The sequence below is a fragment of the Kitasatospora sp. NPDC057904 genome (assembly GCF_042887925.1).
GTDB lineage: Bacteria > Actinomycetota > Actinomycetes > Streptomycetales > Streptomycetaceae > Kitasatospora.
Window position 1 is genome coordinate 1 of the sequence record NZ_JBHVOL010000018.1, and the last position, 54,998, is coordinate 54,998.

General features: G+C 73.4%; 54 protein-coding genes and 1 pseudogene (1 of these 55 running past the window's edge). 19 read left to right on the plus strand and 36 right to left on the minus strand.

Annotated features, from left to right (window positions below; translation table 11 throughout):
- Positions 1–146 precede the first annotated feature (146 nt).
- Positions 147–746, minus strand: a complete 600-nt coding sequence (locus ACFVSN_RS33510) for a hypothetical protein (RefSeq protein WP_380435819.1) — start codon at positions 744–746, stop codon at positions 147–149.
- A 165-nt stretch (positions 747–911) separates the two neighbouring features.
- Positions 912–1,403 (minus strand): hypothetical protein, encoded by a 492-nt coding sequence (locus tag ACFVSN_RS33515; RefSeq protein ID WP_387957328.1) that lies wholly within the window; start codon positions 1,401–1,403, stop codon positions 912–914.
- 308 nt (positions 1,404–1,711) lie between these two features.
- Here ACFVSN_RS33515 and ACFVSN_RS33520 point away from each other — a divergent pair, with 308 nt between their 5' ends.
- The 4 genes from ACFVSN_RS33520 to ACFVSN_RS33535 all read left to right on the plus strand — a co-directional run bounded on the left by ACFVSN_RS33520 (position 1,712) and on the right by ACFVSN_RS33535 (position 4,910).
- Positions 1,712–2,038 (plus strand): hypothetical protein, encoded by a 327-nt coding sequence (locus tag ACFVSN_RS33520; protein WP_387957330.1) that lies wholly within the window; start codon positions 1,712–1,714, stop codon positions 2,036–2,038.
- Positions 2,039–2,167: 129 nt separating this feature from the next.
- On the plus strand, positions 2,168–3,286 hold the full coding sequence (locus ACFVSN_RS33525) for a M24 family metallopeptidase (RefSeq protein ID WP_380435811.1): 1,119 nt from the start codon (positions 2,168–2,170) through the stop codon (positions 3,284–3,286).
- Between the two features lie 118 nt (positions 3,287–3,404).
- On the plus strand, positions 3,405–4,442 hold the full coding sequence (locus ACFVSN_RS33530; protein ID WP_387957333.1) for a phosphatase PAP2 family protein: 1,038 nt from the start codon (positions 3,405–3,407) through the stop codon (positions 4,440–4,442).
- Between the two features lie 204 nt (positions 4,443–4,646).
- The gene (locus ACFVSN_RS33535; protein ID WP_380435807.1) at positions 4,647–4,910 is read left to right on the plus strand and encodes a hypothetical protein; all 264 of its coding nucleotides are present in this window, start codon (positions 4,647–4,649) and stop codon (positions 4,908–4,910) included.
- Here the strand turns inward: ACFVSN_RS33535 and ACFVSN_RS33540 are convergent.
- Positions 4,850–5,098: a hypothetical protein gene (locus tag ACFVSN_RS33540; RefSeq protein ID WP_387957335.1), complete on the minus strand. Its 249-nt coding sequence runs from the start codon at positions 5,096–5,098 to the stop codon at positions 4,850–4,852. The genes ACFVSN_RS33535 and ACFVSN_RS33540 overlap by 61 nt on opposite strands.
- Between ACFVSN_RS33540 and ACFVSN_RS33545 the strand changes: the two are divergent.
- Positions 5,091–5,219, plus strand: a pseudogene (locus ACFVSN_RS33545) (NADP-dependent oxidoreductase); the annotation flags it as partial. The gene ACFVSN_RS33540 and the pseudogene ACFVSN_RS33545 sit on opposite strands and share 8 nt — an antisense overlap.
- Positions 5,220–5,256: 37 nt before the next feature.
- Here ACFVSN_RS33545 and ACFVSN_RS33550 read toward each other — a convergent pair.
- Positions 5,257–6,141, minus strand: coding sequence for a sigma-70 family RNA polymerase sigma factor (locus ACFVSN_RS33550; protein WP_380497375.1), 885 nt, complete (start codon positions 6,139–6,141; stop codon positions 5,257–5,259).
- A gap of 74 nt (positions 6,142–6,215) precedes the next feature.
- Between ACFVSN_RS33550 and ACFVSN_RS33555 the strand changes: the two genes are divergently transcribed.
- On the plus strand, positions 6,216–6,902 hold the full coding sequence (locus tag ACFVSN_RS33555; RefSeq protein WP_387957337.1) for an FMN-dependent NADH-azoreductase: 687 nt from the start codon (positions 6,216–6,218) through the stop codon (positions 6,900–6,902).
- Here ACFVSN_RS33555 and ACFVSN_RS33560 read toward each other — a convergent pair.
- The 4 genes from ACFVSN_RS33560 to ACFVSN_RS33575 form a co-directional block, all read right to left on the minus strand.
- Positions 6,899–7,855 (minus strand): M56 family metallopeptidase, encoded by a 957-nt coding sequence (locus tag ACFVSN_RS33560; protein WP_380435799.1) that lies wholly within the window; start codon positions 7,853–7,855, stop codon positions 6,899–6,901. The two genes, ACFVSN_RS33555 and ACFVSN_RS33560, sit on opposite strands and share 4 nt — an antisense overlap.
- A gap of 3 nt (positions 7,856–7,858) precedes the next feature.
- Positions 7,859–8,281 (minus strand): BlaI/MecI/CopY family transcriptional regulator, encoded by a 423-nt coding sequence (locus ACFVSN_RS33565; RefSeq protein WP_380435797.1) that lies wholly within the window; start codon positions 8,279–8,281, stop codon positions 7,859–7,861.
- A gap of 52 nt (positions 8,282–8,333) precedes the next feature.
- Positions 8,334–10,028, minus strand: coding sequence for a cytochrome c oxidase subunit I (gene ctaD / locus ACFVSN_RS33570; RefSeq protein ID WP_387957430.1), 1,695 nt, complete (start codon positions 10,026–10,028; stop codon positions 8,334–8,336).
- Between the two features lie 113 nt (positions 10,029–10,141).
- Positions 10,142–11,065, minus strand: a complete 924-nt coding sequence (locus tag ACFVSN_RS33575) for a DMT family transporter (protein ID WP_387602200.1) — start codon at positions 11,063–11,065, stop codon at positions 10,142–10,144.
- Here ACFVSN_RS33575 and ACFVSN_RS33580 point away from each other — a divergent pair.
- On the plus strand, positions 11,064–12,500 hold the full coding sequence (locus tag ACFVSN_RS33580; RefSeq protein WP_387957338.1) for a PLP-dependent aminotransferase family protein: 1,437 nt from the start codon (positions 11,064–11,066) through the stop codon (positions 12,498–12,500). The two genes, ACFVSN_RS33575 and ACFVSN_RS33580, sit on opposite strands and share 2 nt — an antisense overlap.
- Positions 12,501–12,826: 326 nt before the next feature.
- Here the strand turns inward: ACFVSN_RS33580 and htpX are convergent, their stop codons facing one another.
- The 11 genes from htpX to ACFVSN_RS33635 form a co-directional block, all read right to left on the minus strand.
- A complete protein-coding gene (htpX, locus tag ACFVSN_RS33585; protein WP_380444771.1) occupies positions 12,827–13,690 on the minus strand; it encodes a zinc metalloprotease HtpX in 864 nt (287 codons plus the stop codon).
- Positions 13,691–13,852: 162 nt separating this feature from the next.
- On the minus strand, positions 13,853–15,475 hold the full coding sequence (locus ACFVSN_RS33590; RefSeq protein ID WP_387957340.1) for an NADH-quinone oxidoreductase subunit N: 1,623 nt from the start codon (positions 15,473–15,475) through the stop codon (positions 13,853–13,855).
- Position 15,476: 1 nt separating this feature from the next.
- A complete protein-coding gene (locus tag ACFVSN_RS33595) occupies positions 15,477–17,033 on the minus strand; it encodes a NuoM family protein (RefSeq protein ID WP_387957342.1) in 1,557 nt (518 codons plus the stop codon).
- 56 nt (positions 17,034–17,089) lie between these two features.
- Positions 17,090–19,165 (minus strand): NADH-quinone oxidoreductase subunit L, encoded by a 2,076-nt coding sequence (locus ACFVSN_RS33600; protein ID WP_387957344.1) that lies wholly within the window; start codon positions 19,163–19,165, stop codon positions 17,090–17,092.
- A complete protein-coding gene (gene nuoK, locus ACFVSN_RS33605) occupies positions 19,162–19,533 on the minus strand; it encodes an NADH-quinone oxidoreductase subunit NuoK (RefSeq protein WP_329930390.1) in 372 nt (123 codons plus the stop codon). The genes ACFVSN_RS33600 and nuoK overlap by 4 nt, the downstream gene beginning before the upstream one ends.
- The gene (locus tag ACFVSN_RS33610; RefSeq protein ID WP_380497366.1) at positions 19,533–20,225 is read right to left on the minus strand and encodes an NADH-quinone oxidoreductase subunit J; all 693 of its coding nucleotides are present in this window, start codon (positions 20,223–20,225) and stop codon (positions 19,533–19,535) included. Before ACFVSN_RS33610 ends, nuoK begins: the two co-directional genes overlap by 1 nt.
- On the minus strand, positions 20,222–20,785 hold the full coding sequence (locus tag ACFVSN_RS33615) for a NuoI/complex I 23 kDa subunit family protein (protein ID WP_380444764.1): 564 nt from the start codon (positions 20,783–20,785) through the stop codon (positions 20,222–20,224). Before ACFVSN_RS33615 ends, ACFVSN_RS33610 begins: the two co-directional genes overlap by 4 nt.
- Positions 20,782–21,741, minus strand: coding sequence for an NADH-quinone oxidoreductase subunit NuoH (nuoH, locus tag ACFVSN_RS33620; RefSeq protein ID WP_380444763.1), 960 nt, complete (start codon positions 21,739–21,741; stop codon positions 20,782–20,784). Before nuoH ends, ACFVSN_RS33615 begins: the two co-directional genes overlap by 4 nt.
- Positions 21,738–22,844 carry an NADH-quinone oxidoreductase subunit C gene (locus ACFVSN_RS33625; protein WP_387957346.1) on the minus strand — a complete coding sequence of 369 codons (1,107 nt, stop codon included), beginning with the start codon at positions 22,842–22,844 and terminating at the stop codon, positions 21,738–21,740. Before ACFVSN_RS33625 ends, nuoH begins: the two co-directional genes overlap by 4 nt.
- Positions 22,841–23,530, minus strand: a complete 690-nt coding sequence (locus ACFVSN_RS33630) for an NADH-quinone oxidoreductase subunit B (RefSeq protein WP_380508493.1) — start codon at positions 23,528–23,530, stop codon at positions 22,841–22,843. The genes ACFVSN_RS33625 and ACFVSN_RS33630 overlap by 4 nt, the downstream gene beginning before the upstream one ends.
- Entirely contained in the window at positions 23,521–23,937 is a 417-nt protein-coding gene (locus ACFVSN_RS33635) for an NADH-quinone oxidoreductase subunit A (protein WP_380444760.1), read from the minus strand. Before ACFVSN_RS33635 ends, ACFVSN_RS33630 begins: the two co-directional genes overlap by 10 nt.
- 370 nt (positions 23,938–24,307) lie before the next feature.
- Here ACFVSN_RS33635 and ACFVSN_RS33640 point away from each other — a divergent pair, with 370 nt between their 5' ends.
- Positions 24,308–25,477, plus strand: coding sequence for a sensor histidine kinase (locus tag ACFVSN_RS33640; protein ID WP_387957431.1), 1,170 nt, complete (start codon positions 24,308–24,310; stop codon positions 25,475–25,477).
- Positions 25,478–25,628: 151 nt separating this feature from the next.
- On the opposite strand, the gene ACFVSN_RS33645 is transcribed toward ACFVSN_RS33640, so the two are convergent.
- Positions 25,629–26,729, minus strand: a complete 1,101-nt coding sequence (locus ACFVSN_RS33645; protein WP_387957433.1) for a S1C family serine protease — start codon at positions 26,727–26,729, stop codon at positions 25,629–25,631.
- Between the two features lie 209 nt (positions 26,730–26,938).
- Here ACFVSN_RS33645 and galE point away from each other — a divergent pair, with 209 nt between their 5' ends.
- Complete coding sequence (gene galE, locus ACFVSN_RS33650; protein ID WP_380508488.1) at positions 26,939–27,928, plus strand: UDP-glucose 4-epimerase GalE; 990 nt, start codon at positions 26,939–26,941, stop codon at positions 27,926–27,928.
- Here the strand turns inward: galE and ACFVSN_RS33655 are convergent.
- Complete coding sequence (locus ACFVSN_RS33655) at positions 27,925–30,393, minus strand: PQQ-binding-like beta-propeller repeat protein (protein WP_387599020.1); 2,469 nt, start codon at positions 30,391–30,393, stop codon at positions 27,925–27,927. The two genes, galE and ACFVSN_RS33655, sit on opposite strands and share 4 nt — an antisense overlap.
- A gap of 425 nt (positions 30,394–30,818) precedes the next feature.
- Between ACFVSN_RS33655 and ACFVSN_RS33660 the strand changes: the two genes are divergently transcribed.
- Positions 30,819–31,466 (plus strand): TetR family transcriptional regulator, encoded by a 648-nt coding sequence (locus tag ACFVSN_RS33660; RefSeq protein ID WP_359964992.1) that lies wholly within the window; start codon positions 30,819–30,821, stop codon positions 31,464–31,466.
- A 207-nt stretch (positions 31,467–31,673) separates the two neighbouring features.
- Here ACFVSN_RS33660 and ACFVSN_RS33665 read toward each other — a convergent pair whose 3' ends face one another.
- From ACFVSN_RS33665 to ACFVSN_RS33690, 6 genes are all read right to left on the minus strand, one after another.
- The gene (locus ACFVSN_RS33665) at positions 31,674–32,618 is read right to left on the minus strand and encodes a beta-ketoacyl-ACP synthase III (protein WP_387599023.1); all 945 of its coding nucleotides are present in this window, start codon (positions 32,616–32,618) and stop codon (positions 31,674–31,676) included.
- Between the two features lie 143 nt (positions 32,619–32,761).
- Entirely contained in the window at positions 32,762–34,042 is a 1,281-nt protein-coding gene (locus ACFVSN_RS33670) for a L,D-transpeptidase family protein (protein ID WP_387957348.1), read from the minus strand.
- A gap of 137 nt (positions 34,043–34,179) precedes the next feature.
- A complete protein-coding gene (gene mqnE, locus ACFVSN_RS33675) occupies positions 34,180–35,343 on the minus strand; it encodes an aminofutalosine synthase MqnE (RefSeq protein ID WP_380444753.1) in 1,164 nt (387 codons plus the stop codon).
- A gap of 51 nt (positions 35,344–35,394) precedes the next feature.
- Entirely contained in the window at positions 35,395–36,357 is a 963-nt protein-coding gene (locus ACFVSN_RS33680) for a threonine/serine dehydratase (protein WP_380497359.1), read from the minus strand.
- 4 nt (positions 36,358–36,361) lie between these two features.
- Positions 36,362–36,820, minus strand: coding sequence for an Lrp/AsnC family transcriptional regulator (locus ACFVSN_RS33685; RefSeq protein WP_329930404.1), 459 nt, complete (start codon positions 36,818–36,820; stop codon positions 36,362–36,364).
- Positions 36,821–36,939: 119 nt separating this feature from the next.
- On the minus strand, positions 36,940–37,614 hold the full coding sequence (locus ACFVSN_RS33690) for a UbiX family flavin prenyltransferase (protein WP_380444751.1): 675 nt from the start codon (positions 37,612–37,614) through the stop codon (positions 36,940–36,942).
- Positions 37,615–37,680: 66 nt separating this feature from the next.
- Between ACFVSN_RS33690 and ACFVSN_RS33695 the strand changes: the two genes are divergently transcribed.
- The gene (locus ACFVSN_RS33695) at positions 37,681–38,424 is read left to right on the plus strand and encodes a cyclase family protein (protein ID WP_387957351.1); all 744 of its coding nucleotides are present in this window, start codon (positions 37,681–37,683) and stop codon (positions 38,422–38,424) included.
- A gap of 132 nt (positions 38,425–38,556) precedes the next feature.
- Positions 38,557–39,273 carry an MOSC domain-containing protein gene (locus tag ACFVSN_RS33700; protein ID WP_380444749.1) on the plus strand — a complete coding sequence of 239 codons (717 nt, stop codon included), beginning with the start codon at positions 38,557–38,559 and terminating at the stop codon, positions 39,271–39,273.
- Positions 39,274–39,315: 42 nt separating this feature from the next.
- Here the strand turns inward: ACFVSN_RS33700 and ACFVSN_RS33705 are convergent, their stop codons facing one another.
- Together ACFVSN_RS33705 and ACFVSN_RS33710 are read right to left on the minus strand one after the other, a co-directional pair.
- Positions 39,316–39,684: a VOC family protein gene (locus ACFVSN_RS33705; RefSeq protein WP_387957352.1), complete on the minus strand. Its 369-nt coding sequence runs from the start codon at positions 39,682–39,684 to the stop codon at positions 39,316–39,318.
- A 67-nt stretch (positions 39,685–39,751) separates the two neighbouring features.
- A complete protein-coding gene (locus ACFVSN_RS33710; RefSeq protein WP_387957354.1) occupies positions 39,752–40,525 on the minus strand; it encodes a TetR/AcrR family transcriptional regulator in 774 nt (257 codons plus the stop codon).
- Positions 40,526–40,627: 102 nt separating this feature from the next.
- Here ACFVSN_RS33710 and ACFVSN_RS33715 point away from each other — a divergent pair, with 102 nt between their 5' ends.
- Together ACFVSN_RS33715 and ACFVSN_RS33720 are read left to right on the plus strand one after the other, a co-directional pair.
- A complete protein-coding gene (locus tag ACFVSN_RS33715; RefSeq protein WP_387957356.1) occupies positions 40,628–41,854 on the plus strand; it encodes an FAD-dependent oxidoreductase in 1,227 nt (408 codons plus the stop codon).
- A gap of 219 nt (positions 41,855–42,073) precedes the next feature.
- Positions 42,074–42,940, plus strand: a complete 867-nt coding sequence (locus ACFVSN_RS33720; RefSeq protein ID WP_387957358.1) for an NAD(P)H-binding protein — start codon at positions 42,074–42,076, stop codon at positions 42,938–42,940.
- 20 nt (positions 42,941–42,960) lie between these two features.
- On the opposite strand, the gene mqnP is transcribed toward ACFVSN_RS33720, so the two are convergent.
- Positions 42,961–43,890, minus strand: coding sequence for a menaquinone biosynthesis prenyltransferase MqnP (mqnP, locus tag ACFVSN_RS33725; RefSeq protein WP_380444742.1), 930 nt, complete (start codon positions 43,888–43,890; stop codon positions 42,961–42,963).
- Positions 43,887–45,338 carry a menaquinone biosynthesis decarboxylase gene (locus ACFVSN_RS33730; RefSeq protein WP_380444741.1) on the minus strand — a complete coding sequence of 484 codons (1,452 nt, stop codon included), beginning with the start codon at positions 45,336–45,338 and terminating at the stop codon, positions 43,887–43,889. Before ACFVSN_RS33730 ends, mqnP begins: the two co-directional genes overlap by 4 nt.
- 106 nt (positions 45,339–45,444) lie before the next feature.
- Here ACFVSN_RS33730 and ACFVSN_RS33735 point away from each other — a divergent pair, with 106 nt between their 5' ends.
- From ACFVSN_RS33735 to ACFVSN_RS33750, 4 genes are all read left to right on the plus strand, one after another.
- Complete coding sequence (locus tag ACFVSN_RS33735) at positions 45,445–45,849, plus strand: PLD nuclease N-terminal domain-containing protein (protein ID WP_380444739.1); 405 nt, start codon at positions 45,445–45,447, stop codon at positions 45,847–45,849.
- Positions 45,850–46,300: 451 nt separating this feature from the next.
- Complete coding sequence (locus ACFVSN_RS33740; protein WP_380444738.1) at positions 46,301–47,902, plus strand: acyl-CoA carboxylase subunit beta; 1,602 nt, start codon at positions 46,301–46,303, stop codon at positions 47,900–47,902.
- 107 nt (positions 47,903–48,009) lie between these two features.
- Complete coding sequence (locus ACFVSN_RS33745) at positions 48,010–48,219, plus strand: acyl-CoA carboxylase subunit epsilon (protein WP_380444737.1); 210 nt, start codon at positions 48,010–48,012, stop codon at positions 48,217–48,219.
- A gap of 232 nt (positions 48,220–48,451) precedes the next feature.
- The gene (locus ACFVSN_RS33750) at positions 48,452–49,078 is read left to right on the plus strand and encodes a ScbR family autoregulator-binding transcription factor (protein ID WP_380444736.1); all 627 of its coding nucleotides are present in this window, start codon (positions 48,452–48,454) and stop codon (positions 49,076–49,078) included.
- A gap of 49 nt (positions 49,079–49,127) precedes the next feature.
- On the opposite strand, the gene ACFVSN_RS33755 is transcribed toward ACFVSN_RS33750, so the two are convergent.
- A complete protein-coding gene (locus tag ACFVSN_RS33755; protein WP_380444735.1) occupies positions 49,128–49,754 on the minus strand; it encodes a ScbR family autoregulator-binding transcription factor in 627 nt (208 codons plus the stop codon).
- A gap of 353 nt (positions 49,755–50,107) precedes the next feature.
- Here ACFVSN_RS33755 and ACFVSN_RS33760 point away from each other — a divergent pair, with 353 nt between their 5' ends.
- Positions 50,108–51,157 (plus strand): ScbA/BarX family gamma-butyrolactone biosynthesis protein, encoded by a 1,050-nt coding sequence (locus ACFVSN_RS33760; protein ID WP_380444734.1) that lies wholly within the window; start codon positions 50,108–50,110, stop codon positions 51,155–51,157.
- 29 nt (positions 51,158–51,186) lie between these two features.
- On the opposite strand, the gene ACFVSN_RS33765 is transcribed toward ACFVSN_RS33760, so the two are convergent.
- The 4 genes from ACFVSN_RS33765 to ACFVSN_RS33780 form a co-directional block, all read right to left on the minus strand.
- Entirely contained in the window at positions 51,187–51,591 is a 405-nt protein-coding gene (locus ACFVSN_RS33765) for a hypothetical protein (protein ID WP_380497348.1), read from the minus strand.
- Positions 51,592–51,716: 125 nt separating this feature from the next.
- Positions 51,717–52,913: a c-type cytochrome biogenesis protein CcsB gene (ccsB, locus tag ACFVSN_RS33770; RefSeq protein ID WP_380444732.1), complete on the minus strand. Its 1,197-nt coding sequence runs from the start codon at positions 52,911–52,913 to the stop codon at positions 51,717–51,719.
- 3 nt (positions 52,914–52,916) lie between these two features.
- Entirely contained in the window at positions 52,917–54,644 is a 1,728-nt protein-coding gene (locus ACFVSN_RS33775; protein ID WP_380444731.1) for a cytochrome c biogenesis protein ResB, read from the minus strand.
- Between the two features lie 2 nt (positions 54,645–54,646).
- Positions 54,647–54,998: the end of a cytochrome c biogenesis CcdA family protein gene (locus tag ACFVSN_RS33780; RefSeq protein WP_380444729.1), read on the minus strand. It continues 437 nt past the right edge of the window; 352 of the gene's 789 nt are visible here — the last part of the coding sequence; its start codon lies off the right edge, out of view; its stop codon occupies positions 54,647–54,649.

The following is a 54,998-nucleotide window of genomic DNA, read 5'->3' on the forward strand; positions in this document are numbered from 1 at the left end:
CAACGCCTCGAAGAACCTCGCCTTCAAGCCCTCAAAATCCACGATCCCCGCAACTCCCTGAACTCAGGGTGTTGCGGGGATCGCTAGAGCCCGCCGGTGCGGGACCGGGGCCTTTGTCGTCGGGCCGGGGAGTGCGGCGGGTGGGGTCAGCCGGCGGCGGGGTGGGGGTGGAGGGCGGTACGGGCCGCCGTGGCGTCGGCCAGGGCCTGGGCCTGCGCCTTGAGGGAGGCGAGCCGCTCGTTCACGTCCCGAGCGTCCCGGGCATCCCGGCCGCCCCGAGTATCCCGGCCGTCCCGGCCGTCCGGGGTGGCCGTGGACGGGAGCTTCGGCGGGGCCGGCGGGGTCACCGAGGGCACGGTCACCGGCAGTGACGGGGGTGCCGGCAGCGAGCCGAGCAGGCCCGACAGGAGGTTGGTCACGGTCGCCAGCAGCTGACCCACGACGCCGGGGACGGAGGAGGTCACGCTCGACAGCAGATCGGTGACCGTCTTGATGATGCCGGACAGGTCCGGGGTGGCGGGGAGGGCCGGGACCGCGGGGGCCGGGACGGACGGCAGGGCGGGGACCGCCGGGGCCGGGACGCTCGGCACGGGGACGCTCGGGAGCGGGTCGTCAGCGAGCGGGGCCGAGACGACGGGGGTTCGGGGGGCCGCGGAGCCGTTGCCCGCGGCGGTGGCGGATGCCGAGGCGACCGGCGTCAGCGCGAGGGCTGCGGTCAGCGCGGCGGCCATCCAGGTGGCACGCATGGGTACTGCTTCCTCTCGGTACGAGTGGGGCGAGATCGCCTGACTCACACCGTGGGGCAGCCACCCGGACGCAGCCACCGCACGTACGCCGAACGGTGGCGCGGCGGCCCCAGCGGCGGCCCCAGCGGCGGCCCCCGCGCCCGGCGTGGCTCGGCCCGGCACGGCTCAACCCGCCGTCGCCGCCCAGCCCTCGGTGCTGCGGTGGGCGCCGAGGCCGACCGCCTCGAACTCGTCCACCCGCCCCTCCCCCACCCGGGCGCCGAGCTGCCGCAGGACGCGGGAGATCGGGCTTCCGCCGGACGCGAAGGGCTCGAACGCGCTGCTGAGCGGGCCCAGTTCGAGCCGGCCGTCGGTCCACACGGCGGCGCGCTGGGTGCCGGTGCCGCCGAAGAAGTCGGCCTCGACGCAGGCGACCGGGCCCGCCTTGGACCAGGCCGCGAGCCGCAGTTCGAAGCCGTCCGGGTGCCAGGCGAAGCCGGCGCCGCCTTCGGACTTGCGCTCGTCACCGTCGGCCCGGAAGGCGGACAGGAACGCGGGAGTGGCCGGGATCAGCGCCAGTCCTTGTGCGAGCGGCGCCACCCGCGCGGCCGGCACTTCGGCCGCCGCGACCGTCAGCAGCTCCAACGTGCCAATCAGCGCCTGGAGTTCATACGACATGCTCGACATCGTGTCCCACCGCACCGACAACCGGCCCGGAATTTATGATTCCGTGCCCGTCCGGAGTCCGCACGGGTGCTCGAACTCCCGCTCCCGGAGCGCGCGTTTGGGCGGCGACGCCGCTCGCCGGCGCGCCGACGGGACCGATGCACGGTCACCCGGGCGGGCGCGCGCCGCATGCGGCGCTCCGGGCAGACGGGTGAACTGGCCGGGTACGGCCCGCCCCGGCCCCCCTCCCGGAGCCCACCCCCGGAGCTCACCCCCGGAGCCCGTACCGGACGAGGACCCCGCACCGGAGGAGGACCCGGATGAGTTCCAGGGACGCGCCCCCACCCCGCCCGGACGGCCCGCAGGCCGGCCCCGCCACCCGGGAGCGCGGCGGAGCGGTGGCCGCCCGGGTCGCCGCCGCCCCGCGGATGTCCTGGCTCACGCTCGCCCTGATGACCACCAGCTCGGTGGCCAGCCTGCGTTCCGCCCCGACCATGGCGGTCTACGGCCTGGCCTGCGTCTTCCTCTACCTCGTCCCGGCGCTCGTGTTCGCGCCGAACGAGAGCGTCGACCCGGGCGAGATCGAGCACATGGCCCACGTCGAGGCGCTGTTCCTGCGTCACTTCGCCGCCGCCGCGCGGGCGTGACGGCGTCCCGGGCGGCCCGCGCCCGGCGGAGCTCCGGCCCACCGCGCCGGCCCCGGACGGGTGACGGGGCCCCGGACGCGTGATGGAGTTCCAGGCAGCAGCCCGTCCGGACCTTGAGGAGGAAGACCCGTGCCCCGACCCTTCACCACCGAGGACTACCGCGCCCGGCTGGCCCGCGCCGCCGCCGACGCGACCGCCGCCGGACTGGCCGGCCTGGTCGTCGCCCCCGGCCCCGACCTGGTCTACCTGTGCGGCTACCAGCCCACCGCGATCACCGAGCGCCTCACCGCCCTGGTGCTCGGCACCGGCCGCGAGCCCGCGCTGGTCGTCCCCCGGCTGGAGCGCCCGGACGCCGAGAAGGCCCCCGGCGCCCCGGCCGTCCGGCTGCTCGACTGGAGCGACGGCGAGGACCCGTACGCCACCGCCGCCCCGCTGCTCGACCCGGCCGGGCGGTACGGCGTCTCCGACAACGCGTGGGCCATGCACCTGCTCGGCCTGCAGGGCGCGCTGCCCGGCACCGGCTTCACCTCGCTCACCGCGAGCCTGCCGATGCTGCGCGCGGTCAAGGACGCCGACGAGCTGGAGCGCCTCGCCGCGGCCGGCGGCGCCGCGGACGCCGCGTACCGGGGCGTCCTGGAGGTCGAGTTCGCCGGGCGCCGGGAGACCGACGTCGCCGCCGACCTGGGCGCGCTGCTCATCCAGTACGGCCACAGCCAGGTCGACTTCACCGTCGTCGGCTCCGGCCCCAACGGCGCCAACCCGCACCACGAGGCCGGCGACCGGGTGATCGAGCGGGGCGACACCGTGGTGCTCGACTTCGGCGGCCTCAAGGACGGCTACGGCTCGGACACCACGCGGACGGTCCACGTCGGCACGGACGTCCCGGCCGAGGTGCGCAAGGTGCACGACGTGGTCCGGCGGGCCCAGCAGACCGCGTTCGAGGCCGTCCGCCCCGGCGTCACCTGCCAGGAGATCGACCGGATCGCCCGCCGGGTGATCACCGACGCCGGCTACGGCGAGCACTTCATCCACCGCACCGGCCACGGCATCGGCATCACCACGCACGAACCGCCGTACCTGGTCGAGGGCGAGGAGCAGCCGCTGGTGCCGGGCATGTGCTTCTCGATCGAGCCGGGGATCTACCTGCCCGGCCGCTTCGGGGTGCGGATCGAGGACATCGTCACCGTCACGGCGAACGGCGGTCGGCGGTTCAACAACACCCCGCACGAGCTCGGCATCGTCTCCTGAACCGGCTGCGAGGCGGCACCGGACCGACCCGCACCACCCGGCACGAGTAGGACTTTCTTAAGATCCGGTCATCGTTCATCAAGGCTCCTCCCAGCTTGCGCCGCTAGTTTCAGCGGGCATGACCAACCTGCTGCGGCCGGCCCCACCACCACGACTCGTGCGGGCCGGGCGGCCCGGCCCGGTGGGCGCGGCGGCCAGACTCCGGCCGCTGCGGCTGCTCGCCTGGCCGCTCTACCTGGCCTCCCTCGCCTGGTACGTGCGCGGCAACGGCCTGCCGTCCGCCAACGACGTGGTCTTCTGCTGGCTGATCGGCGCCCTGCTGACCGCCGCCGTGCACAGCGGACACGGCCCCCGCGGCTTCCTCCTGGTCCTGCGCGACTGGGTCCCGGTCATGGCCGCGGTGTGGACGTACTCGCTGCTTCGCGGCTACGGCGCGCACACCCCCTGGGCGCCGCACTGGCTGCCGCAGCTGGACGCCGACGAGGTGCTCGGCTTCGGCCGGACCTGGACCGTCCGGCTCCAGGACGCGCTCTACACGCCCGGCTCGCCGCACTGGTACGACTACGCGGCGGTCACGGTCTACCTCTCGCACTTCTTCCTGGTCTTCGTGGTCCTCGCGGTGCTCTGGCGGCGCGACCACGCGCGGTACGTCCGGCTGCTCACCTGCTACCTGGTGCTGACCTTCGCCGGCTTCGCGACCTACCTGCTCTACCCGGCCGACCCGCCGTGGCTGGTCGCCCAGGAGGGCCACCTGCCCGGGCTCACCCGGGTGGTGTCCTCGACGCTCACCGACATCGGGCTGCCGCAGGCGCAGTCCGTCTTCGAGAACGGCAGCCAGTTCGCCAACGACGTCGCCGCGATGCCCTCGCTGCACTCCGCCTACCCGGCGATGCTGCTGTTCTTCTTCTGGCCGACCGCCCGCCCCTGGCTGCGCGCGCTGCTCGTCGCCTATCCGCTCGCGATGGCCTTCACGCTGGTGTACGGCGCCGAACACTTCATCGTCGACATCCTGGCCGGCTGGACGTACGCGGCCGTCGTCGTCCTCGGCCTCCGGTGGCTGCGCTCCCGCCGGACCGGGCGCGGGGGAACTGAAAAGAGGCGGGTGCACGTGGCACCCGCCACCAGGTCGCTTCCACCCACGAAGGACACCACGTGATCGGGTGCTATCGATGGCCGAACGCGTCCTGTTCTGCGGCTTGGCTTCCTCCCGGTCACAAGGGCAGGGATTCCCTCCGGCCCACTGTCCGGACTGGGCTTCCGGTTACCCGGTTGCCAGGTTGGCGATTCACGGCCTGCCCAACGGCTAAGGCTCCACGCCCTGACACCGCAAGCCCTGCGGCGTTCATTCCAATGCCGACGCTTGGCTATCGCAGTCGGCACTCCGACGCTATCACTGAGTAGCTGCACTCTCACCCAAAGTGCCGCTTTCGTCCTCGCCGTCCTCGGGATCGGCGCCTACCGGACGGCCTTCGGGGCGCGGAAGGCCGTGATCGGGCGGCAGCCGGAGGGCATCGGCGGGACCGAGGTGTGGGTGCTGCCGAACCCGAGCGGGCTCAACGCGCACTACACGCTGGACGCGCTGGCGGCGGAGTTCCGCACGCTGCGGGAGTCGCTGGAGGACTGAACCGGACGGGCCGCCACGAGCCCCTCCGGCAGCGGCCCGGCCCGCAGCTCGCGGATCAGCGCCCGGACGGCGGCCGTCGCGGCCGGCTCGGGCGTGGTCACGTACCCGACGGAGCGGCTGGGCGGGAGCGGCCCCAGGTCGGTGACGGCGAGGCCGGCCGGGGCGCCGAGCAGCGTGGTCCTGGGCATGATCGCCAAGCTGCGGCCCGACGAGACGGTGTTCGTCTCGGCCGCGGCCGGCGGCGTCGGCACCGCCGCCGGCCAGTTCGCCCGGCTGCTCGGCGCCGGCCGCGTGATCGGCAGCACCGGCAAGATGACCGTCCGGCTCGCCGACGAGTCCTGACGCCCTACGGCAGCACCGCGAGCTCCAGTCCGGCCAGCCGGGCCGGGTCGGCGACCACCTCGTACCCGGCCACCAGGCCGTCCGCGACCGCCACCCGCAGCACCAGCCGCAGCCGTCCGCCCGGCGCGATCAGGATCCCGGGCACGCCGTCCACCAGGGCCACCGCGCCGAACCGGGCCCGGCGGCCGAAGACCGTCGTCTCCCGCGCGACGGTGAGCGCCCCGCGCGCGACGAGGGAGCGCCCGGCGGGCAGCGCGGCCGGGTCGGCCCGACGGACGACGTCCGGCGCGAGCACCGCCAGCAGCTCGTCCAGGTCCCCGCCGCGCGCGGCGGACAGGAAGGCCTCCACGACCCGACGGTGCCCGGCCAGGCGCTCCGGCGGGCCGGCGGCCGTCCCGCGCACCCGCTGCCGGGCCCGGCTGGCCAGCTTCTTGGCGGCCACCGGCGTCCGGCCGACGATCGGCGCGATCCGCTCGAACGGCACCGCGAAGCCGTCGTGCAGCACGAAGGCGACCCGCTCGGCCGGGCCCAGCCGGTCCAGCACCACGAGCAGCGCCCGGCCGACCGACTCGACCAGCAACGCCTCCTCCTCCGGGTCCCCGGCCCCGGCCGGCCCGTCCGGCAGCGCCTCGTCGGCCGGCTCCTCACGGCGCACCGCGCGGGCGCGCAGCAGGTCCAGGCAGATCCGGGAGACGACGGTGGTCAGCCAGCCCGGCAGGTTCGCCACCTCCGCCGGGTCGGTCCGGCCGAGCCGCAGCCAGGCCTCCTGGACGGCGTCCTCCGCCTCGCCCGTCGAGCCGAGCATCCGCTGCGCCACCGCCCGCAGCCGCCCGCGCTCGGCCTCGAAGCGCGCGGCGAGCGCGTCGTCCGGAAATCCGTCCCCGCTCATCAGTCACCTTTCCTCGGCCCGGCCCGTCACCGGTATGACGTTCCGCCCGACCCCGAGGTGACGAGGAGAGCACCATGACGTCCGCCACCCTGCTCCACCTGGACTCCAGCATCAGCCCGGAGGGTTCGGTCAGCCGCGCCCTGACCGCCCGCTTCGCCGCCGTCTGGCGCGCCCGGCACGGCGCCGCCGCCACCCACCGCCACCACGACCTCGTCGCCGACCCGGTGCCCGCGGTGCACGCCGCCTACGACGCCCTCGGCCGCCGCACCGAGCGCAAGGGCGGGCTCCCCCTGGACGACGTCGCCGCGCTCGCCGAGACCCCGGACGAGGAGCGCGAGTGGGCGCTGACCCGCCCGCTGATCGACCGGCTGCTGGCCGCGGACACCCTGGTGGTCGGGTCCCCGATGTACAACTTCACGGTCTCCACCGGCCTCAAGGCGTGGATCGACCGGGTCTCCTTCCCCGGCGCCTACGTCGACCCGGACACCGGCGCGAAGCTGCTGGGCGGCACCCGCGTCGTGGTCGTCGCCGTCCGCGGCGGCGGCTACGGGCCGGGCACCCCGCGCGAGCACCAGGACTTCCAGGTCCCGTACCTGCGGGCGTACTTCGGCAACCTCGGCGTCGCCGAGGAGAACCTGCACGTCGTCACCGCCGAGCTCACCCGCGCCGACGACGTGCCCGCGCTGAACGGGCTCCGGCCGATCGCCGCGGAGTCGCTCGCACGGGCCGGGGCCACGCTCGACGCACTGGCCGCCGCCTAGAACGGGGTGACGGCCTTCAGGACGACGAGCAGCGCCACGGCGGCGTTGAGCGCGCACAGCGCCGACGCCGCCGTCCCGACCGCGGCGACCATCGCGGCCAGGCCCGCCGGGGTCTTCGCCGGCGGCCAGTTGCGATCGGACGGCACCGGGCCGAGCAGCGCGGCGACCCGGCGCGGCACCGGGCCGGGGGCCGGTGCCGGGGCGGCGAAGGCCGCGAAGCCCGGGGACGGCACGGGACGCGCGACGAGGGCCGCCCGGGCCACCGCCCGTGCGGTGATCCGCCGGTCCCCCACCGCCTGCGCCGAGTCCTCGTCCGCCCAGCGCTCCGCGCTGAAGGCCACCGCCTCCTGGAGCGGGCGCAGGAACGGGTTCACGTTGGCCGCGAGCTGGGTGGCCAGCAGGTAGCGGTGGTGCCGGTGCACCAGGTGCGCGCGCTCGTGGGCGACCAGCGCCTCGCGCTCGTCCTCGGCCAGGCCCTCCAGCATCCCGGTGGACACCACGACCCGCCCCGGCGAACCCGGCAGCGCGTACGCGTACGGGCTGGCGTCCGGCAGCACCGCGAGGTCGGCGTCCGGCCCGGAGCCCGCCGGCAGGCCGTCCAGCGCCCGCCGGGCCCGGGCCCGCACCCGCAGGTGCCGCGCCGCCGTCCGCAGGCAGGCCGCCCCGACGAGGACCAGCAGCCACATCGCGGCCGTCCCGACCGTCTCGTGGTACGGCAGCGCGGCCCGCACCTCCGGGTCGGACCAGCTGTCCGGCAGCGGGTTGCCGGGGATCTGCGCGGTGCCGACCACGCCGATCAGGCCGAGGCACAGCACGCTGCAGACCGCCATCACCGCGCTGATCACGGTCATCAGCCGGGCCGCGCCCCGCGGGTGCAGGTGCTGCCCGGTGAGGCGCGCGATCGGCACCGCCGTCAGCGGCAGGATCAGCGGGAGGAAGACGAAGAAGCCCACGGGTCAGCTCTCACGGTCGGCCGCTGCCGGATCGGCGGACGCGGAGTCGAGGAGCGCGCGCAGCAGCTCCTCGTCGTGCGGGAGCAGGGCGCTCACGAAGCTCGCCAGGACGGCGTCCCGGTCGGCCTCGCCGTCGAGCATCCGGCGCATCCTCAGGGCGGCGAGCCCGGCCGCGTCGGAGGACGCCTGCCAGAGGTAGGAGCGGCCGGAGCGGGTCCGGGAGACGGCGTTCTTCGCGTGCAGCCGGGAGAGGATCGTCATCACGGTGGTGTACGCCAGGCCGCCGTCCAGGCGTTCCTGCACCCACCCCGCGGTGACCGGGCCGGGCGCGCGCTGGAGCACCGCCAGCACCTGGGCCTCCAGCTCGCCCTGGCCGCGTCGCCGGGCGGGGGCGTCCCCGGCCGGGGCGTGCCTCTCGTCTGCCATGACGGCCCACTCCCTCCGGATGCCGCGCCCCGGAGCCGGCGGGGCACGCCGCTCATCCTAACGAGCGAACCCCGTCGGACGGGCGGTCCCGGGGGCCGTTCTGCCTCCGGTCGAGCTCCGCGATCTCCGGGTGGTGCAGGTCGAACGCCGGGCACTCCGAGCGGATCTTCGGCAGCGTCACGAAGTTGTGCCTCGGCGGCGGGCACGACGTGGCCCACTCCAGCGACCGCCCGTACCCCCAGGGGTCGTCCTCCTCCACCGGCTTCCCGTACTTCGCCGTCCGCCACACGTTGTAGAGGAACGGCAGCGTCGAGGCCCCGAGCAGGAACGAGCCGATGCTGGAGACGGTGTTCAGCGTCGTGAACCCGTCCGAGGCGAGGTAGTCGGCGTACCGGCGCGGCATGCCCTCGGCGCCCAGCCAGTGCTGCACCAGGAAGGTGGCGTGGAAGCCGGTGAACAGCGTCCAGAAGTGGATCCGGCCGAGCCGCTCGTCCAGCATCCGCCCGGTGAACTTCGGCCACCAGAAGTGGAATCCGGCGAACATCGCGAACACCACCGTCCCGAACACCACGTAGTGGAAGTGCGCGACGACGAAGTACGAGTCGGAGACGTGGAAGTCGATCGGCGGCGCGGCCAGCAGCACCCCGGTGAGCCCGCCGAACAGGAAGGTCACCAGGAAGCCGACGGTCCACAGCATCGGCGTCTCGAAGCTCAGCGAGCCCCGCCACATCGTGCCGATCCAGTTGAAGAACTTCACCCCGGTGGGCACCGCGATCAGCATCGTCATGATCGAGAAGAACGGCAGCAGCACCTGCCCGGTGACGAACATGTGGTGCGCCCAGACCGTGATCGACAGGCCGGTGATGGCGACCGTCGCGCCGATCAGGCCGGAGTAGCCGAAGACCGGTTTGCGGCTGAACACCGGGATGATCTCGGTGACGATGCCGAAGAACGGCAGGGCGATGATGTACACCTCGGGGTGCCCGAAGAACCAGAACAGGTGCTGCCACAGCATCGCCCCGCCGTTGGCCGGGTCGAAGACGTGCGAGCCGAACCGCCGGTCCGACTCCAGGCAGAGCAGCGCCGCCGCCAGCACCGGGAAGGCGAACAGCACCAGGACCGCGGTGAGCAGGACGTTCCAGACGAAGATCGGCATCCGGAACAGCGTCATGCCCGGCGCCCGGAAGCAGACGATCGTCGTGACGAAGTTGACCGAGCCGAGGATGGTCCCGAACCCGGAGAGCGCCAGTCCCATGATCCACAGGTCCGCGCCGTGGCCCGGGCTGTGCATCCGACTGTTGAGCGGCGCGTAGGCGAACCAGCCGAAGTCGGCCGCGCCGCCCGGGGTCAGGAAGCCGAACATGACGATCAGCGAGCCGAACAGGTAGAGCCAGTAGGCGAGCGCGTTCAACCGCGGGAAGACCACGTCCGGTGCGCCGATCTGCAGCGGCATGATCCAGTTGGCGAAGCCCGCGAAGAGCGGGGTCGCGAACATCAGCAGCATGATCGTGCCGTGCATGGTGAACAGCTGGTTGAACCGCTCGTTGTCGATCAACTGCAGCCCAGGGCGCGCCAGTTCGGCCCGCATCAGCAGTGCCATGACGCCGCCGGCGAGGAAGAACAGGAACGACGTCGTGATGTAGAGGGTGCCGATCCGCTTGTGGTCGGTCGTGGTCAGCCAGCCCACCAGGGCCCGCCCGCGCCGGCGTCGGCGCAGACGGGCCCGGTCCACGACGTCCTTCGGCAGGAGAGTCACGCGGCGCGCCTTCCGGGCTCGGGCTGGCGGTGGTCGGACCCACCACTACCAGCGGCCGCCCACCGAAGCCCGGGGCGCGCGCGGCGCATCACCCGAACAGGCCCTCACGCACGGGCGCGCTGGGTGACGGCGATGCAGACGAGCACCACCACGGCCGTCACCGGAGCCGCCGCCGGCAGGTCCTCGGCCAGCAGCAGAACCGCCCACACGAGCGTCAACAGCGGCTGTGCGAGCTGGAGTTGGCTCGCCCTCGGCACGCCGATCGCCGCCATCCCCCGGTACCAGAGCACGAACCCGCCGAACTGCGACACCGCCGCCGTGTACGCCAGCCCGACCAGCGCCTTCGCGCCCGGGTGGACGGGCTCGGCGGGCAACGCGAGCGCGGTGGTCAGCACGGTCGCGGGCAGCGCGGCCACCACCGCCCACGCGATCACCTGAGCACCCGGCAGGTCCCGCGACAGGCGCCCGCCCTCCGCGTACCCGGCGGCGCAGACGAGCAGCGCCGCGAACAGCAGGCAGTCCGCGGCGCTCGGCCGGCCGTGGCTCTGCAGCAGGGTGAACGCGATCACGGCCGCCGCCCCCACCAGCGCGGCCCCCCAGAACGCCCGGGACGGCCGACGGCCGGTGCGCCACGCCGCGAACACCGCCGTCGCCAGCGGCAGCAGGCCGATGACCACCGCCGAGTGCGCCGTCGAGGACATCCGCAGGGCGAGCGTGGTGAGCAGCGGGAAGCCGAGGACGCAGCCCGCCGCGACGACGAGCAGGCCGGGCCACTGCCGCCGGGTCGGCAGCGGGGCGCGGACGGCCGCCAGGTAGAGGGCGGCGAGCAGGCCCGCCCCGGCCCCGCGCAGCCCGGTGGCCGTCCAGGGGCCGAAGCCGGTGAGGGCCCAGGAGGTGGCCGGGAAGCTGAACGAGAAGAGGAGCACCCCGAGGGCGGCGGGCAGGGTGCCGGCGGCCGCTGCCGAACCAGGGCCGACGATCCGCGGTGCTATCGCCGACATTCGAATAGCGCTATCTTGTGCCTTCATGAACGAGCGTAGCAGTGTGGCCGAACTCGCCGAAAGCCTGCGCCGCGAGGTGGAGCGCTACCCCGAAGGACGAAAGCTGCCGTCCAGCCGCGCCCTCGTCGAGCGCCACCAGGTCAGCCCGGTGACGGTCTCCCGGGCGATCGCCGTCCTCGCGGCCGAGGGGCTGGTCGTCTCCCGGCCGGGAGCCGGGGTGTTCCGGGCCGCCCACTTCGCCGCCGCGCCGAGCGCCCGCACGGGCGACCTCTCCTGGCAGGAGGTCGCGCTCAGCGCCGGCTCCGGCCCGCGCGACCTGCTCGCCGCACCGGTGATGGCCACCCTCAACGTGCCGCCGCCCGACGTCATCGACCTCAACAGCGGCTACCCGCACGCCGGCCTGCTCCCCGAACGCCTGCTGGCCGGCGCCCTCGCCCGGGCCGGACGCCGCCCCGGCGCCTGGGACCGCCCGCCCGCCGACGGCCTCACCGAACTGCGCGGCTGGTTCGCCCGGGACATCGGCGGCACCGGCGGCCCGATCGGCGCCGGAGACGTCCTGATCACCGCCGGCGGACAGGGCGGCCTCACCGTCGCGGTGCGGGCGCTCGCCGCGCCCGGCACACCCGTCCTGGTGGAGTCCCCGACGTACCCGGGGATCCTCGCGGTCCTGCACGCGGCCGGGCTGCGGCCCGTCCCCGTCCCGGTCGACGCCGACGGCGTCCGCACCGACCTGCTGGCCGACGCCTTCGCGGCCAGCCGGGCCCGGCTCTTCGTCTGTCAGCCGCTGTTCCAGAACCCGACCGGCGCGGTGCTCTCCCCCGAACGGCGCACCGAGGTCCTGCGGATCGCCCGCGCCGCCGGGGCGTTCGTCCTCGAAGACGACTTCGCCCGGCTGCTGGTCCACACCGACGCCCCCGCGCTGCCCCGCCCACTGGCCGCCGACGACCAGGACGGCGTCGTGGTCCACCTGCGCTCCCTGACCAAGGCGGCCTCGCCCAACCTGCGGGTCGGAGCCCTGACCGCCCACGGCCCGGCCCTCGCACGACTGCGGGCCACCCAGGTCGTGGACAGCTTCTTCGTGCCCCGCCCGCTCCAGGAGGCCACCCTGGAACTCGTCTCCGACCCCGGCTGGCCCCGCCACCTGCGCACGCTGGGGGCCGAACTCCAGGACCGCCGCACCGCCACCGTCGCCGCCCTGCACCGCGAACTGCCGGGCTTCCTCGACGACTACCGCCCGGGCGGCTACCACCTGTGGCTACGCCTGCCGGACGGCACCGACGACGCCGTCCTCACCGCAGCGGCCCTGCGAACCGGCGTCCTCGTCACCCCCGGCCGCCCGTACCACCCGGCAGAACCCCCGGCAGCACACCTCCGCCTCAGCTACGCGGCAGCCGAGAGCGCCACACAAGCGACCGAGGGCATCCACCGCCTGAGGAGGGCGTACGAATCCCTGACCTCATAGCCCCCCGCACCAACGCACCCACTCAAACCACCCCCCACCCCCACCCCCAAACCCACCCACCCGACCCACTCACCTCAACCTCCCACCCACCCCTCATCCCTCCCCAGCGAGAGGGAGCGCTGCGGGAGGGGGTGGCGGAGGGGGTGGCCGCGGAGAGGGGCGTGACGGGTGATTTTCAGACTGCCAACGGCGAGAACACCCCACCCACAGAGTCGGCAGTCGGAAAATCATCCAGCCCCCGGAGCGGCCACCCCCGCAGCCACCCCCGGCGAACCCCACCCACCCGAAAGCCCACCCCACACCCCAAGCCCCGCGCAGCGGAACCTTCAGCCCCGATACCCCGCCATCCGCTCAAGCCGAGCGATCCGCTCCCCCATCGGAGGATGCGTCGAGAACAACCGGGCCCCAGCCTCACCCGGCCGGAACGGACTGGCGATCATCATGTGGCTCGCCGTCTGCAGCTGAGGCTCCGGCGGCAGGGGCAGCCGCCGCGTACCGGCGTCCAGCTTCCGCAGCGCACTGGCCAGCGCCAGCGGATCCCCCGTGATGCGGGCACCGTCCGCGTCGGCCTGGTACTCGCGGGAGCGGCTGACCGCGAGCTGGATCAGCCCGGCCGCCAGCGGTCCGAGGATCATGATCGCGAGCATCCCGAACAGGCCCGGCCCGTCGTCGTCCTCGCTGCGTCCGAAGGGGATCAGCCAGGCGAAGTTCACGAGGAACATCACCACCGAGGCGAGCGCCCCGGCGACCGACGAGATCAGGATGTCCCGGTTGTAGACGTGGCTCAGCTCGTGGCCGAGCACCCCCCGGAGCTCGCGCTCGTCGAGCAGTTGCAGGATGCCGTCCGTGCAGCAGACCGCCGCGTTGCGCGGGTTGCGGCCGGTGGCGAAGGCGTTGGGGGCGGGGGTGGGCGAGATGTAGAGCCGGGGCATCGGCTGGCGGGCGGAGGTGGAGAGCTCCCGGACGATCCGGTAGAGCTGCGGCGCCTCGATCTCGCTGACCGGCCGGGCCCGCATGGCCCGCAGCGCGAGCTTGTCGCTGTTCCAGTACGCGTAGGCGTTGGTCCCGACGGCGACCAGCAGGGCGATCACGAGGCCGCTCCGGCCGAAGAAGCCGCCGATCACCAGGATCAGCGCCGAGAGGCCGCCGAGCAGGACGGCGGTCCTCAGTCCGTTGTGCCGGCGGTGCACGTCAGGCCCTCCAATGGCGCGGTGGGGAAGCCCTTTCTGCCTCGTCCCTCTTGCCCGGTCAACGGGCGGGGCCGGGGACCTTGTTCCCTTGTGACACAGCCGACAGAGGTGACACCACCCTCACCCCCGAGTGCCCACCCACCTCAGAGCCCGCCCGACGGGTCAGAACAGGCTGCCACCCGCCACCTGGAGCACGAGCTGCGGAGCGACCGACAACACCACGGCGACCGAAGCGGTGAGCCCCAGCGTCGCCGTCAGACTCAACGGAAGCCGACTCTCGACGCCTCCCTCGACGCCTGCCCCGGTGCCTGCCTCGACGCCGGCCGCGACCGCCGCCGGAGCGAACAACCGGGCCGTCCAGAGCAGGTAGTAGTACAGCGCGACGACGACGTTGACGGCCATGACCACGGCCAGCCAGCCCAGCCCGGCGTCGACGGCCGCCCGGAACACCACGACCTTGCCGAAGAGCCCGATCACGCCCGGCGGCAGCCCGGCCAGGCAGAGCAGGAAGAAGGCCAGGGCGAGCGCCGTCCAGCGGCTCCGCGCGAACAGCCCGCGGAAGTCGTCCACACTGGTGCCGGCCCGCCGGCCGACCGCCGCGACCACGCCGAACGCACCGAGGTTCACGACCCCGTAGATCAGCGCGTACGCGGCGGTGGCGCCCAGCGGGTCGGCGGCCGTGGGCGCGTAGCCGGCGGCGGCGAGCGGCACCAGCAGGTACCCGGCCTGGCCGACGGAGGACCAGGCGAGCAGCCGGACCGCGCTGTAGCGGGTGTCGAAGCGCTGGCGCAGCGCGCCGACGTTGCCGACGGTCATGGTGACGGCGGCGAGCACCGCGAGCACCAGGCCCCAGGTGTGGGCGTACGGGCGGAACGCCACCGTGGTGGCGAGCGCCAGGCCGGAGAGGCCGGCCGCCTTGCCGACGACCGACAGGTAGCCGGCGACGGGCAGCGGTGCGCCGGTGTAGGTGTCGGGCACCCAGAAGTGGAACGGGACGGCGGCCACCTTGAAGGCGAAGCCGACGAGGGTCAGAACGGCACCGGCCTCGGCCAGCGGCTTGAGCTGCGCGGGGGCGTGCTCCAGGCCCTCGGCGACGGCGCCGAGGTGCAGGCTGCCGCTGGCCGCGTAGACGAAGGAGACGCCGAGCAGCATCACGGCGGTCGCGGTGACGGAGGAGACGAAGAACTTCAGCGCGGCCTCGGCGCCCCGGCCGTCCCGGCGCAGCGCCACCAGCGCGAAGGCGGGCAGCGAGGCGACCTCCAGGGCGACCACCATGGTGGCGAGGTCGCGGGAGGCGGGCAGCAGGGCGGCGCCGGTGGCGCTGGAGAGCAGCAGGAACCAGTACTCGCCGCCGGGCAGCTTCTCGCTCTCCACAGTGTGCGCGGACAGCAGCGCGGCGATCAGCGCGCCGCCGAGGGCGAGCAGCTGGAACACCAGGGCGAAGTGGTCCGCGACGTACGAGCAGCCCGCGTTGTCAGTGGCCCCTGCTACGTTCTGCGCACAGAACGTCGCCCGGGGTGATCCCCCGGTGAGGGGGAGGAGCGAGATGAGCGCGAGGGCGAGTCCGGCCGCGGTGAGGCGGCCGAGCCACTTCTTGTGGCGCTCGGGCAGGAAGAGGTCGGCGACCAGCACCGCGAGGGCGGCCACGGCGGCGATCAGCGGCGGCGCGATCGCGACCCAGTCCACGGACTGGATCAGGCTGCCCGCGTTGGGTACGGCGAGGGAGGTCACAGTGTGCTGCCCCGTGGAGTGAGGTCCGAGTTCGGCGAGCCGGGCTCCGAGCATGTCAGCCACCTCCGAGGAGGTGCTTGACGGCTGGGTCGGAGAGGCCGAGCAGGAGCGCGGGCCAGAGGCCGGCGAGCAGGGTGAGGGCGGCCAGCGGCGTCCAGCTGACGGCCTCGTACGGACGCAGGTCGGCGAGCTCGGCCACCGGCGCGGGCTGCTCGGGGTCGCCCATGCAGACGCGCTTGACGACGATCAGCAGGTACGCGGCGGTGAGGAGGGTGCCGAGGCCGGCCAGGACCATGTAGGTGACGAAGGCCGGGCGGGACAGGCCCGCCGCCGGGTCGAACGCGCCGAACATGGCGAGCAGCTCGCCCCAGAAGCCGGCCAGCCCGGGCAGGCCGAGGCTGGCGACGGCGGCGAAGGCGAGCAGGGCGCCGATCCGCGGCGCGCGGCCGTAGAGGGCGGCGCCGGTGGTGCCGGACAGGGTGTCGAGGTCCGCCGTGCCGTAGCGGTCCTTGAGCGCTCCGACGAGGAAGAACAGCAGGCCGGTGATCAGACCGTGCGCGATGTTGGCGAACAGCGCGCCGTTCACGCCGACCGGGGTGAGGGAGGCGATGCCCAGCAGGACGAAGCCCATGTGGCCGACGGAGGAGTACGCGATGAGGCGCTTGAGGTCGCCCTTGGAGCCGCGGCGGGCGAGGGCGAGGCAGGCCAGCGAGCCGTAGACGATGCCGACGGCGGCGAACGCGCCCAGGTAGGGGGCGAGCGTCGTGGTGCCGTCGGGCACGACCGGGAGGAGGACGCGGACGAGACCGTAGGTGCCCATCTTCAGCAGCACGCCGGCGAGCAGCACCGAGCCGACCGTCGGGGCGGCGGTGTGCGCGTCGGGGAGCCAGCTGTGCAGCGGCCAGGCCGGGGCTTTGACCGCGAGCCCGATCATGATCGCCAGCGCGGCGGTCACCTGGGTGGTGTGGCTCAGGCCGCTGCCGTGCCCGGCGGCGAGGGCCTGCATGTCGAAGGTGCCCGCCTTGCTGCCGATCAGCAGGAAGCCGAGCAGCATCACGGCCGAGCCGAGCAGCGTGTACAGGATGAACCGGTTGGCGGCCGGCACCTTCGCGCCGCTCCCCCAGCGGGCGATCAGGAAGTACATCGGGATCAGCACGATCTCGAAGGCCATGAAGAAGAGGAGGAGGTCCAGCACCGCGAAGGTGGCGAGCATGCCGACTTCGAGGAGGAGGAACAGCCCGACGAAGGCCCGCGCCGACGGCACGTTGTCCCCGGCCGGCAGCCGCTTCTCCGAGTACAGCGCGCAGAGGAAGGTGAGCAGCGCGGTGAGCACGATCAGCGGCAGCGAGACGCCGTCCACGCCGAGGTGGAAGCGCACGTGGATCGCGGGGATCCAGGACACGTCCGTGGTGGCCTGCATCCGGGCGGGCTCGCCGTGGTCGAACCCGGCCGCCAGGGCGAGGCTGACCAGGAGCACCGCGCCGGTGAGCACCGAGTTCAGCCGCAGCGCGCGCCGGTCGGCGACGCCCGCGTCCGGGCCGAACACCGGCGCCAGGGTGAGGGCTGCACCGAGCAGCGGCAGCGCCAGGAGGGCGATGAGGACCGCGTTCATCGGGGACTCCTACGCGCGACGGTCGGGGGGAGGGACAGGACGGGGAACGGCATCCGCTACACCGCCACCAGGACGGCCAGCAGGACGACGCCGGCGAGCAGCGCGCTGAGGTAGGTCTGCGCGTTGCCGGTCTGCGCGAGCCGGACGGCCCGGCCGAGCAGGTTGGCACCGATCCCGCTGCCCTGCACGTAGCCCTCGACGACCTCGCGGTCGAGGAAGCGGACCAGCCGGGCAGCGGCGGCCACCGGGCGGACGAACAGCGCGGCGTAGAGCCGGTCGACGCCGAAGCCGTGCCGGGCCGGGCCGAACAGCGGGCCGAGCAGGGTGCGCCCGGGGTCGGCGACCAGCACCTCGGTGGCCAGTACCTCGGCGGCCGGGGCCCCGGCCTGCTCGGGCACCCGGCCGGCCGGGGCGGGGCGGCCCGCGCCGAGCCGGGCGGTGGCCGAGCGCCAGGCGCCGTACGCCAGCAGCGCGCCCGCCACGGCGAGCCCGGTGCCGGTGACGGCGGTGACGCCGGAGGGGCGCAGCGAGCCGCCGTCAAGCAGGGCGGGCAGCCAGTCGGAGCGCAGCCCGGCGATGCCGAAGGCCATGGTCGGGACGGCCAGCACCCACAGCGGCCAGCGCATCGCGTGCGGCTCGGCGGTGGCCGGGTCGGCCTCGTCGAGCTCGGGCGAGTAGGGCGCGTCGGCCTCGTGGTCGGCCACGACGGTGGCCCGGTCGGCGACGGCGGGGGCCACCACCTCGGGGGCCGCCGCGGCGGCACCGGCCGGGCTGTGGAACGCGAGCAGGAAGAGCCGGGTGGCGTAGGCGGCGGTGAGCAGCGCGGTCAGCGCCGCCGAGACCAGCACGATCCACCCGGCGGTCTGCGGCACGGCCGAGGCGGGGCCGAGACCGTTGGTCATCGCCTCGCCGTTGGCGGCGTGCTCGGCGGCGCCGAGGACCGCCTCCTTGCTGAAGAAGCCGGAGAACGGCGGCAGCCCGGTCAGCGCGACCAGGCCGATGCCCATCGTCCAGTAGGCGTCCGGCACCCGCTTGCGCAGCCCGGGGATCCGGGACATCGCGGAGATCGAGTTGGTGTGCGCGGCGTGGATCACCACGCCGGCGGCCAGGAACAGCAGCGCCTTGAAGGCGCCGTGGCTGACCAGGTGGAACACCGAGGCCTCGCGGTCGCCGCTGGCCAGCGCCCCGGCCATGTAGCCGAGCTGGCCGACGGTCGAGTAGGCGAGCACCCGCTTGAGGTCGTCCTGCGCGAGCGCGCACAGCGCCGAGCCGATCATCGTCACGGCGGCCATGACGGCGAGCACGACGAGCGCCGCGCCCGAGAGCAGGAACACCGGCAGCAGCCGGGCGACGAGGTAGATGCCGGCCGCGACCATGGTGGCGGCGTGGATCAGCGCGGAGACCGGCGTCGGGCCGGCCATCGCGTCCGGGAGCCAGGTGTGCAGCGGGAACTGCGCGCTCTTGCCGGCGACCCCGGCGAGCAGCAGCAGCGCGATCAGCGTCGGGTGGCCGAGCTTCCCGTCGGTGGCGGCGGCCAGCACGTCCGGGATCCGGAAGCTGTGGGCGTCGGCGCCGAGCAGGAAGATCCCGAACAGGAACGGCACGTCGCCGAGCTTGGTGACCAGGAAGGCCTTCAGCGAGGCCGAGCGGGCGTCCGCGCTCTCCCAGTGGTGGCCGATCAGGAAGTACGAGCAGATGCCCATGACCTCCCAGCCGACCAGCAGCACGACCAGGTCGCCCGAGTACACGACGAGGAACATCGCCGCGGTGAAGAGCGAGACCAGCGCCGCGTACGAGGGGTAGCGCGGGTCCTCCTTCAGGTACGCGGTCGAGTAGACCTGGACGCACGTGGCGACCAGACCGACCAGCACGGAGATCAGCGAGCTGAAGCCGTCCAGGTGGAGGGCGAGCGCGATGTCCGGGCCGCCGGTCGGGGTCAGCCGGGTGGCGGCGTCGAGCGCCTGGCCGGTGCCGAGCTGGAGCGCGACCACGAGGGCGAGCACGGCCGAGGCGGCGACCGGGACGATGGCGAGCGGCCGGGCCAGGCCGGGGGCCTTCTTCCCGGCGGCCAGGGTGGCGGCGGCGCCGAGCGCGGGCAGCGCGGGGACGAGGACGGGCAGGGCGAGGTTCATGCGGTGGCCTGGCCCTTCAGCGCCCCGGCGCCGGCCGGCGCCTCCTCGGCGAGCGTCTCGGCCGGGTCGCCGAGCGCGGTGGCCCGGTCGATGTCCGCGGTGCCCCTGGCCCGGAACAGCAGCAGGACGATGGCGAGCCCGAGGCCGATCTCGGCGGCGGCGATCGTGATGGTGAACAGCGTCAGCGCCTGGCCGGCGTGCAGGGAGTCGCGCAGCCAGGCGTCGAAGGCGACGAGGTTCAGGTTGACGGCGTTGAGCATCAGCTCGACGGAGATCAGGACGAGGACGGCGTTGCGCCGGGCGAGCACGCCGTACACGCCGACGCTGAACAGCAGCGCGGCGAGGACGACGGGGTAGGCGAGGTGCATCAGCTCTCCTCCGTCACGGGCGGGGCGGCGGCCTCCGGAGCGGTGCGCGGAGCGGTCGCGGCGACGGTCCCGTTGGACCCGACCGGCCGCCCGGTGCGCAGCCGGCCGGCCCGCGGCGGCGGCACCCGGCGCTTCGAGCCGCGCGACAGCACGATCGCGCCGACGAGTGCCGCCAGCAGCAGCACGGACAGCGCCTCGAAGGGCAGGACCCACGTGCGGAACAGGCTCGCCCCGGTGACGGCGGCCGATCCGCCGCCACCCCCGAGGTCGATCCAGGAGGTGCGGAAGGCGTCCACGACCAGGGTCACGAGCGTTCCGGCGGAGGCCAGCGCGACCGCCAGGGCGACCCAGCGGTTCTTCGAGTCGGCGTCCGGCGAGCGCCCGATCGGCGCCTTCGTGAGCATCAGCCCGAACAGCACCAGGACGATCACCGAGCCGAGGTAGATCAGCACCTGCACCCAGGCGATGAACTCGGCGGTGAGCAGCAGGAACTCGATCGCGAGCCCGCCGAGCGCGACCACCAGCCACAGCGCGGCGTGCACCAGCTGCTTGGTGCTCACGGCGACGACGGCCGAGCCGAGCACGGTGATGCCGACCAGCAGGAAGACGATCTCCACGCCGGTCGGCGACAGGAACGAACGGGAGGCCGGCGCCAGCGGGCCGGTCGCCGCGAGCAGGGCAAGAGCAGTCACTCGGTCTCACCCTTCTCCTCGGGGGCGACGGCCGCCGCGGCGGCCGCGGCCAGCTTGTCCGCCGCCTTGCGCGCGGTGGCGATCTCCTTGGGCTCCTCGGCCGCCGGGTCCAGCGCCGGCGGCGCCGGGACGGTCCACATCCACTCACGGAGCCGGTCCCGTTCGTGGGTCAGCTCCAGGATGTCCGTCTCGGCGTACTCGAACTCCGGCGACCAGAACAGCGCGTCGAACGGGCACACCTCGATGCAGATCCCGCAGTACATGCAGAGCGAGAAGTCGATCGCGAAGCGGTCCAGCACGTTGCGGGTGCGGGCGCGCGCGTTCGGGTCGGCGGCCGGCAGCGTCTCCTTGTGGGAGTCGATGTAGATGCACCAGTCCGGGCATTCGCGCGCGCAGAGCATGCACACCGTGCAGTTCTCCTCCAGCAGCGCGATGACGCCGCGCGAGCGCGGCGGCAGCACCGGCTGCACGTCGGGGTACTGCGCGGTGACGGTCTTCTTCGTCATCGTCCGCAGAGTCACGGCCAGCCCCTTGGCGAGGCCGGCACCCGGGAAACTCATGAGATCGCCACCTTGATGATGCCGGTGAGGGCGAGCTGGACGAGGGCGAGCGGGATCAGCACGGTCCACGCGAAGCGCATCAGCTGGTCCTCGCGCAGGCGCGGGTACGTCACCCGCAGCCAGATCACCACGAAGGCCAGCGCGAAGGTCTTCAGCAGGGTCCAGAGCCAGCCGAGCTGGTCCGGCATCGGGCCGTGCCAGCCGCCGAGGAACAGCACGGCGGTCAGCCCGGACACCACGAGGATGCCCACGTACTCGGAGAGCAGGAACAGGGCGAAGCGCAGGCCGGTGTACTCGGTGTACGCGCCGAAGATGATCTCCGAGTCGGCCACCGGCATGTCGAACGGCGGGCGCTGGAGCTCGGCCAGACCGGCCGTGAAGAACACGAACGCGCCGATGAGCTGCCACGGGAGCCAGTACCACTGCCAGGAGTCCACGATCCCGGGCAGCGACAGCGTGCCGGCGGCCATCGCCACCGAGGCCGCCGCCAGCACCATCGGCAGCTCGTAGGACATCAGCTGGGCGGCCGTGCGCAGGCCGCCGAGCAGCGAGAACTTGTTCGCCGACGCCCAGCCGGCCATCAGCTTGCCGATCACGCCGACGCCCATCACGGCCAGCACGAAGAACAGCCCAGCGTCGACCGCCTGGCCGACGAAGCCGTCCGGGCCGACCGGGATCGCCAGCAGCACGAAGAGGTACGGCAGCAGCGAGACGGCGGGCGCCAGCTGGAAGATCCGGCGGTCCGCCCCGGCGGGGACGATGTCCTCCTTCTGCGCGAACTTCACGCCGTCGGCGACGAGCTGCGCCCAGCCGTGGAAGCCGCCGGCGTACATCGGGCCGAGCCGGCCCTGCATGTGCGCCATGACCTTGTGCTCCGTCTGGCCGATGATCAGCGGGACGGTGAGGAAGACGACGAGCGTGGCGACGCAGCGCAGCACCGTGTCGAGCAGGTTCACGTGCCGTCTCCGTCCTGGCCGGCCGGGCGGGCCGACGGGTCGTCCTTCTTCTCCGCCGGGGCCTCGGCGGGTTCCGCCGCCGGCCCCTCCGCAGGTTCCTCGGCAGGCTTCGCGTCGTGGGCGGGCACCGGGTTGTGCCAGGGCGCGTCCGACGACTGCGTCCGCGTGGGGGCGGGACGCTCGGCCTTGGGCTCGTCAGCGGCCTTCGGCGCGTCGGCGCCGGGCGCTTCGACCGGCTGGCTGACCGAACCGTCCGACACCGACCGGGTCCGTCGCGGCCGGTCCGCCCGCACGGCCGGAGCCTCACCGGCAGCGCCCTCGGCGACGGCGCCCTCGGCAGCCTCGGCTCCCGCCTGGCTCGCCGAACCGTCCGACACCGACCGGGTCCGCCGGGGCCGGTCCGCCCGCACCGCCGGAGCCTCACCGGCGGCACCGGCAGCACCGGCAGCACCCGCAGCCGCCGCGGCGGCCCGTGGAGTGCGCGCCGCCGCGCCCGCCGCCCGCGCACCACGCGCGGGCCGCTCGGCGACCGGCGGCAGGGTGCCCTTGAGCGGGCCCCACTCGTTCGGGTCCGGCACGCCGGCCGGCTGCATCTTGCGCCGCGCCGGCCCGTCGCCGTGGTCGGACTCGCCCGGCTCCTTGGCGCCCGGCCAGGCCTTGGCGACGCGGGCCGCGAGCACGAACTCCTTGCGCAGCGGGTGTCCCTCGAAGCCGTCCGGCAGCAGCAGGGTGACGAGGTGCGGGTGCCCGGGGAAGTCGATGCCGAACATCTCGTGGGTCTCGCGCTCGTGCCACGCGGCGCCGGCGTACACCGACACGGCCGTCGGCAGGGCGGCCTTGTCCCGCGGCACCCGGGTGCGCAGCGCGAGGTGGCGCACCGCGTGTCCCTCGGCCGAGGCCAGGTGGGCGACCACGGAGAAGCCGTCGGCGAGCTCGTCGACGGCGCTCAGCCAGTCGAAGAAGCCCAGGCCGAGCCCGTCACGGGCGGCGGTGAGCGCCTCGATCCAGTGCTCGGCGGGCACGTCGACGGTGATCAGCCCGTACGCCTCGGCGCCAGTCGCCCACTCCCCGACCGACGCCGCGTACTGCTCTGCCGTGGTCACGAGACCCCTCCCTCTGCCGAAGAGCCCGAAGACCCCGAAGGCTCCGCAGAGCCCGAAGAGCCCGAGGAGCCCGCGGGCCCCGCCACCAGCGGACGCCGCAGCGCCGACGCGGGCGCGGCGTAGCGGGCGGGCAGCGACTCGGCGGCGATCTTCTCCTGCAGCTTGAGGATGCCCTGGAGCAGCGCCTCGGGCCGCGGCGGGCAGCCGGGCACGTAGACGTCGACCGGGATGATCTGGTCGACGCCCTTGGTCACCGAGTACGAGTCCCAGTACGGACCGCCGGAGTTGGAGCAGGCGCCGAAGGAGATGACGTACTTCGGCTCGGGCATCTGCTCGTAGAGGCGCTTGACGGCGGGCGCCATCTTGTCCGTCACCGTCCCCGAGACGATCATCAGATCGGCCTGCCGGGGGCCGGGCGCGAACGGGATGACACCCATCCGGATGAAGTCGTGCTTGGCCATGGACGCCGCGATGAACTCGATCGCGCAGCAGGCCAGCCCGAAGTTGAAGCACCAGAGGCTGTAGCGGCGGCCCCAGTTGAGCACGACCTTGACCGGGTCCGGCGCGAGCCGGGCCAGCGGGCCGATGCTCCGGCGCTCGACGGCGCCGGGGCGCGACGGGTCCGGGAGGCCGAGCGGGACCGGTCCGCCCGGCGCGGCGTGCGAGTGGTTGTGGGTCATGTCCATTCCAGAACGCCCTTCTTCCAGGCGTAGAGCAGCCCGACCGCGAGGAAGCCGATGAAGAGGAACATCTCGATCAGCGTCCCGGCCCCGTACCCGGCGGTGGCGAACACGGTCGCCCACGGGAACAGGTAGATCGCGTCGACCGCGAAGATCACGTACAGGAAGGCGTACACGTAGTAGCGGATCTGGGTGTGCGCCCAGTCCTCGCCCACCGGGTCCACGCCGCACTCGTAGGCCAGGAGCTTCTCCGGCGAGTACACCACCGGACGCAGCAGCCGGTTGGCGGTGAACGCGACGGTCACGAACAGCACGCCGATGACGGCGAGCAGTCCCATCGCCGCGTACGCGTCGAAGTAGCCGCTGCCGACCGCCGGGTCGGCCGCGACGGCAGCCGCTTGCCGCCACTCCATGCCTTCGCCCTCCACTCGGCCGTGAACCGCCCCTCAAGGCAGTTCTACGTCGCTTCTTTACACGGTCATAACCATGGCCAATGCGTGAGTCTAAGGGGACGGCTCCGCTCCACCCGAACCCAGCCCGCTCCGCAAGACGTCACGTGGACAACCGGTGGACACCCCCGTACCGCCCGGAGCCGTCCGGAGAGGGACGGGGAGGGGCCGGCAGGGGTGGGGATAACCCCCGGCCCAGGAGATGTATCACCCCCATGGCACCACCCGCCCCGTGTTCGGGAAGCTTGGACCACTAGAGCGAGAGGGAGGGTGGATCCTGATGAAGCCCCTGACCCGGCGCGCCGTGGCGGCCGTCAAGGAGCAGGACGCGCGGATGGAGCGCGGCCCGCTGTACGGCGCCCGGATGTGGCGACAGGCCGGGCAGTTGATGCTGAACCTGCCACTGGGCATCGGCGGGTTCGTCTTCGCGGCGGTGATGCTGTCGGTCGGCCTCGGGCTGTCCGTGACGGTGATCGGCCTGCCGGTGCTGGCCGCCGGGCTGGCCGGCTGCCGCGGTCTGGGCGCGCTGGCCCGGCGCCGGGCGCGGTCGGCGCACGGTTCGGAGATCAGCGAGCCGGAGCCGGTGGTCCGGCGCCGCCCGGGCGTCACCGGCTTCGCCATCGCCAACCTGACCGACCTGCTGAACTGGCGCTCGGCGCTGTACAACGTACTGCTGCTGCCGTGGGGCATCCTGAGCTTCACCGTCACCCTGGTCAGCGTCGTCGTGCTGTGGCCGGTGCTGCCGTGGGTGATCCGCGCCGAGGCGGCGGTGGACCGGATCCTGGTCGAGGCGCTGCTGTTCCCCGGTGCCCTGTCCGAGCGGGTGCGCGAGCTGGAGGAGGACCGCGGCACGGTGGTCGACACCGCCGCCGCCGACCTGCGCCGGATCGAGCGCGACCTGCACGACGGCGCCCAGGCCCGCCTGGTCGCGCTGGCGATGGACCTCGGCATGGCCAAGGAGCGGCTGCGCGAGGTGGAGACTCCGGCGGACATGGCCGCCGCGGCGTCGATGGTCGACAACGCGCACGGCGAGGTGAAGCTGGCCCTGAAGGAGCTGCGCGACCTGGCCCGCGGCATCCACCCGGCGGTGCTCACCGACCGCGGCCTGGACGCGGCGCTGTCCTCGGTGGCCGCCCGCTGCACCGTCCCCGGCGGGGTCCGGGTGAACGTCGAGCTGCGCGGCCCCGACGGCGTGGCCGAGCGCCCGGACTCGGCGGTCGAGGGCATCGCCTACTTCACGGTCAGCGAGCTGCTGACGAACGTCTCCAAGCACTCCGGCGCGCGGAGCGCCTCGGTGGAGGTCTGGCGCTCCGACGACCAGCTGATGCTGCTGGTCCAGGACGACGGCCGGGGCGGCGCGAGCGCCTACCCGGGCGGCGGCCTGGCCGGGCTGGCCGAGCGGGTCCAGGCGGTGGACGGGGTGTTCCTGGTGGAGAGCCCGGAGGGCGGCCCGACCACCGTCACCGTCGAGCTGCCCTGGCACACCCGGGCCGCCCGCCACTGAGCACCCGGACACACGAAGGCGCCGGCGCCCCGCCGAGGCAGTGACGGGGCGCCGGCGCCGCTCCGGTGCGGCGCGGCCGGACCGCGGAACCCTTGCGCGGTCGTGCGGCCCGGCCGGTGGCCGTACCGGGGTCCGGGGGGCCGGTGCGGCCCTAGGAGGTCGTCTCCAGCGTGCCGAGGGTGACGTCGGCGGTCTGCGCCTTGCCGTCCCGGGTGTACGTCACGGTGGCCTTGCTGCCCGGCGTGAGCGAGGCGAGGGCCGTGGTCAGGGCGTTCAGCGAGTCGACCGCGGCGTCGCCGATCTTGGTGATGACGTCCCCGGGCTGGAGCCCCGCCGAGGCGGCCGGGCCGCCTGCGGTGACCGAGACGATCACCGCGCCGGCCGGCTGGAACTGCTGGTTGAAGCTGGTCCGGGCGGTGACGCCGAGCGCGGCCCGGCCGGAGTTGGTCACCTTGCCCTGCTTGATCAGCTGGTCGGTGATGTTGGTGATGGTGGACGCCGGGATCGCGAAGCCGATGCCGGGCGCGGCGGCGCCGTTGGCCTGCGGCTCGGTGGCCGCGAGGGTGTTGATGCCGATCACCTGGCTGTCCAGGTTGACCAGCGCGCCGCCGCTGTTGCCCGGGTTGATCGCGGCCGAGGTCTGCACCATGTTGCCGATCGTCGCGCCCGGCGATCCGCCGCCCCTGGGCTCGGAGACGGTCCGCCCGGTGGCCGAGACGATGCCCTGGGTGACGCTGCTGGAGAGCCCGAGCGGGCTGCCCATGGCGAGCGTGATCTGGCCCAGCTGGACCTTGCCCGAGTCCCCGAAGGTGGCGGGCTTGAGGCCGCTCGGCGGGCTGCTCAGCTTGATCACCGCGAGGTCGGAGTCGGGGTAGCTGCCGACCAGAGCGGCGTCCAGGGACTTGGTGCTGTTGGCCAGGGTGACGGTGAAGGTGGTGGCGGACCCGACCACGTGGGCGTTGGTGACGATGTCGCCCTTGTCGTCGTAGACGATCCCCGAGCCGAGGCTGTCGCCGGTGGTGATCTGCACCACGGACGGCAGGACGTCGGCGATGACCTTCTGGTAGGCGTCCTGGAGCTGGTTGCCGGTCATGGGCGGGGCCGAGGAGCCCGACGCGGCCGGTGACGGGGCCGCGGAGGACGAGGCCTGGCCCGGGGCCGAAGACTTGGCCGACGACGACGAACCGCTGCTGCACCCGGTCAGCGCCAGCGCGGCGGCCGCCAGGACGGCGACCGCACCGGGGGCGCGCAGCCACCCGCGGAACGCCTTGGGGCCGGTAGGCCGCGGACCGGCCGGGAGGGGACGGTTGTGTTCCTTCTTTCGGCTCACCTTGGCTGCCTCCGATTCGTCACCAGGCCGAGAGCACAGAAATCTTTGTCAGCATTTCACCGATTTGTCCGAATTGCTGGCTGGACTCGCCCGGCCACACCGGTCAAAACGGGACGGCCTAGGATCGGAGCATGACCTGGTTGATCACTGGCGGTGCCGGATACATCGGCGGGCACGTGGTCCGTCAGCTGCTCGACGCGGGCGAGAGCGTGGCCGTCCTGGACGACCTCAGCACCGGCGATCCGAGCCGGCTGCCGGCCGACGTCGCGCTCGTCAAGGGCTCCACGCTGGACCGCGCCGTCGTGTCCGCCGCCATCCGCGAGCACGCGGTGACGGGGATCCTGCACTTCGCCGCGAAGAAGCAGGTGGGCGAGTCGGTCGAGCGCCCGTTCCTCTACTACCGCGAGAACATGCTCGGCCTGCAGACCGTCCTGGAGGCCGCCGCCGACGAGGGCGTGCGGCGCTTCCTGTTCTCCTCCTCGGCCGCCGTCTACGGCATGCCGGACGTCGACCTGGTCACCGAGGCCACCCCCTGCGCGCCGATGAACCCGTACGGCGAGACCAAGCTGGCCGGCGAGTGGCTGGTCGCCGCCGCCGGGCGGGCGCACGGCATGTCGACGATCTCGCTGCGGTACTTCAACGTGGCCGGCTCCGGCACGCCGGAGCTGGCCGACACCGGGGTCTTCAACCTCGTCCCGATGGTCTTCGAGCGCCTCACCACCGGCCGGGCGCCGCGCGTCTTCGGCGCGGACTACCCCACCCCGGACGGCACCTGCGTGCGCGACTACATCCACGTGGCCGACGTCGCGTCGGCCCACGTCGCGGCCGCCCGCCGGCTCGCCGCCGACCCGCCGGGCGACACCGCGCTGGTGCTCAACATCGGCCGCGGCGAGGGCGTCAGCGTCCGCGAGATGCTCGCCCTGATCGGCGAGGTCACCGGGCGGGACACCACCCCGGAGGTGACCCCGCGCCGCCCCGGCGACCCGGCCCGGGTGGTGGCCTCCGCCGACCTGATCGGCCGCGAGCTGGGCTGGCACGCCCGGTACGACGTCGCCGAGATGGTCGCCTCCGCGTGGGAGGGCTGGTGCCACCACCACCCGGAGGCCCGCGACAAGCGTTAGCGGGCGGGCACCGCCGTGCCGTAGAAGGCGTCCAGCGCGTACACGCAGCGGTCCTTGGAGCCGACGAACACCCGGCCGCCGACCGCCACCGGGGAGCCGGTCAGCTCGCCCTTGGTGCCGAGCTCCCAGCGCAGCTGACCGCTCGCCAGGTCCACCGTGTGCAGCGAGTGGTCCCGGCTGCCGAGGTGGACCAGGCCGTCCGCGACCGCCGGGGAGCCGACGATCTCGCCGCGCGCGGTGTAGCGCCAGCGCTCCCGGCCGGTGGCCGCCTCGAAGGCGTACAGCACCTCGCCGCTGCCGACCAGCACCATGCCCTCGCCGACCACGACCGGCTCGGCGCCCTGGCGGCCGCCCGTGGCACCGCGCCAGCGGTCCCGGCCGGTGGCCGCGTCGAGCGCGTACACGGTGCCCAGGTAGTCGGCGACGTAGACGGCGTCCGCGTCCAGCGCGGGCGGGGTGAAGAGCACCACCGGCGCCTCGAAGCGCCACCGCTCGGCGCCGCTCGCCGCGTCCAGGGCGTACACCCGGGTGCCGGCCGTCACGTACAGCACGCCGCCGCGCTCGACGGGGTGCGACGGGACGTCCTCGCCGACCGGGAAGGACCAGCGCAGGCCCGCGCCGCGCGGGTCGACGCAGCGCAGCCGCCCGGCGCCGTAGTAGTACGCGGCGCCGGCCACCAGGACGGGCCCGGACTGCGGGTTCTCGTAGTCCTGCTGGGCGTCGTCGGCGCGCCACAGCTCGGCGCCGGTGGCGGCCGAACGCAGCTGGACGCCGCCGCCGCGCACGCCGCAGCACAGCACGCCGTCGGCGGCGGACAGCGAGTAGACCCAGCCGTCCAGCGAGGTGCGCCAGCGCTCGGTGCCGTCCGCGACGTCCACGGTGTACAGGTGCGGTCCGTCGGCCGCGTGCACCCGGCCGGCGTCCACGGCGAGCGCCCAGGCCACGTCCCGGGTCTTGTAGCGGCGCTGGCCGGAGGCGATGTCCAGCGCGTGCACCTCGAAGCTGGAGACGAACAGGGTGCCGTCGGCGACCACCGGGGTGCCCCAGACGTCGTTGGACATCCGGAACCGCCAGGGCCGCCAGCGCGGCGCCGGAGCCGGGGGCTGGACGGGCGCCGGGAGGGGCGTCCGGGCCGGCGGCGGGGTCGCCCGGCGCACCCACTCGGTCTCGGCCGGCGTGGCACCGGGGCCGGTCTGCTCGTGCTCGGCCCGCGGACCGGGGCCTATCCGCACGGACGCGCCGGGCAGCCGCACCTCGGCGCCGCCGCCGTCGGTGGGCGCCCGGTGCTTGTTGGGCGAGCGGATCTTCTCGGTGGCGATCTCGGCCTCGGACGCCTGGCCCGGCCGGACGTGCACCGGACCGAGCGGCGGCGGGGCGTGGCCGCCCGGGTGCTGGGTGCGCGGGTCCTCGACGCCGGGACGCTGCGTCGGCACGTTCTGGTGCGGCACGCTCTGGTGCGGGACGGGCCCCGGCGGGACGGGGGCCGGCGCCTCGGCCGGGTGCAGCGGCCCGGCGCCCTGCGGGGTCACGGGCGGCGCGGGAGGTGCCGGGGGTGCGGGCGGCGCGGCGGGCTGGCGCCGGCCGCGCTTGCGCTCGATCAGCTCCAGCGCGTTGGCCGGGAGCCAGTCCCCGGCCTCGCCGGAGGCGTCGTCCCGGGAGAACAGGTGCGGGGCCAGTTCGGTCTGGATCTGCGCCGGGGTGGGCCGGTGCTCGGGCGAGGGCCGCATGCAGGCGCGGACCAGGTCCATCAGCTCGACCGGCATCCCCGAGTAGTCGGGCTGCTCGCGCAGGAGCTGGAACACCGTCTCGACCGGGTTCGAGCCGCGGAAGGGCGGGTGCCCGGTGGCGCAGAAGACCATCAGCGAGCCGAGCGAGAAGATGTCGCTGGCGCCCTGGACGGTCCGGCTGTCGCGGGCCTGCTCGGGCGACATGTAGGCGGGGGTGCCGACCGCGACGTTGGTCATGGTGAGCCGGGTGCTGGACACCCCGGCGGCGATGCCGAAGTCGATCACCTTCGGGCCGTCCTCGACCACCAGGACGTTCGAGGGCTTCAGGTCGCGGTGGATCAGCCCGGCGGCGTGGATGGACTGCAGCGCCTCGGCTATGCCGGCGACCAGCCAGCGGGTGGCGTCCACCGGCAGCGGGCCGCACTCCTCGACCAGGTCCTCCAGGGAGGGCGCCGGGATGTAGGCGGTCGCCAGCCAGGGCACGCGCGCGTCGGCGTCGGCGTCCACGACGGCCGCCGTGTAGAAGCCGCCGACCGTCTTGGCCGCGGCGATCTCCCGCGCGAAGCGGACCCGGAACAGCTCGTCCTCGGCCAGCTCCCCCCGGACGGTCTTGATGGCCACGCGCCGGCCGGAGGCGGAACGTGCCAGGTAGACCAGGCCCATCCCGCCCGCGCCGAGCCGCCCCAGCACCTCGAAGGGCCCGATCCGCCTCGGATCGTGCGCCGTCAGCTGGTCCACTCCGCTGCCACCTCCCCGTCCAGGCACCCGCCGCGTGGTGCCGGACCCGATTCTCCATGGCCGCCCGGCCCATCTCCAACCTCCCCCGCCCAGGAGCGCCGGGGGCCGCACGGACGGCACCGCCAGGTCAGTGGTCGCGGAACGGCCGGATTCTGACGCCCGCTCCGGCGGGGGCTTGCGCCCGGGCCGTCCGACGGGCTCACCGACCGCACGTCGTCCACGCCGGGTTTCCGTCACGCTCTGTCACCCGACCACCCCTCAGCGGACTCGCCGTCACGCTGTGAGATCGAAAGCACACGGGGGGGCTACATCGGGATGCGGTGAATATCCGTCCGAAGTGGTTCATGCCCCTATAGGAACCCCCGAGCGGAGTAATAGTCGCATCACCGAATCGCGCCAAGATCGTGCCACGGTAAGCTGACGGCATGACAGGACAAGTTCGCACCGTCGACGGTCGCGTCGCCGGGCGACGCGGACAGGAGACGCGGCAGAAGCTGCTCGACTGCCTCCGCGAGATGCTCAGCACGTCGCCCTATCGGGACGTCAAGGTCATCGACGTCGCCCGTATGGCGGGTACCTCCCCCGCGACCTTCTACCAGTACTTCCCGGATGTCGAGGGCGCTGTCCTCGAAATCGCCGAGGAAATGGCCAAGGACGCCGACACCCTCAAAGAGCTGGTGGCCGGAAAGTCCTGGGCAGGGAAGTCCGGACCGACCACTTCGGAAGAACTGGTCGACGGATTCCTCGCCTTCTGGCGCAAGAACGACGCCATTCTCCGAGTGGTCACGCTCGGTGCCGCCGAAGGGGACAAGCGGTTCTTCAAGATCCGCATGACCGTCCTCAACGCGGTCGCCAAGCCGCTCGCGGATGCCGTCCGGGAACTCCAGGCGAAGGGACAGGCCGACAAGTCACTCGATCCCAACGCCGTCTCCGGGGCCCTGGTCTCGCTGCTCGCCTCGGCGGCAGAGCACCAGAAGGCCTTCACCTCCTGGGGCGTCAAGGTCAAGGACCTCAAGCCCAACCTCGCTCCCCTGGTGTACCTGGGCGTCACCGGCAAGAAGGCGCCCAAGTAGACCATCCGCTCATCCGACCATCCGCCCGCGCGCAGCCCCGGCCTCCTGTCCGGGGAACGACGGACGGCGGCCGTGTCCTCGGGGGAGGTCCGCCGACGTACCGCAGCGCGCCAGGGCCAGACATGCCGGTGGGCGGGCACCCCTCACACAGGGTGCCCGCCCACCGGCATGTTCCGCGTCAGGCGCCGGGACGGCGCCGGGGCCGCCTCAGGGGCAGCGGACCACCTGGCCGGCGTAGGCCAGACCGCCGCCGAAGCCGAACAGCAGGACCGGGTCGCCGGGCGACAGCTCGCCGCGCTCGACCAGCTTGGAGAAGGCCAGCGGGATCGACGCGGCCGAGGTGTTGCCGGACTCCACGACGTCCCTGGCCACCACCGCGTCGGTGACGCCGAGCTTGTTGGCGATCGCGTCGATGATCCGCAGGTTCGCCTGGTGCGGCACGAAGCCCTTCAGCTCGGACGGGTCGATCCCGGCCCGCTCGCAGGCCTGCCGGGCGAGCGGGGCGAGCTGGGTGGTGGCCCAGCGGAAGACCGACTGGCCCTGCTGGCTGATCACCGGGTCCCAGCCGGTGATCACCACGGCGTCGCCCTTCTCCGGCTCGGAGCCCCAGACCACCGGGCCGATGCCCGGCTCGGCGCCGTCCTCCTGGGCCTCGACGACCGCGGCGCCGGCGCCGTCGCCGAAGATCACGCAGGTCGAGCGGTCGGTCCAGTCGAGGGTGTCGGACATCCGCTCGGCGCCGATCACCAGCGCCCGGCGGGCCGCGCCGGCCCGGATCGCGTGGTCGGCGGTGGCCAGCGCGTACGAGAAGCCGGAGCAGACCGTGTTGATGTCGTAGGCGGCGGGCGCCCGGACGCCGAGCCGGGCGGCCACGGCGGCGGCCGTGTTGGGGCTGCGCTCGACGGCGGTGCAGGTGGCGACCACGACGAGGTCGATCTCGTCGGCGGTGCGGCCGCTGCGGGCCAGCGCCTTCTGGGCCGCCTCGGTGGCCATGTCGACCAGGGTCTCGCCCTCGGCGATGTGCCGGGTCCTGATCCCCACCCGGGCACGGATCCACTCGTCGGTCGTGTCGACGAGCATGGCCAGGTCGTCGTTGGAGAGGACCTTGGGGGGCTGGTAGTGACCGAGTGCCACGATGCGCGAACCGCTCATGCTGCCATGCAACCGGGTTACCCGCTGGTCAGCCGGGCACCATCGGCTACAGGATCCGCCCCCGTGAACTGTAGGTAGCCGACAAGGGGCGTTGCGGCACTTGGGGTTCCGCTTGGCCCGCGGCCGGATCGTCCGGTCCGGGGTCAGGCCGCCAGCGAGGTCGCGTCGCCCATCACGATGACCGGGTGGGCGGCCGGATCCAGGGTGCGGATGAGCTGCGCCATCTTGTCCTCGGGGATGGAGACGCAGCCGTGGGTGGGGCCGTCGTGGTCGACGTGGAGCCAGATGCCGCCGCCCTTGGACTTGCCGTCGGGGCGGCGCGGGTCGAGCGGGGAGGAGCCGGGGACCCGGTTGTAGTTGATCGCCACGACGTAGTCGAAGGAGCCGGCCAGCTGGTCGCCGAAGAAGCCCGTCCCGGAGACCACGAAGCTCGGGTCCTTGTCGTACGGGAGCTTGCTGCCGGGGTCGGCGTTGCGGCCGCCGGCGTCGGTCAGCGAGAAGACGCCGATCGGGCTGCGCAGGTCGCCCTCGTTGTGGCCGGTGGTCCAGCCGTTCTTGCCGTTGTGGCCCTGCCAGGTCTCGCCGGGCAGCCAGCGGCCCTCCGGGGTCCGGGTCCACAGCGTGACGCTGTTCTTGTCGGTGTCCTTGCCCTGGCCGGTGGCCACCACGACCTGGTTGGTCTGCGCGGGTATCCGGGCCGTGAAGGACGCGCCGAGGCCGGGTATCGCGGCCACCGAGCCGTCGTCGCGGGTCTCGCTCCGGCCGGCCACGGCGGCCTGGTTCTGCCGGTCCGCGGCGGCCTGGGCGGCGGCGGCCGGGGCGGGCCGGTCGGACGTGCTGACGCCCTCCGGGCCGGGGCCGTCGGCGGTGGTGACGCCGGGCTTGGCGGTGTCCTGGCCGACGGTGTACCAGCCCGCGGCGGCCGCGACCAGCAGCGCGGTGCCGGCCATCACGGCCTTGCCGTGACTCTTCTTCTTCGCCTTGCGGCGGCGGCCCCGGGCGGCCGTCCTGGCGCCCACGGCGGGGGTGGCGGCGGCCTGCGGCGCGGGCTCGGACAGGTAGACCGGCTCGGGCTCGTACGGCGGCTCCGGCGCGTACAGCGGCTCGGGCGTGTAAAGCGGCTCGGGCTCGTAAAGCGACGACGCCGCCTCGTACAGCGGCTCGGGCTCGTACAGCGGCTCCGGAGCCTCGTAGGCCTCCGGTGCCTGCGCGTACGGCTGGAACGATTCGTCGTACGCGGCGAAGTACCCGTCAGCCGGCTGCGCGTACGGCTGGTACTGGCCGTACGGGGCCTCGTGGACGGGCTCCTGGTACGGCTCGTAGGAGCCGTACGACGGCTCGTGCGGCTGCTGCGGCACGCCGTGCGCCGGCTCCTGCATCGGCTCGTACGGCGGGTACGCGGTGGCGCGATGTGAACCGGACATGGGGCCGATCCTGCCAAACGGCGTACCCGTTGGTAAACCCGGGGCGTTGTACGGGAGCTGTGAAGACGCCCGTCCCCCGGGCCGGCGGTGCGGCCCGGGGGACGGGAACGTGCAGGTGGGAGCGCGACGGGCGCAGCTCAGAGGCGCATCGCCTGCGGGGTCTCGCGGAGCGTCAGGTCGGGGCCCTCGTACTCGCGGATGACCTCGTAGCGGGTGTTGCGCTCGACCGGGCGGAAGCCGGCGTCGCGGATCAGGCCGAGCAGGTCGTCGCGGCCGAGCTTGTTCGGGGTGCCGAAGTTGTCCGCGTCGTGGGTGATCTTGTACTCGACCACCGAGCCGTCCATGTCGTCCGCGCCGTGGCTGAGCGCCAGCTGGGCGGTGGTGACGCCGTGCATCACCCAGAAGACCTTGACGTGCGGGACGTTGTCGAAGAGCAGCCGGGACACGGCGAAGGTCTTCAGCGCCTCGGCGCCGGTGGCCATCTCGGTGCGCGCCATCAGGCGGTTGCGCACGACGCCGTCCTTGGAGTCGTGGAAGTCGTGCTGGTAGCGCAGCGGGATGAAGACCTGGAAGCCGCCGGTCTCGTCCTGCAGCTCGCGCAGCCGCAGCACGTGGTCGACGCGGTGGCGGGGCTCCTCGATGTGCCCGTACAGCATGGTGCAGGGCGTCTTGAGGCCCTTGGAGTGCGCCAGCCGGTGGATCCGCGACCAGTCCTCCCAGTGGGTGTCGTGGTCGACGATGTGCCGGCGGACCTCCCAGTCGAAGATCTCCGCGCCGCCACCGGTCAGCGACTCCAGGCCGGCGTCGATCAGCTCGTCGAGGATCTCGTCCGCGGACAGGCCGCTGATCTTCTCGAACCAGTGGATCTCGGTGGCGGTGAAGGCCTTCAGCGAGACGTTCGGCAGGGCCGCCTTCAGCTCCCGCAGCGAGCGCGGGTAGTAGCGCCAGGGCAGGGTCGGGTGCAGGCCGTTGACGATGTGCAGCTCGGTGAGGGACTCGACCTCCATCGCCTTGGCGAGGCGGACGGCCTCCTCGATGCGCATCGTGTACGCGTCCTTCTCGCCCGGCTTGCGCTGGAACGAGCAGTAGGCGCAGGACGCGCTGCACACGTTGGTCATGTTGAGGTGGCGGTTGACGTTGAAGTGGACGACGTCGCCGTTCTTCCGCGTCCGCACGTGGTGCGCCAGGCCGCCCAGCCAGGCCAGGTCGTCGCTCTCGTAGAGCGCGATCCCGTCCTCGCGGGTCAGCCGCTCACCCGCGTAGACCTTCGCCTCCAGCTCGCGCTTGAGCCCTGCGTCCATGCGGTGACCCGCCTCCTCCGACTTCGATTCCTTGCCGGAACGAGCGTACGCCTATGCCGAGAGCAGCTCCGCGAGCAGTGCCGGTTCGATGTTCCCGCCGCTCACGACGGCCGCGACCGACCGGCCGCCGGTCTGCTCCGCGCGGTGGAAGTACGCGGCCGGGGCGACCGCGCCGGAGGGTTCGGCGACGAGGCGGCCGCGGCGGGCGAGCAGGGCGACGGTGGCCCGGATCTCGTCCTCCGTGACGGTGACGATGTCGTCCACGTAGGCGGTCAGGTGCTCGTACGGGAGCACCCCGACGGACGGGGTGCGCAGGCCGTCCGCGATGGTGCGGTAGGTGTCGGCGACCGGCCACTCGACCCGGCGGCCGGTGCGCAGGCTCTCCCGCGCGTCCGCCGCGAGCTCCGGCTCGACGCCGACCACCCGGATCTCCGGGCGGGTGAGCTTGAGCGCGGCCGCCGTCCCGCCGATCAGGCCGCCGCCGCTGACCGGCACCAGGACGGTGTCCAGTCCGGCCGGGGCGTCCTCGGCGATCTCCAGGCCGACCGTGCCCTGGCCCGCGATGATGTACGGGTCGTCGTACGGCGGCACCCACACGTAGCCGTGCCGCTCGGCCAGTTCGCCGGGCAGGGTGTCCCGCTCCCCCGGCGGCACGAGGATCACCTCGGCGCCGAACCCGCGGGTGGCCTCCACCTTGACGGCGGGCGAGGTGTCCGGCATGACGATGACGGCCTTGATCCCCAGCAGCCCGGCCGCGTACGCGACCGCCTGCGCGTGGTTGCCGCTCGACTGCGCGACCACCCCGCGGGCCCGCTCGTCGTCGGTGAGCACGGCCAGCCGGTTGTAGGCGCCGCGGGTCTTGAAGGCACCGGTCGGCTGGAGGTTCTCCGGCTTCAGCCAGAGGCGGCGCTCGCCCTCGGCCGCCCACGGGGCGGGGACCAGCGGGGTGCGCACCGCGACCCCCGCGATCCGCTCCCGGGCCGCGTGCAGCTCCTCCAGACCGACCAGTGCCATGACGTCACTCTCCTTCGGGAGGGAGATCGCTCACCCGGTTCTCCCACTTGGTGGAGAGTACGACGGTGGTGCGGGTGCGGGCCACGCCCTTCGTGCCCGAGATCCGCTTCACCACGGACTCCAGGCCGGCCACGTCGGCCACCCGGACCTTGAGCATGTAGGAGTCGTCACCCGCGATGAACCAGCAGTCCTCGACCTCGTTGAGGTCCTTCAGCCGGAACGCGACGTCCTCGTGGTCGGCCGCGTCGGTCAGCTGGAGACCGATCAGGGCCGTGACGCCGAAGCCGAGCGAGGCCGGGTTGACCGTCGCGCGGTAGCCGGTGATGACACCGGCCTGCTCCAGGCGGTTGATGCGGTCCGTGACGCTCGGGCCGGAGAGTCCGACCAGCCGGCCCAGCTCGGCGTAGGACGCACGGCCGTTCTCCCGGAGCGCCTGGATGAGCTGTCTGTCCACCGTGTCCATATACCGTCCGCGTCCTTCCGAACCTCACCAGACCCACAGATCATTATCCGGATTCAAAGGCGCCGTGCAGGGACCAACCCGGATATCGCAGAGAACATACTCTCCCGGCCCCGGCTTCCTCACTCCCCCTCAGCCGTCGCCGGTGCGCCGCCGCCGCTCCGGCGCGCCGCCGCGCCCAACTCCCCTTCCCAGCGCAGGTACAGGGAATGCGGCACGCCGACGGCGTCCAGCACCCGGCCGGCGACGAAATCGACGAGTTCGCGCACGGTGGAGCCGCCCGCGTAGAAACCGGGCGACGCGGGGAGCACGACCGCGCCCTGTGCGTCCAGTTCCACCAAGTGCTTCAACGTCACCCCGTTGAGTGGCGTCTCGCGGACGCACACGACCAGCGGGCGGCGCTCCTTGAGGGTGACGCTGGCCACCCGCTGGAGCAGGTCCTTGCTCAGGCCGAGCGCGATCCCGGCCACCGCGCCGGTGGTCGCGGGGACGACGAGCATGCCCTTGGCCGGGTACGAGCCGCTGGACGGGCCGGCCGCGAAGTCCCCCGCGGACCAGTAGCGGACGTCGTCCAGGCCCTCGTCACCGCCCAGCCACTCGGCGAGGTCGGTGCGCCAGTGGGCGTCCCGGAAGGAGATGCCGGTCTCGTCCAGGATGGTGAGCCGGGCGGCCCGGCTGACGACCAGGTCGACGGACTCCCCGGCCGCGAGCAGCGCACGGATCACGGACGCGGCGTACGGCGTCCCGGACGCACCCGAGACCCCGACCACCCACGGTTGACGCTTCACTGTTCCCATGGGCCATTTCTATCCGGCCCCACCCGGCGTGGCCGCATCCGCGCGTCCCCCTGCGAGGATGAGGCCATGGCAGCGACCCTCGTCGACCTCACCCACCAGGTGACCACCGCGATGCCGGTCTACCCCGGCGATCCGGCGGTCGTGCTGGAGCCCGCGCTCACCACCGCGACCGCCGGGGTGAACGTGCTGGCCCTGCACCTCGGTTCGCAGTCCGGGACGCACGTGGACGCCCCGTACCACGTGGACGTGACCTGGCCGACGCTCGACGGGCTCCCGCTGGAGCGCTTCACGGGCCCCGCGGTGATCGCCGACCTGCGCGGGCTGGAGCCCCGGGCGGCCGTCACGCCCGAGCTGCTCGCGCCCGCGCTGGAGCGGGCGGGCGAGGGGACCGTCCTGCTGCTGGCCACCGGCTGGGCGCGGCACTGGGCCACCGACGCGTACTTCGCGCACCCGAGCCTGACCCCCGACGCGGCCGAGGCGATCGTCGCGGCCGGGGTCCGCACGGTCGGCGTGGACGCGCTGAGCGTCGACCCCACCCCCGACCCGGGGCCGGGCGACCCGGCGGTGGCCGCGCTGCTCGCCGACCTCACCGACGAGCACGACCACCCGGCCGCCGACGAGCCGACCCTGGCCGCGCACCGGGTGCTGCTGGGGGCGCCCGGCGGTGGGGTGATCGCGGAGAACCTGACCGACCTGCGGGCCCTGCTGGACGCCCAGGAGGCCGGACTGCCGGTGGAGGTCTCGCTGTTCCCGCTGCGGCTGGTCGCGGCGGACGGCGCACCGGTCCGGGCGGTGGCCCGCCTGGGGTGACCCCGGTGGGCGCGGGAACGGGTCGCGCCCGCGCCCTTTTCCGGGCCGGTCCGGGAGCGTCCGGTTCCGGCCAACTGCCCAGCCAGACTTGGTCTAGACCATCCCCCGGACCCGCCGGTACGCTGTCCGCCCATGGCAGAGATCATCGGAGTGATCGAGCGACTCTGGCGCTACCCCGTGAAGTCCACCGGCGGCGAGCGGCTCGACTCCGTCGAGGTGGAGCGGCGCGGCCTGGCCGGCGACCGCCTCTACGCCGTCCGCGACGCGGCCGGCAGGTTCGGCTCGGGCAAGAACACCCGCCGCTTCCGGCGGATGGACGGCCTGCTCCGGCTCTCCTCCAGACTCGGCCACCGGCTCGACGGCCCCGAGCTGTTCGACCCGCTCGGGCGCCCGGTCGCCGACCCGACCGCCTTCCTGCGCGCCTACCTCCAGCGCGAGGACGTCGAACTCGCCCGCGAGGACGCCGTCTCGCACTTCGACCAGCTGCCGGTGAGCGTGATCACCACCGCCACCCTCGACTGGGCCCGCGAGGCCGCCCCGCTCACCGTCGTCGACGAACGCCGGTTCCGGCCCAACATCGTGCTGCGCACCCCGCCCGGCACCCCGCCGTTCGTCGAGGACACCTGGTTCGGCCGCGAGGGCCGCACCGAAGCCCCGGACGGCGCCCGGCTCGCCTTCGTCCGCTCCAGCGAGCGCTGCGCCATGACCTCCGCCGCCCAGCCGGGGCTCCCGCACGCGCCGGAGCTGCTCAAGGCCGTCGTGGCCGCCCACGACGGCCGGCTCGACGCCCTCGCGGAGGTCGCCGCGCCGGGCCGGCTGCGCGTGGGCGACCGGCTGACGCTCGCCTGATCCATCGCAATGGAGCACGCAGGTCAATGACTTGACGATGCGTCAGCTACGGATCAGGCACACCGGATGCCCCGCCGGATCCGCGAAGACCCGCCAGCCGCCGGCGTCGTGCAGACGGACGGCGCCGAGCGCGAGCACCGCGCGCTCGGCGGCGTCCAGGTCCTCGACGTCGACGTCCAGGTGCGCCTGCTGGGGGTGCTCCGGATCCGGCCAGCGGGGCGGGCGGTGGTCGGCGACGCGCTGGAAGCAGAGCACCGCGCCGCCGTCCAGGTGCAGCGTGGACCAGCCGTCGCCGAGCGCCCAGCGCGGATCCGGCCGGTCGACCTCGCCGCCCAGCAGGCCCGCGTAGAAGCGGGCCAGCGCGGCCGGTTCCGGGCAGTCGAGCACCAGGCACTGCAGTTTGCCGATCACGGCCTTCTCCGTCCTCCGGTGGTTGCGTCCGGGGCCGATTCTCGCCGCCGGACGGGCGGTCCGGAGCTCAGGGCAGCGCGACCGCCCGCAGGTAGGCCTCGGTGAACAGCTCGATGGTCTCGTCCCGCGAGGGCAGCCCGGCGCCGAGCGCCGGTTCGAGGACCGGCCGCAGCAGCACGTGGTTGATCACCGGGCCGAGCAGCAGCTGGACCAGCACCGGCATCGGGAGCGGCCGCAGCCGCCCGGCCTCGACGTGCGGCAGCAGCAGCCGGCCCAGGCCGTCGACCATCCGGGGCAGGTGGGCGGTCATCATCCGCGCGGCCGGGCCGTCCGGACGGCTGAACAGGTCCGCGAAGACCGCGGGGACGATCCGCGGCTCGTGCTCCAGGGCCGCCGCGTACAGCCGGTAGAGCGCCCGCACGGTGTCCGCGAGCTGCTCGGGCGGATCGGCCGCGAGGGCCTCCAGGTCGGGCAGCGGGCCGTGCGCCTCGAACACGGCGGAGAGCAGGCCGTCCCGCCCCTCGAAGACGGCGTGCAGGCTCGGCAGCGAACACCCCGCGCGGTCCGCGACGGCGTCCAGGGTGATCCCGCCCAGGCCGCGCTCGGCCACCAGCCGGGCCGCCGCGTCGACCGCGCGCTCGCGCACCGGGCGCCGCCCGCCCGGGTCGACGCCCGCCTGCCGGACGGCCTCGTCCAGGGCGCCCCGGGAGCCGCCGAGGCGGCGCAGCAGCGTGCTGCGGGAGACGCCGGCGGCCGTCGCGATCGCCGTCAGGGGGACGTCCGCGACGTCCTGGCCGCGCTCCTTCGCCGCCGCCAGCGCCGCGGCCACCAGATCCTTCATGTGGAGCATCGTACTACTTGACACCTGAGACGGTTCCAGAGAGTCTGTTTATGCGAGTTCCACGCAGAGAGTGACCAGCCAGGCACTGAGGGGAGAACTGTCATGAGCGTCGTCATCTCCGGGGGCGGACCGGCCGGCATGATGCTGGGCCTGATGCTGGCCCGGGCCGGCGTCGAGGTGACCGTGCTGGAGAAGCACGGTGACTTCCTGCGCGACTTCCGCGGCGACACCGTCCACGCGTCCACCGTGCGGCTGATGGACGAGCTCGGGCTCGGCCGCGAGTTCGCGAAGCTGCCGCAGAGCCGGCTCGGCAACATGGTGGTGCCGGTGCCCGGAGTGGGCGACGTCGCGCTGAGCGCCTTCGAGAAGCTGCCCGCGCCGTACAACTACATCGCGATGATCCCGCAGTGGGACCTGCTCGACTTCCTCCTCCGGCAGGCGAAGCAGGAGCCCTCGTTCACCGTCCGGATGAACACCGAGGCCACCGGCCTGATCCGGGAGGGCGGCCGGGTCGCCGGGGTGCGCTACCGCACCCGGGACGGCGAGGAGGGCGAGATCCGCGCCGCGCTCACCGTCGCCGCCGACGGCCGGCACTCGGTGCTCCGCCGGGAGGCCGGGCTGGTGCCCGAGGAGTTCCCCGTCCCGTTCGACACCTGGTGGTTCCGGCTGCCCCGGCACGCCGACGAGCAGGGTGTCCCGCCGAACCTCGCGCCCGCGTTCGGGCGCGGCGAGCTGGCGATCAGCCTCACCCGCGAGGACTACTTCCAGATCGCCTACTTCACCGCCAAGGGCTCCGACGCCCGCCTGCGGGCCGAAGGGATCGAGCGTTTCCGCGCCCGGATCGCCCGGCTGATGCCGCGGTACGCGGACCGGGTCGACCAGCTGGCGGGCATGGACGACGTCCACCTGCTCGACGTCCGGCTCAACCGGCTGCACCGCTGGTACGCCGACGGCCTCCTGCTGATCGGCGACGCCGCCCACGCGATGTCCCCCGCCGGCGGGGTGGGCATCAACCTCGCCATCCAGGACGCGGTGGCCACCGCTGCGCTGCTCGCCGAACCGCTGCGGCGCGGGCGCGTCACCGAAGCCGACCTCGCGCGGGTGCAGCGGCGCCGGTGGCTGCCGATGGCGGTGATCCAGCGCATGCAGCGGCTCCTGCACGAGGTGATGTTCGCCCCGGTCCTGGCCGGCCGCCGGGTCGGCCCGCCGACCCGGCTCGTCCTGCTCGCCCGCTTCGTGCCGGGCTTCCGGCAGATCCCGTCCCGCCTGATCGCCCTCGGCCCGCGCCCGGAGCACGCGCCGGCCTTCGCCCGCCGGGCGTCGGCCTGACCGGTCGGCCGACGGCGGCGGCGCCGAGGGGCTCGAAGTCGCACGGGAGGCGCGCGGCGGACGCCGTGCGCCTCCACGCGTCCATACGCGAGAGGCGCGGGACCGGCCGCGGCCGCGCCGGGGGCGCCGGTCCGGAGGGCGCACGACGGTAGACGATCGCGCATGAACCGGAGATCCGCGCGCATGGGGGGTCTCATCTTCGCCGCATACCGTCGAGACATGACACAGAAGCGAATTGACGGCTCGTCGGACATACTCGTGGTGGGCGCCACCGGAACCGTCGGCCGGCACGTCACCCTGCAGCTGCTCGCCTCCGGAGTGCGCGTCCGGGCGCTGACCCGCCACCCGGACCTGGCCCGGCAGCCCAGGTACGTCCAGGGCGACCTGCTCGACCCGGACAGCCTGGAAGCCGCCGCCACCGGCGCCGACGCCGCCTTCCTGATCTGGCCCTACCCGACGGCCGACGGCGCCGCGGCCGCCGTCGCGGCGATGGCGCGGCACGTCCGCAAGGCGGTCTTCCTCTCCTCCGCCGCCGTCCGGGACGTGCCCGGCCGGGGCTCCGAGTCGCCGGGCCGGCCGGACGCCGCGATCGAGGCCCTGATCGCCGGCAGCGGAGTCCGGTACACCTTCCTGCGCCCGCACGGCTTCACCGCCAACACCCTGCGCTGGGCCGAGGAGATCCGCACCGACGCCGCCGTCCGCGGCTTCGGCGGCGGGGCCGGGCTCAACCTGGTCGACGAGCGGGACATCGCCGCCGTCGCCGTGCGGGCCCTCACCGAGGACGGCCACGAGGGCGCCAGGTACGTGCTCACCGGCCCGGAGTCCCCCAGCCAGGAGGAGCAGGTCCGGATCATCGGCGAGGCGGTCGGCCTCCCGGCCCGCTGGGAGGAGCTCCCCCGCGACGCCGCCCGCCTGCGGATGCTCACCGCCGGCTGGCCCCCGGCCATCGTCGACCGCGCCCTCGACTTCATCCACGCCCGCATCGGCGACCCCGAGCCGGTCACCAGCACGGTCGAGGACATCACCGGCCGCCCGCCGCGCAGCCTGCGCAACTGGGCCGCCGACCACGCGGCCCTGTTCCGCTGAGCGCGCCCGGGGGCCGCCGGTCAGACCCCGAGCCCCCGGATGACCAGGTCCACCAGGGCGAAGAAGAACAGCGAGATGCCGACGAAGCCGTTGGTCTGGAAGAACGCGCGGTTGAGCTTGGACAGGTCGTTCGGCCGCACGATGGTGTGCTCGTAGACGAACGCGCCGGCCACGACGACCAGGCCGATCCAGAACGCGACGCCGGCGCCGGTGAGGACGCCGAACCAGGCCAGCAGGGCCGTGGTGACGAGGTGGCAGGCGCGGGCGCCCCGGATGGCCGCCGGGATGCCGAAGCGGGCCGGCACCGAGCGCACGCCGCCGTGCCGGTCGGACTGCACGTCCTGGCAGGCGTAGATGAGGTCGAACCCGCCGATCCAGATCCCGACCGCCGCGCCGAGCACGACGGCCTCCCAGGACCAGGTGCCGGTCACCGCGAGCCAGGCGCCCACCGGGCCCATCGCCTGCGCCAGTCCGAGGATCGCCTGCGGGAAGTCGGTGAACCGCTTGCCGTAGGGGTAGACGACCATCGGCACGACGGCCACCGGCGCGAGCGCGAGGCACAGCGGGTTCAGCATGGCCGCCGCGCCCAGGAACACCACCAGGGCGACCGCCGAGCCGGTGTACGCCGTCTTCAGGGAGACGGCGCCGGTGACGAGTTCGCGCCCGGCGGTGCGCGGGTTCCGGGCGTCGATCTCGCGGTCGATGATCCGGTTGGCGGCCATCGCGAAGGTCCGCAGGCCGACCATGCAGACCGTGACGACGAACAGCTGGCCCCAGTGCACCCGCTTGTCGGCGAGGAACATGGCCGTCAGCGCGGCGATGTAGGCGAAGGGCAGGGCGAAGACCGAGTGCTCGATCATCACGAGCCGCAGGAAGGCCGACACACCCCCGCGGGTGCGGGGAGATTCGCCCTGTCCTCCGTTGCCGAGCGTACCGACTCCGGTGCTCACAGCCCGTACTCCTTCCAGCGACGCGACACGAGAGCGGCCGTGGCCGGGTCCGAGGAGACCATCTCGGGCCAGCCGCCGTCGCGGGTGTAGCCCTCCTCGGGGAGCTTGCGGGTCGCGTCGATGCCCGCCTTGCCGCCCCAGAACTGCTGGTAGGAGGCGTGGTCGAGGTGGTCGACCGGGCCCTCGACGACCGTCAGGTCGCGGCTGTAGTCGACGTTCCCGAAGGCCCGCCAGGCGACCTCCTGGTAGTCGTGCACGTCGCAGTCCGCGTCCACCACGATGATCAGCTTGGTCAGCGACATCATGTGCGCGCCCCAGATCGCGTGCATCGTCTTCTGGGCGTGCTTCGGGTACTTCTTGTCGATCGAGACGATCACGCAGTTGTGGAAGCCGCCGGCCTCGGGCAGGTCGTAGTCGACGATGTCCGGGATGATGATCTTCAGCAGCGGCAGGAAGAACCGCTCGGTGAACTTGCCCAGCGGGCCGTCCTCGGTCGGCGGGCGGCCGACCACGATGGACTGCAGGACCGGGCGGCGGCGCATCGTCACGCAGTCGATCTTCAGCGCCGGGAACGGCTCCTGCGGCGTGTAGAAGCCGGTGTGGTCGCCGAACGGCCCCTCGGGGAGCATCTCGCCGGGCTCCAGCCAGCCCTCCAGCACGACCTCGGCGTCGGCCGGCACCTGGAGCGGGACGGTCTTGCAGTCGACCATCCGCACGCGCTCACCGGCGACGAACCCGGCGAACAGGTACTCGTCGATGTCCCCCGGCAGCGGCGCGGTGGCCGCGTACGTGACGGCCGGCGGGCAGCCGAAGGCGATCGCGACCGGCAGGCGCTCGCCGCGCTTGGCGGCCACCGCGTAGTGGTTGCGGCTGTCCTTGTGGATCTGCCAGTGCATGCCGATCGTCCGGCGGTCGTGCCGCTGGAGCCGGTAGAGGCCGAGGTTGCGGATGCCGGTGTCCGGGTCCTTGGTGTGGGTGAGGCCCAGGTTGAAGAAGGAGCCGCCGTCCATCGGCCAGGTGAAGAGCGCGGGCAGCTCGTCCAGGTCGACGTCGTCGCCGGTGAGCACGACCTCCTGCACCGGGGCGTCCTTCACGTGCCGCGGCGGGACGTGCGCCATCGAGGCGAGCTTGCCGAAGGCGTCCCGGAAGCCGGTGAAGCCCTGCGGCAGTTCGGGCTTGAGCAGGCCGGCGATCTTCTCGGAGATGTCGTCCGGTCCCTTGAGGCCGAGCGCCTTGGCCAGGCGCCGCTCGGTGCCGAAGACGTTCATCGCGAGCGGCATCGACGAGCCCTTGACGTTCTCGAACAACAGCGCCGGGCCCTTGGCCTTCTGCACCCGGTCGACGATCTCGCCGATCTCCAGGTGCGGGTCCACCTCCGCCTTGATGCGCTTGAGGTCACCCTCGCGGTCGAGGGCCCGGAGAAACGAGCGGAGATCGTCGTATGCCATGCCAGTCAGTATCCGCCACCCGATAGCCTGGCTTCGTCAAGGGCCCCCGGGGAGGGCCCCAGGACGCAGTCCGCCACACTCGCCGTCGCCGGGGGAGATCGCCGCCGTGCTCAGGATCCTGACCTTCGTCGTTCCGCTCGCCCTGTGGGTGTGGGCCTTCATCGACTGCCTGACCACGCCCGAGGACGAGGTGAAGCACCTGCCCAAGGTGGTGTGGGTGATCATCGTGCTGCTGTTCCCGCTGGTCGGCTCGATCGCCTGGCTCGTGGCGGGCAAGCAGCGCGGCGGCGCGCGGGTCGCCGGCGGCGGGCCGGCCTCCGGCCGTCCGGAGCACGCGGGCCCGCGCGGCGGCCGTCCGCTCGCACCGGACGACGACCCGGAGTTCCTCGCCTCCTTGAAGAAGGACGACAAGGGGCACGAGGACATGCTCAAGCAGTGGGAGGCGGACCTGCGCCGCCGCGAGCGGGAGCTGCGCGGCAAGGACGAGCCGGAGGACGGTTCCAAGGGCTGACCCGGCCCGTTCGGGGGATCGCTCGGACAGCCCACCCGGCAGGCGTCGGGTGGGCTGTGGCGTTTTTGGCGCTTCCCTACGACTTCGGCCCCACTACCACGACTTCCCCCGGTCGTCCCACCAGACTTTAGCGACGCTTGAGCGGGGCCCCAGTCGGCTCGCCTACGCTCCTGGGTGACGGCCCTGACCTGCGCTTTCCTTCATGCTCAGATCATCGGACCATCATCTGTCCGACAACCCCCGGTATTCGAACGGACACCGAGCGCATCGGGTGAGGCCCGGTCGCTTCTGTGCAGGCCTGACAGCCAAACGCTCCCGACCTTGTACGGAATCGACGCCGAAACCAGCGCACGGCCCCTCGTACAGTCATAAGTGAAGAAAGTGATTCGCAGCCGGGGGCACAGCAGACGTTGGCTGTCGGACAGTTCCCTCACCCTTGGAGTGGTTCGAGATGACGGTTGTGCATGAGGCGCCGGTCGGCGGCGAGATCCCGGAGATCCCGGCCGACGCCCGAGGTCGGGTCGCCGAGCTGCACGAACTGCGCGAGAAGGTCCGGCGCGGCCCGAGCGAGAAGGCCACCGAGGCCCAGCACGCGAAGGGCAAGCTGACCGCCCGCGAGCGCATCGACCTGCTCCTGGACGAGGGCTCCTTCCACGAGGTCGAGCCGCTGCGCCGGCACCGCGCCACCGGCTTCGGCCTGGAGGCCAAGAAGCCGCACACCGACGGCGTCGTCGTCGGCTGGGGCACCGTCCACGGCCGGACCGTCTTCACCTACGCGCACGACTTCCGGATCTTCGGCGGCGCCCTGGGCGAGGCCCACGCGCAGAAGATCCACAAGATCATGGACATGGCCATCGCGGCCGGCGCGCCCCTGGTCTCCCTGAACGACGGCGCGGGCGCCCGCATCCAGGAGGGCGTCACCGCCCTCGCCGGCTACGGCGGCATCTTCCAGCGCAACACCAAGGCCTCGGGCGTCATCCCGCAGATCTCCGTCATGCTCGGCCCGTGCGCCGGCGGCGCCGCGTACTCCCCCGCGCTGACCGACTTCGTCTTCATGGTCCGCGAGACCTCGCAGATGTTCATCACCGGCCCGGACGTCGTCCAGGCCGTGACCGGCGAGAAGATCAGCCAGAACGGCCTCGGCGGCGCCGACGTCCACGCGGGCGTGTCCGGCGTGGCGCACTTCATCTACGACGACGAGCAGTCGTGCATCGAGGAGGTCCGCTACCTCCTGTCGCTGCTGCCGCAGAACAACCGCGAGATGCCGCCGTCCGTCCTCAGCGAGGACCCGGTCGCGCGCCGCAACGACAGCCTGCTCGACCTGGTGCCGGCGGACGGCAACCGCCCGTACGACATGCGCAAGGTCATCGAGGAGATCGTCGACCACGGCGAGTACCTGGAGGTCCACGAGCGCTGGGCGACCAACGTCCTGTGCGTCCTGGCCCGGGTCGACGGCCACGTGGTCGGCATCATCGCCAACCAGCCGCAGTCGCTGGCCGGCGTCCTCGACATCAACGCCAGCGAGAAGGCCGCGCGCTTCGTCCAGATGTGCGACGCGTTCAACATCCCGCTGGTCACCCTGCTGGACGTCCCGGGCTTCCTGCCCGGCGTCGACCAGGAGCACGGCGGCATCATCCGCCACGGCGCCAAGCTGCTGTACGCGTACTGCAACGCCACCGTGCCGCGGATCTCGCTGATCCTGCGCAAGGCGTACGGCGGCGCCTACATCGTCATGGACTCCCAGTCCATCGGCGCCGACCTCACCTACGCCTGGCCGACCAACGAGATCGCCGTCATGGGCGCCGAGGGCGCCGCCAACGTGATCTTCCGCCGCGACATCAACGGCGCCGAGGACCCGGACGCCATGCGCGCCCAGAAGATCAAGGAATACAAGAACGAGCTGATGCACCCGTACTACGCGGCCGAGCGCGGCCTCGTGGACGACGTCATCGACCCCGCCGAGACCCGTGAGGTGCTCGCCTCGGCGCTCGCCATGCTCCGCACCAAGCACGCCGACCTGCCCAGCCGCAAGCACGGCAACCCGCCGATGTAGCGGTCGCGGGCCACCGCGTCGCAGCAGCACCCGGAAGACCGCGCGCCCCACGGCGCACGGCACCGAGCGAGACCACACACCACAGCCCGGGGGAGAAACCACACACCATGACCGCTTCCGCCGAACCCCTCGTCCGCATCGTCCGCGGCTCCCTCTCCGACGAGGAGCTGGCCGCCCTCACGGCCGTCCTGATGGCGCGCGCCGCCGCCGCGCAGCAGGCCGCCGCCGTCGCGCCGGTCGAGCCGATCGCCAACTGGCAGCGCCTGGAGCGCCGCCCGGCCTACTACTCGCCGGTCAGCTGGCAGCAGGCCGCCTGACGGCCCGCCCCTCCTGACGATTCGCCGCCGACGGCCGGCCGCCCCACCGGGTGGCCGGCCGTCGCGGTTCCGCCGTTCGTACCCGCCCGGCCGGGCCGGCCCGGAGGAAGCCCCGGACCGGGCCGCGAGCGGCTCGGTAGGATACCTACTGGACGGTATGCGGCCCGCCCGCCCGTCGGCCCCCATAGGATCGGCCGCTGCCGAGGTACCAGAACTATCCAGGGAGGCTGCGATGGCCAGGCAGGCCCGCGCACTGGCGACCCGCCAGGCGGTACTCCTCGCGGCGGCCGAGGTGTTCGACGAGCGCGGCTACGCCGCCGCCACGATGTCGGACATCCTGGAGCGGGCCGGCGTCACCAAGGGCGCGCTGTACTTCCACTTCCGCTCCAAGGAGGAGCTGGCGCTGGCCGTCATCCTGGAGGGCCAGAGCGCGTGGCTGGCCACCTGGGAGCCGTCCTCCGACAGCCCGATGCAGACCCTGATCGACCTGTCCTACGCGTTCGCCCGCGCCCTCCAGGACGACGTCCTGGTGCGCGGCAGCATCCGTCTGACGATCGAGCACGGCAGTTTCACCCAGCCCCAGGTCGCGGCCTACCAGGGCTGGTCGGACGCGACGCGGGAGCTGCTGGAGCGCGCGCAGGAGGCCGGGGAGCTGCACCCGGGGATCGACCTGCGCGGCGCGGCCCTGGTGCTGCAGGGGGCCGTCACCGGCATCCAGCTGAGCTCCCAGGTGCTGACCGACCGGCAGGACCTCATCGAGCGGATCGCCGACCTCTGGACGCTGCTGCTGCCCGGTCTCGTCCAGCCGCACGCGCTGACCAGGCTGAGCGTCGTCGAGCGCGTCCCGGCGGCTTCCTGACGCGTTCTGAGGCTCCCTGAGGCCCACCGGGCCCCGAGGCCGGCCGGCGTCAGAGCCGGTAGGCGGCGCAGCGGCCGGTGTCCACCAGGGCGGGCAGCGCGGCCGCCCAGGTCCCGCGGACGGCCTCCGGGCCGAGCCGGGCGGCGTCCTCGGCGGCGAGCAGGACCAGGCCGGCCGCGAGCGTCGTGAGCAGTTCGGCGGCGGCCCAGCGGTCGATGCCGGGGCGCAGTTCGCCGGCCTCGGCGGCGCGGCCGAGCAGGCGGTGGACGACGGCGGTGAAGCTGCGCCAGGCCGCGCCGGAGCCGGACGGGTCGGCGGCGTCCCGGCGGGGGCCGTGGCCGGCCCGGCCGAGCTGGACGCCGGCCCGGACCACCACGTCCTCGCGCAGCAGCCGGGCGAGTTCGTGCGAGAGGTCGACGAGGTCCTGGACGGCGGGCCCGCCGGCGCGCAGGGCCCGCAGCGCGGCCGAGCCGATCTCCCGGCCCGCCGCGGCGCGCACGCCGTCGGCGAGGGCCTGCTTGGAGACGAAGTGGAAGTACAGGGCGCCCTTGCTGACGCCGGCCCGGCGGCTGATGTCGACCAGGCTCGCCGACTCGAAGCCCACGTCCGCGAACGTGCTCGCCGCGGCGAGCAGCACGGCTTGCCTGGTCCGCCCCGCGCGTTCCTGCTTGACCACTGAGGCCCCTCCGGACTCGACCGGCCGCGGCCCCGCCGCCCGGCTGGTGTCAGGGCGCCGACGAGGTGGGGTACGACGCCTCGCATGCGGACGGACGCCACCTAAACCGCATGGTTGGTATCTAATCTACCGCCTCGGCCAACCCCGCCGTCCAGCGGGGAGGCACCCCCGCCCAAGGTCCTGGGTGCCGGACGCCAGGCATTCCCGCAGCCCAGAGGCCCGGTAGCGTGGTCCCGTCGGGCCGCCCGACGGGGGCGACCCCGAACGCGACTCACAAACCGGGTGGTCTGTATGTTTTGCTTGCCAAGCGTCCGCACCGGCCGCTCGACCGACACCCTGGAGTGGGGCCCGTCATGCCACTGATCGTAGAGCCGGATGCCCGCGACCCCTACGCCCACCCCGTCACCGGCTACGACTTCCACGAACGGACCGTCTCCCGCCACCTCGTCCACCGCACCTCGGTGTCCGAGGTGCTCCTCACCGGCTGGCAGGCGGCCGGCCCGTACGAGTTCCGGATCGGCGCCCAGTGGCCCCGGATGCACGGCTTCTACCGGCTGCCCGGCGACCGCCACCACGACCCGGTGCTGATGGCCGAGACCGTCCGGCAGGCCGGTCTGCTGATCGGGCACGTGGGCTTCGGCGTGCCCAAGGGCCACCACTTCGCGATGGACGACCTCGACTACTCGCTCGGCCCGGCCGGACTGGCCGGCCTCGCCGTCACCACCGAACCCGCCTCGCTGATGCTCGACGCCGTCTGCGAGGACGTCCGGATGCGCGGCGGCCGGCTCGCCTCCCTGCGGATGCACGCCGAGATCACCCGGGGCGGCCGGACGGTCGGACGCGGTTCGGGGCAGCTGCGGGTCATCTCCCCCGCCTCCTACGCGCGGCTGCGCGGCCCGGCGCGGCGCGGCGTCACGCCCGTCCGCCCCGGCCCGCCCACGACTCCCGAGCTGGTCGGCCGCGCGCACCCCTCCGACGTCGTGCTCAGCCCGACCCTGCTGCCCGACAGCTGGGTGCTGCGGACGGACGCCGCGCACCCGGTGCTGTTCGACCACACGCTCGACCACGTGCCCGGGATGCTGGTGCTGGAGGCCGCCCGGCAGGCCGCCCAGCGGCTGCGGCACCCCGAACCGGTCGCCCCGGTCGAACTGGTCTCCTCGTTCGACCGCTACATCGAGCTGGACCGGCCCTGCCTCGTGCGCGCCGTCCGCGAGGGGGCCCCGGACGGCCGCCGGGTGCCCGTCCGGGTGCTGCTGATCCAGGACGGCCGGACGGCGGCCGACTGCCGGCTGCTCACCGAGCCGCTGGACGGCCCGTGCGTCCCCTCGGCCCGGCGGGACGGCTTCGACGGCCGCCCCACCGCGCCGGACCTCGGCGGCACCGGACTGCCGCTGGCCTGCTGAGCCCGCCGCCCTACGCCACCTACGCCGCCCTACGCCGCGACGAGCGCGGACGGGCGGCCGGCGTGCATCACGCTCAGGTTGGCGGCCAGCCGGACCGGGTCCTGGGCCAGCCAGAGCCGCAGTGCGGCGCCCAGCATGGCACTGGCCGACCCGACCCGGATGCCCGTCACCTGGGCCAGCCTCGCCGCGCCCGGCACCAGCAGGTCGGCCAGCGCGGTCGGCAGCCAGACCGTCAGCGCGCACGGCGCGGGCGCCGTGAGGGCGCCCAGCAGCCGGTAGGCGTCGGACGGCGAGCTGATCGTGGGGATGATGTCCAGCAGCCCGTCGGCCACCACTTCGGACACGTCGCTGCGGTGCCCCTGGGCGAGCCGGCGGAGCAGCGTGCGCTCTGCGGCGGTGATTCGGACGGTCAGCATGACCTCGTCGCACTCCATTGCGCGATTTCCTCCTCAGTTCCTCCCCGTACCGGCACAGGGCGGCCGGCACGAACTACCCCTGTCGCACCTCGGCCCGGCTTCCAACCGTGGAGCGCCGGGCCGGTGGGTGTGTTCCGCTCCGGTCAGATACCCGCGTACGAGTGCTTGCCGGTGACGAAGATGTTCACGCCGTAGTAGTTGAAGAGCCAGCAGGCGAAGGCCGCCAGCGCCAGGTAGGCCGCCTTGCGGCCCTTCCAGCCGGCCGTCGCACGGGCGTGCAGGTAGCAGGCGTAGGCCACCCACGTGATGAACGACCAGGTCTCCTTCGGGTCCCACTCCCAGTACTTGCCCCAGGCCGCCTCGGCCCAGATCGCGCCCGCGATGATGGTGAAGGTCCACAGCGGGAAGACCAGGGCGTTGATCCGGTACGACAGCTTGTCGAGCGTCGACGCGGCGGGCAGGCGGTTGCAGACCGAGACCCGGACGCGGGCCAGGCCGGTGCGCAGGTCGCTCTGCTGCTTGCCGGCCGTGCGGGCGGCGCCCGGCTTCAGGTACTCGTACAGCCCGGCCTCGACCCGGCGGTGGTAGGAGTCCTGGAACAGGTACAGCAGCGTGGCGATGAAGGCCGCGTAGAAGGCGCCGCCGCAGAAGATCGCGGTGGAGACGTGGATCGCCAGCCAGTACGAGTGCAGCGCGGGGACGAGCTGCTCGGAGTCGGTGTAGAGCACGGTGGTGGCGATGCCGAGCGTGAGCAGCACCGCGACGGTGACCGGCAGGCCGAGCCAGCGGACGTTCTTCCTCGCCGCCAGCAGCACCAGGTACGCGGCCGTCATGGCCAGCGCGAACGCGCAGGAGAACTCGTACATGTTGCCCCACGGCCAGCGGGACACCGACAGGCCGCGGGTGACCACGCCGCCCACGTGCAGCAGTGCCGCCAGGACGGTCAGCGAGACCGCGATGCGGCCGGCCAGGTCGGCCTTCTCGCTGCTGCCGGCCGCGCCGGGGCCGTCCACCTCGTCGTCGCCGCGGCCGCTGGTGACCACCGTGGCACCCTCGCCCGCCAGGGCGGTGCGGGTGAGCGTGGTGGTGCCGCCGCCCGCGCCGGCCACGGTGACGGTGACCTTCTTCGCGGCCCTGGCCGGCTGGTTCCCCGCCGCGGCGACGGTCTCGGCCAGGCTGCCCGACTGCTCCTTCGAGCGGACGGCGACGGCGCCCTTGCTACCGAACGTCCACTCGAACATGTGGGCGAACATGGCGATCGTGTAGACCGCCATCGCCGAATAGATCAGCTTGTTGGAGAGGTCGGCCAGCTGTGGGTCGACCCCCGAGGCGAGATGCACCGTCTACTCCTTGGAGTTCTGGTCGGCAGGGGCTGTGGGGTCCGCGGGTGCTTCCGGTGCCCGGTCGGGTTCGTCGTCCTCGTCCTCCTCGGACGCCGGGGCGTCGTCCTGGAGGTCCACCGCGAGTTCGGCCAGCTCCTCGGCGATCTTCGCCGACTCGCTGCGGGCCAGCCCGGCCAGCTCGACCAGGGTGCCGCCCTCCGGCAGGGCGACCGCCCGCACCCAGATCCGGCGGCGCTGCACGAACAGCGAGCCGATCAGGCCGAGGATCGCCAGCACCGCGCCGGTCAGGGCGATCGCGTTGCCCGGACGGTGCGAGACGTTGAAGCTGGCCCACTGCTTGTAGCCCTCGAACGTGACGCTGCCGTAGCCGTCCGGGAGGGTCCAGCCCTGGCCGGGCTTCAGCAGGGCCTTGGCCGGCTGCTCGTCCAGCTGCAGCTGGGTCATGTTCCTGGTGTTCAGCTGGTACACGTTCTGCGGCAGGCCCGAGTCGGTGCCGAGGTCGCCCTCGTAGGCGTTCAGCACCAGTTCCGGGGCGGCGTCGCCCGGGAAGAGCGAGATCGGGCCGGTGCCCGCGAAGCTCAGCGGGGCGGTCGGCAGGAAGAAGCCGGAGAAGCCCATCTGGGTCTTCGTGCCCTTCGGCCCGATGCCGTAGTCGGACACCTTCACGACGCCGGTCGACGTCATGTTGGCGTCCTGCGGCAGGAACGGCGTCGCGCCGGTGTAGACGACCTCGCCCTTGCCGTTGCGCACGGTGATGACCGGGGCGTAGCCGTGGCCGATCAGGAAGACCTTCGAACCGCCGATCTCCAGCGGGTGGTTGACCTCGATCGTGCCCTGCTTGAGCTTCGCGGCGTCGTCGCCCGCGTAGTACTCGACGTTCGCGGTGAACTGCCGCGCGGCGCCGATCTGGTCGCCCTGGTCCTGGAACTTGGCCGTGAAGCCCTTCAGCTTGAGGTAGAAGGGGTCCAGGTCGTCACTCGTGTAGAAGGCCGAGCCGGTGAAGTCGTCGAGCTGGGTGATGGTGTTGGAGTAACCGTCGCCCTCCACCATCAGCTTGCCGCCGGTGCCGGCCGCCAGGCTCGCCCAGGCGAAGCCGCCGAGCAGCGCGAACAGCGACAGGTGGAACAGCAGGTTGCCGACCTCGCGCAGGTAGCCCTTCTCGGCGGCCACCGCGCCGCCGGCGAGGTGCGCCCGGAACCGGCGCCGGCGCAGCAGCCGGTGCGCGGCGGCGTTGACGACCTCGGCGTCCGCCCCGGTGCGCCAGGCCGCGTAGACCGGCATCCGGGTCAGGTTGCGCGGCGCCGCCGGCGGCTGGGCCCGCAGCACGCCGACGAACTGCCAGGTGCGCGGGACGATGCAGCCGGCCAGCGAGAGGAACAGCAGGATGTAGATCGCCGAGAACCAGACCGAGCTGTAGACGTCGAACAGCTGGAGCTTCTCGTAGATCGGCGCGACCGTGGTGTGCTGCGCCTTCCACGTCTCGACCTTGAACTGGTTCTGGCCGTTCTGCGGGATCAGCGAGCCCGGGATGGCCGCCAGCGACAGCAGGAAGAGCAGGATCAGCGCGACCCGCATCGAGGTCAGCTGGCGCCACATCCAGCGCAGCCAGCCGAGCACCCCTATGCCGGTGGGGCCGTCGGACTCGACCGGGGCGGTGCTGAGCCGCTCGGCCGCCGCGTCGGCCGGCGCCGGGGGCGGCTGCTCGGTGTCGGTCGTGGTGTTGCTCACGGTCAGATTCCGATCCGGAAGTCGGCGGTCCAGGACTGCAGCTGGTACATCATCGCGTCCCAGACACCGGTGACGAGCAGCAGACCGACCGCGACGAGCATGCCGCCGCCGATCCTCATGACGAGCGGGTAGTGCCGCTTGACCCACCCGAAGGCGCCGAGCGCGCGGCGGAAGGCGACGGCGGCCAGGATGAACGGTACGCCGAGACCCAGGCAGTAGAAGGTGGTCAGCAGCGCGCCACGCTGGGCGTCGGCCTGGTTGAGCGCCAGGTTCTGCACCGCGGTCAGGGTCGGGCCCATGCAGGGCGTCCAGCCGACGCCGAACACCACGCCCAGCACCGGGGCGCCCAGCAGG

What these genes read in the sequence shown, in the direction of transcription:
- ACFVSN_RS33765 (WP_380497348.1), bottom strand. Translation starts at nt 51,591, where the DNA reads ATGGAGTGCGACGAGGTCATGCTGACCGTCCGAATCACCGCCGCAGAG.
- ACFVSN_RS33685 (WP_329930404.1), bottom strand. Translation starts at nt 36,820, where the DNA reads ATGGACACGGTGGACAGACAGCTCATCCAGGCGCTCCGGGAGAACGGC.
- ACFVSN_RS33665 (WP_387599023.1), bottom strand. Translation starts at nt 32,618, where the DNA reads ATGAGCGGTTCGCGCATCGTGGCACTCGGTCACTACCAGCCCCCCAAG.
- ACFVSN_RS33580 (WP_387957338.1), top strand. Translation starts at nt 11,064, where the DNA reads ATGAACGAGCGTAGCAGTGTGGCCGAACTCGCCGAAAGCCTGCGCCGC.
- mqnE (WP_380444753.1), bottom strand. Translation starts at nt 35,343, where the DNA reads ATGGACGCAGGGCTCAAGCGCGAGCTGGAGGCGAAGGTCTACGCGGGT.
- ACFVSN_RS33710 (WP_387957354.1), bottom strand. Translation starts at nt 40,525, where the DNA reads ATGAAGGATCTGGTGGCCGCGGCGCTGGCGGCGGCGAAGGAGCGCGGC.
- galE (WP_380508488.1), top strand. Translation starts at nt 26,939, where the DNA reads ATGACCTGGTTGATCACTGGCGGTGCCGGATACATCGGCGGGCACGTG.
- ACFVSN_RS33590 (WP_387957340.1), bottom strand. Translation starts at nt 15,475, where the DNA reads ATGCTCGGAGCCCGGCTCGCCGAACTCGGACCTCACTCCACGGGGCAG.
- nuoK (WP_329930390.1), bottom strand. Translation starts at nt 19,533, where the DNA reads ATGCACCTCGCCTACCCCGTCGTCCTCGCCGCGCTGCTGTTCAGCGTC.
- ACFVSN_RS33745 (WP_380444737.1), top strand. Translation starts at nt 48,010, where the DNA reads ATGACCGCTTCCGCCGAACCCCTCGTCCGCATCGTCCGCGGCTCCCTC.
- ACFVSN_RS33630 (WP_380508493.1), bottom strand. Translation starts at nt 23,530, where the DNA reads ATGGACATGACCCACAACCACTCGCACGCCGCGCCGGGCGGACCGGTC.
- ACFVSN_RS33660 (WP_359964992.1), top strand. Translation starts at nt 30,819, where the DNA reads ATGACAGGACAAGTTCGCACCGTCGACGGTCGCGTCGCCGGGCGACGC.
- ACFVSN_RS33730 (WP_380444741.1), bottom strand. Translation starts at nt 45,338, where the DNA reads ATGGCATACGACGATCTCCGCTCGTTTCTCCGGGCCCTCGACCGCGAG.
- ACFVSN_RS33555 (WP_387957337.1), top strand. Translation starts at nt 6,216, where the DNA reads ATGACGTCCGCCACCCTGCTCCACCTGGACTCCAGCATCAGCCCGGAG.
- ACFVSN_RS33640 (WP_387957431.1), top strand. Translation starts at nt 24,308, where the DNA reads ATGGAGCGCGGCCCGCTGTACGGCGCCCGGATGTGGCGACAGGCCGGG.
- ACFVSN_RS33750 (WP_380444736.1), top strand. Translation starts at nt 48,452, where the DNA reads ATGGCCAGGCAGGCCCGCGCACTGGCGACCCGCCAGGCGGTACTCCTC.
- ACFVSN_RS33760 (WP_380444734.1), top strand. Translation starts at nt 50,108, where the DNA reads ATGCCACTGATCGTAGAGCCGGATGCCCGCGACCCCTACGCCCACCCC.
- ACFVSN_RS33575 (WP_387602200.1), bottom strand. Translation starts at nt 11,065, where the DNA reads ATGAAGGCACAAGATAGCGCTATTCGAATGTCGGCGATAGCACCGCGG.
- ACFVSN_RS33615 (WP_380444764.1), bottom strand. Translation starts at nt 20,785, where the DNA reads ATGAGTTTCCCGGGTGCCGGCCTCGCCAAGGGGCTGGCCGTGACTCTG.
- ACFVSN_RS33600 (WP_387957344.1), bottom strand. Translation starts at nt 19,165, where the DNA reads ATGAACCTCGCCCTGCCCGTCCTCGTCCCCGCGCTGCCCGCGCTCGGC.
- ACFVSN_RS33515 (WP_387957328.1), bottom strand. Translation starts at nt 1,403, where the DNA reads ATGTCGTATGAACTCCAGGCGCTGATTGGCACGTTGGAGCTGCTGACG.
- ACFVSN_RS33740 (WP_380444738.1), top strand. Translation starts at nt 46,301, where the DNA reads ATGACGGTTGTGCATGAGGCGCCGGTCGGCGGCGAGATCCCGGAGATC.
- ACFVSN_RS33690 (WP_380444751.1), bottom strand. Translation starts at nt 37,614, where the DNA reads ATGGGAACAGTGAAGCGTCAACCGTGGGTGGTCGGGGTCTCGGGTGCG.
- ACFVSN_RS33715 (WP_387957356.1), top strand. Translation starts at nt 40,628, where the DNA reads ATGAGCGTCGTCATCTCCGGGGGCGGACCGGCCGGCATGATGCTGGGC.
- ACFVSN_RS33695 (WP_387957351.1), top strand. Translation starts at nt 37,681, where the DNA reads ATGGCAGCGACCCTCGTCGACCTCACCCACCAGGTGACCACCGCGATG.
- ACFVSN_RS33530 (WP_387957333.1), top strand. Translation starts at nt 3,405, where the DNA reads ATGACCAACCTGCTGCGGCCGGCCCCACCACCACGACTCGTGCGGGCC.
- ACFVSN_RS33635 (WP_380444760.1), bottom strand. Translation starts at nt 23,937, where the DNA reads ATGGAGTGGCGGCAAGCGGCTGCCGTCGCGGCCGACCCGGCGGTCGGC.
- ACFVSN_RS33550 (WP_380497375.1), bottom strand. Translation starts at nt 6,141, where the DNA reads ATGAGCGGGGACGGATTTCCGGACGACGCGCTCGCCGCGCGCTTCGAG.
- ACFVSN_RS33595 (WP_387957342.1), bottom strand. Translation starts at nt 17,033, where the DNA reads ATGAACGCGGTCCTCATCGCCCTCCTGGCGCTGCCGCTGCTCGGTGCA.
- ACFVSN_RS33565 (WP_380435797.1), bottom strand. Translation starts at nt 8,281, where the DNA reads ATGGCAGACGAGAGGCACGCCCCGGCCGGGGACGCCCCCGCCCGGCGA.
- ACFVSN_RS33540 (WP_387957335.1), bottom strand. Translation starts at nt 5,098, where the DNA reads ATGCCCAGGACCACGCTGCTCGGCGCCCCGGCCGGCCTCGCCGTCACC.
- ACFVSN_RS33680 (WP_380497359.1), bottom strand. Translation starts at nt 36,357, where the DNA reads ATGGCACTGGTCGGTCTGGAGGAGCTGCACGCGGCCCGGGAGCGGATC.
- ACFVSN_RS33670 (WP_387957348.1), bottom strand. Translation starts at nt 34,042, where the DNA reads ATGTCCGGTTCACATCGCGCCACCGCGTACCCGCCGTACGAGCCGATG.
- ACFVSN_RS33510 (WP_380435819.1), bottom strand. Translation starts at nt 746, where the DNA reads ATGCGTGCCACCTGGATGGCCGCCGCGCTGACCGCAGCCCTCGCGCTG.
- ACFVSN_RS33700 (WP_380444749.1), top strand. Translation starts at nt 38,557, where the DNA reads ATGGCAGAGATCATCGGAGTGATCGAGCGACTCTGGCGCTACCCCGTG.
- ACFVSN_RS33520 (WP_387957330.1), top strand. Translation starts at nt 1,712, where the DNA reads ATGAGTTCCAGGGACGCGCCCCCACCCCGCCCGGACGGCCCGCAGGCC.
- ACFVSN_RS33720 (WP_387957358.1), top strand. Translation starts at nt 42,074, where the DNA reads ATGACACAGAAGCGAATTGACGGCTCGTCGGACATACTCGTGGTGGGC.